Source organism: Xanthobacter dioxanivorans (assembly GCF_016807805.1).
GTDB classification, from domain to species: domain Bacteria; phylum Pseudomonadota; class Alphaproteobacteria; order Rhizobiales; family Xanthobacteraceae; genus Xanthobacter; species Xanthobacter dioxanivorans.
This window is the reverse complement of record NZ_CP063362.1, coordinates 1,625,160-1,682,283: the sequence shown is the minus strand read 5'-3', so window position 1 is coordinate 1,682,283 and position 57,124 is coordinate 1,625,160. Positions and strand designations below refer to the sequence as shown.

47 protein-coding genes and 2 pseudogenes (2 of these 49 only partly in view) are annotated in these 57,124 nt (G+C 70.4%); 27 read left to right on the top strand and 22 right to left on the bottom strand.

Going from position 1 to position 57,124, the window contains the following annotated elements; translation table 11 throughout:
- The 6 genes from EZH22_RS07950 to EZH22_RS07925 all read left to right on the top strand — a co-directional run.
- Positions 1–22, top strand: partial view of a J domain-containing protein gene (locus tag EZH22_RS07950; protein ID WP_203195143.1) — the 3' portion only. 593 nt of this gene lie to the left of the window's left edge; the window shows 22 of its 615 coding nt (coding positions 594–615); its start codon lies off the left edge, out of view; the stop codon is at positions 20–22.
- 105 nt (positions 23–127) lie between these two features.
- Positions 128–1,111, top strand: coding sequence for a cobaltochelatase subunit CobS (cobS, locus tag EZH22_RS07945; RefSeq protein WP_203195142.1), 984 nt, complete (start codon positions 128–130; stop codon positions 1,109–1,111).
- 58 nt (positions 1,112–1,169) lie between these two features.
- Positions 1,170–3,059, top strand: a complete 1,890-nt coding sequence (gene cobT / locus EZH22_RS07940; protein WP_203195141.1) for a cobaltochelatase subunit CobT — start codon at positions 1,170–1,172, stop codon at positions 3,057–3,059.
- Positions 3,056–4,084 carry an esterase-like activity of phytase family protein gene (locus EZH22_RS07935; RefSeq protein ID WP_203195140.1) on the top strand — a complete coding sequence of 343 codons (1,029 nt, stop codon included), beginning with the start codon at positions 3,056–3,058 and terminating at the stop codon, positions 4,082–4,084. The genes cobT and EZH22_RS07935 overlap by 4 nt, the downstream gene beginning before the upstream one ends.
- A gap of 370 nt (positions 4,085–4,454) precedes the next feature.
- Positions 4,455–5,420 carry an SPFH domain-containing protein gene (locus EZH22_RS07930; RefSeq protein ID WP_203195139.1) on the top strand — a complete coding sequence of 322 codons (966 nt, stop codon included), beginning with the start codon at positions 4,455–4,457 and terminating at the stop codon, positions 5,418–5,420.
- A gap of 4 nt (positions 5,421–5,424) precedes the next feature.
- Positions 5,425–5,880, top strand: coding sequence for an NfeD family protein (locus EZH22_RS07925; protein WP_203195138.1), 456 nt, complete (start codon positions 5,425–5,427; stop codon positions 5,878–5,880).
- Positions 5,881–5,889: 9 nt separating this feature from the next.
- Here EZH22_RS07925 and EZH22_RS07920 read toward each other — a convergent pair whose 3' ends face one another.
- The 4 genes and pseudogenes from EZH22_RS07920 to EZH22_RS07905 form a co-directional block, all read right to left on the bottom strand.
- Complete coding sequence (locus EZH22_RS07920; protein ID WP_203195137.1) at positions 5,890–8,511, bottom strand: bifunctional diguanylate cyclase/phosphodiesterase; 2,622 nt, start codon at positions 8,509–8,511, stop codon at positions 5,890–5,892.
- A 518-nt stretch (positions 8,512–9,029) separates the two neighbouring features.
- Positions 9,030–11,687, bottom strand: coding sequence for a TIGR02302 family protein (locus EZH22_RS07915; RefSeq protein ID WP_203195136.1), 2,658 nt, complete (start codon positions 11,685–11,687; stop codon positions 9,030–9,032).
- 177 nt (positions 11,688–11,864) lie between these two features.
- On the bottom strand, positions 11,865–12,641 hold the full coding sequence (locus EZH22_RS07910) for an RluA family pseudouridine synthase (protein ID WP_203195135.1): 777 nt from the start codon (positions 12,639–12,641) through the stop codon (positions 11,865–11,867).
- Positions 12,601–13,168, bottom strand: a pseudogene (locus tag EZH22_RS07905) (O-acetyl-ADP-ribose deacetylase). Before EZH22_RS07905 ends, EZH22_RS07910 begins: the two are co-directional and overlap by 41 nt.
- Positions 13,169–13,278: 110 nt before the next feature.
- Here EZH22_RS07905 and EZH22_RS07900 point away from each other — a divergent pair.
- Entirely contained in the window at positions 13,279–13,803 is a 525-nt protein-coding gene (locus EZH22_RS07900; protein ID WP_203195134.1) for a hypothetical protein, read from the top strand.
- A gap of 121 nt (positions 13,804–13,924) precedes the next feature.
- On the opposite strand, the gene EZH22_RS07895 is transcribed toward EZH22_RS07900, so the two are convergent.
- The gene (locus tag EZH22_RS07895) at positions 13,925–14,965 is read right to left on the bottom strand and encodes a patatin-like phospholipase family protein (RefSeq protein WP_203195133.1); all 1,041 of its coding nucleotides are present in this window, start codon (positions 14,963–14,965) and stop codon (positions 13,925–13,927) included.
- Positions 14,966–14,990: 25 nt separating this feature from the next.
- A complete protein-coding gene (locus EZH22_RS07890) occupies positions 14,991–15,773 on the bottom strand; it encodes a 3-hydroxybutyrate dehydrogenase (RefSeq protein ID WP_203195132.1) in 783 nt (260 codons plus the stop codon).
- 203 nt (positions 15,774–15,976) lie between these two features.
- On the opposite strand from EZH22_RS07890, the gene EZH22_RS07885 reads away from it, so the two are divergent.
- The 4 genes from EZH22_RS07885 to EZH22_RS07870 all read left to right on the top strand — a co-directional run bounded on the left by EZH22_RS07885 (position 15,977) and on the right by EZH22_RS07870 (position 19,528).
- Positions 15,977–16,483: a Fur family transcriptional regulator gene (locus EZH22_RS07885; protein ID WP_231711367.1), complete on the top strand. Its 507-nt coding sequence runs from the start codon at positions 15,977–15,979 to the stop codon at positions 16,481–16,483.
- A 141-nt stretch (positions 16,484–16,624) separates the two neighbouring features.
- Positions 16,625–17,932: a flavodoxin-dependent (E)-4-hydroxy-3-methylbut-2-enyl-diphosphate synthase gene (gene ispG / locus EZH22_RS07880; RefSeq protein ID WP_203195131.1), complete on the top strand. Its 1,308-nt coding sequence runs from the start codon at positions 16,625–16,627 to the stop codon at positions 17,930–17,932.
- Positions 17,933–18,035: 103 nt separating this feature from the next.
- Complete coding sequence (locus EZH22_RS07875; protein WP_203195130.1) at positions 18,036–18,887, top strand: DUF2076 domain-containing protein; 852 nt, start codon at positions 18,036–18,038, stop codon at positions 18,885–18,887.
- Between the two features lie 275 nt (positions 18,888–19,162).
- Complete coding sequence (locus EZH22_RS07870; RefSeq protein ID WP_203195129.1) at positions 19,163–19,528, top strand: helix-turn-helix domain-containing protein; 366 nt, start codon at positions 19,163–19,165, stop codon at positions 19,526–19,528.
- Positions 19,529–19,556: 28 nt separating this feature from the next.
- Here the strand turns inward: EZH22_RS07870 and EZH22_RS07865 are convergent, their stop codons facing one another.
- From EZH22_RS07865 to EZH22_RS07850, 4 genes are all read right to left on the bottom strand, one after another.
- Positions 19,557–19,994, bottom strand: a complete 438-nt coding sequence (locus EZH22_RS07865) for a hypothetical protein (RefSeq protein ID WP_203195128.1) — start codon at positions 19,992–19,994, stop codon at positions 19,557–19,559.
- Positions 19,995–20,157: 163 nt separating this feature from the next.
- On the bottom strand, positions 20,158–20,601 hold the full coding sequence (locus EZH22_RS07860; RefSeq protein WP_203195127.1) for a Crp/Fnr family transcriptional regulator: 444 nt from the start codon (positions 20,599–20,601) through the stop codon (positions 20,158–20,160).
- Positions 20,602–20,661: 60 nt separating this feature from the next.
- Positions 20,662–23,337: an ABC transporter ATP-binding protein/permease gene (locus tag EZH22_RS07855; RefSeq protein WP_203195126.1), complete on the bottom strand. Its 2,676-nt coding sequence runs from the start codon at positions 23,335–23,337 to the stop codon at positions 20,662–20,664.
- Positions 23,338–23,400: 63 nt separating this feature from the next.
- Positions 23,401–25,593, bottom strand: a complete 2,193-nt coding sequence (locus EZH22_RS07850) for a CHASE2 domain-containing protein (protein ID WP_203195125.1) — start codon at positions 25,591–25,593, stop codon at positions 23,401–23,403.
- A 381-nt stretch (positions 25,594–25,974) separates the two neighbouring features.
- Here EZH22_RS07850 and EZH22_RS07845 point away from each other — a divergent pair, with 381 nt between their 5' ends.
- The 7 genes and pseudogenes from EZH22_RS07845 (at position 25,975) to mraY (ending at position 34,258) form a co-directional block, all read left to right on the top strand.
- On the top strand, positions 25,975–26,448 hold the full coding sequence (locus tag EZH22_RS07845; protein WP_203195124.1) for a division/cell wall cluster transcriptional repressor MraZ: 474 nt from the start codon (positions 25,975–25,977) through the stop codon (positions 26,446–26,448).
- Positions 26,445–27,482 (top strand): 16S rRNA (cytosine(1402)-N(4))-methyltransferase RsmH, encoded by a 1,038-nt coding sequence (gene rsmH / locus EZH22_RS07840; RefSeq protein ID WP_203195123.1) that lies wholly within the window; start codon positions 26,445–26,447, stop codon positions 27,480–27,482. Before EZH22_RS07845 ends, rsmH begins: the two co-directional genes overlap by 4 nt.
- Before the next feature lie 5 nt (positions 27,483–27,487).
- Positions 27,488–27,658: pseudogene (gene ftsL / locus EZH22_RS33145) on the top strand (cell division protein FtsL); the annotation flags it as partial.
- 696 nt (positions 27,659–28,354) lie between these two features.
- Positions 28,355–30,052: a peptidoglycan D,D-transpeptidase FtsI family protein gene (locus EZH22_RS07835; protein WP_203196447.1), complete on the top strand. Its 1,698-nt coding sequence runs from the start codon at positions 28,355–28,357 to the stop codon at positions 30,050–30,052.
- Positions 30,053–30,135: 83 nt separating this feature from the next.
- Positions 30,136–31,587 carry a UDP-N-acetylmuramoyl-L-alanyl-D-glutamate--2,6-diaminopimelate ligase gene (locus EZH22_RS07830; protein ID WP_203195122.1) on the top strand — a complete coding sequence of 484 codons (1,452 nt, stop codon included), beginning with the start codon at positions 30,136–30,138 and terminating at the stop codon, positions 31,585–31,587.
- A 123-nt stretch (positions 31,588–31,710) separates the two neighbouring features.
- Positions 31,711–33,165 carry a UDP-N-acetylmuramoylalanyl-D-glutamyl-2,6-diaminopimelate--D-alanyl-D-alanine ligase gene (locus EZH22_RS07825; protein ID WP_203195121.1) on the top strand — a complete coding sequence of 485 codons (1,455 nt, stop codon included), beginning with the start codon at positions 31,711–31,713 and terminating at the stop codon, positions 33,163–33,165.
- Between the two features lie 7 nt (positions 33,166–33,172).
- A complete protein-coding gene (gene mraY, locus EZH22_RS07820) occupies positions 33,173–34,258 on the top strand; it encodes a phospho-N-acetylmuramoyl-pentapeptide-transferase (RefSeq protein ID WP_203195120.1) in 1,086 nt (361 codons plus the stop codon).
- Between the two features lie 70 nt (positions 34,259–34,328).
- On the opposite strand, the gene EZH22_RS07815 is transcribed toward mraY, so the two are convergent.
- A complete protein-coding gene (locus tag EZH22_RS07815) occupies positions 34,329–34,547 on the bottom strand; it encodes a YgaP family membrane protein (RefSeq protein ID WP_203195119.1) in 219 nt (72 codons plus the stop codon).
- A 177-nt stretch (positions 34,548–34,724) separates the two neighbouring features.
- Between EZH22_RS07815 and murD the strand changes: the two genes are divergently transcribed.
- The 7 genes from murD to EZH22_RS07785 all read left to right on the top strand — a co-directional run bounded on the left by murD (position 34,725) and on the right by EZH22_RS07785 (position 43,154).
- Positions 34,725–36,293 (top strand): UDP-N-acetylmuramoyl-L-alanine--D-glutamate ligase, encoded by a 1,569-nt coding sequence (murD, locus tag EZH22_RS07810; protein WP_203195118.1) that lies wholly within the window; start codon positions 34,725–34,727, stop codon positions 36,291–36,293.
- A 95-nt stretch (positions 36,294–36,388) separates the two neighbouring features.
- Positions 36,389–37,291 (top strand): TIGR01459 family HAD-type hydrolase, encoded by a 903-nt coding sequence (locus tag EZH22_RS07805; RefSeq protein WP_203195117.1) that lies wholly within the window; start codon positions 36,389–36,391, stop codon positions 37,289–37,291.
- Positions 37,292–37,382: 91 nt separating this feature from the next.
- Complete coding sequence (locus EZH22_RS07800) at positions 37,383–38,333, top strand: bifunctional riboflavin kinase/FAD synthetase (protein WP_203195116.1); 951 nt, start codon at positions 37,383–37,385, stop codon at positions 38,331–38,333.
- Positions 38,334–38,401: 68 nt separating this feature from the next.
- Positions 38,402–39,649, top strand: a complete 1,248-nt coding sequence (locus EZH22_RS07795) for an aminotransferase class I/II-fold pyridoxal phosphate-dependent enzyme (RefSeq protein WP_203195115.1) — start codon at positions 38,402–38,404, stop codon at positions 39,647–39,649.
- A gap of 15 nt (positions 39,650–39,664) precedes the next feature.
- The gene (locus EZH22_RS32820) at positions 39,665–40,234 is read left to right on the top strand and encodes a DNA translocase FtsK 4TM domain-containing protein (protein WP_408647680.1); all 570 of its coding nucleotides are present in this window, start codon (positions 39,665–39,667) and stop codon (positions 40,232–40,234) included.
- Positions 40,189–42,150, top strand: a complete 1,962-nt coding sequence (locus tag EZH22_RS07790) for a DNA translocase FtsK (RefSeq protein WP_408647679.1) — start codon at positions 40,189–40,191, stop codon at positions 42,148–42,150. Before EZH22_RS32820 ends, EZH22_RS07790 begins: the two co-directional genes overlap by 46 nt.
- A 113-nt stretch (positions 42,151–42,263) precedes the next feature.
- Positions 42,264–43,154, top strand: a complete 891-nt coding sequence (locus tag EZH22_RS07785) for an outer-membrane lipoprotein carrier protein LolA (RefSeq protein ID WP_203195114.1) — start codon at positions 42,264–42,266, stop codon at positions 43,152–43,154.
- A 36-nt stretch (positions 43,155–43,190) separates the two neighbouring features.
- Here EZH22_RS07785 and recR read toward each other — a convergent pair whose 3' ends face one another.
- Positions 43,191–43,796: a recombination mediator RecR gene (gene recR, locus EZH22_RS07780; protein WP_203195113.1), complete on the bottom strand. Its 606-nt coding sequence runs from the start codon at positions 43,794–43,796 to the stop codon at positions 43,191–43,193.
- Between the two features lie 893 nt (positions 43,797–44,689).
- On the opposite strand from recR, the gene EZH22_RS07775 reads away from it, so the two are divergent.
- On the top strand, positions 44,690–45,154 hold the full coding sequence (locus EZH22_RS07775; protein WP_203195112.1) for a MucR family transcriptional regulator: 465 nt from the start codon (positions 44,690–44,692) through the stop codon (positions 45,152–45,154).
- Positions 45,155–45,425: 271 nt separating this feature from the next.
- Here the strand turns inward: EZH22_RS07775 and EZH22_RS07770 are convergent, their stop codons facing one another.
- The 5 genes from EZH22_RS07770 to mnmE form a co-directional block, all read right to left on the bottom strand.
- Complete coding sequence (locus EZH22_RS07770) at positions 45,426–46,343, bottom strand: ParB/RepB/Spo0J family partition protein (RefSeq protein ID WP_203195111.1); 918 nt, start codon at positions 46,341–46,343, stop codon at positions 45,426–45,428.
- 137 nt (positions 46,344–46,480) lie between these two features.
- Entirely contained in the window at positions 46,481–47,347 is an 867-nt protein-coding gene (locus EZH22_RS07765; RefSeq protein WP_231711366.1) for a ParA family protein, read from the bottom strand.
- Positions 47,344–48,096, bottom strand: a complete 753-nt coding sequence (gene rsmG, locus EZH22_RS07760; protein ID WP_203195110.1) for a 16S rRNA (guanine(527)-N(7))-methyltransferase RsmG — start codon at positions 48,094–48,096, stop codon at positions 47,344–47,346. Before rsmG ends, EZH22_RS07765 begins: the two co-directional genes overlap by 4 nt.
- A gap of 70 nt (positions 48,097–48,166) precedes the next feature.
- Positions 48,167–50,047, bottom strand: a complete 1,881-nt coding sequence (gene mnmG / locus EZH22_RS07755) for a tRNA uridine-5-carboxymethylaminomethyl(34) synthesis enzyme MnmG (protein ID WP_203196445.1) — start codon at positions 50,045–50,047, stop codon at positions 48,167–48,169.
- Between the two features lie 128 nt (positions 50,048–50,175).
- Entirely contained in the window at positions 50,176–51,471 is a 1,296-nt protein-coding gene (gene mnmE, locus EZH22_RS07750) for a tRNA uridine-5-carboxymethylaminomethyl(34) synthesis GTPase MnmE (protein WP_203195109.1), read from the bottom strand.
- A gap of 131 nt (positions 51,472–51,602) precedes the next feature.
- Between mnmE and EZH22_RS07745 the strand changes: the two genes are divergently transcribed.
- Complete coding sequence (locus tag EZH22_RS07745; protein WP_203195108.1) at positions 51,603–53,618, top strand: thioredoxin domain-containing protein; 2,016 nt, start codon at positions 51,603–51,605, stop codon at positions 53,616–53,618.
- Positions 53,619–53,808: 190 nt separating this feature from the next.
- On the opposite strand, the gene dnaQ is transcribed toward EZH22_RS07745, so the two are convergent.
- The 5 genes in view from dnaQ to EZH22_RS07720 are tightly spaced (at most 15 nt apart) and all read right to left on the bottom strand, a layout consistent with a single transcriptional unit that may run on beyond the window.
- On the bottom strand, positions 53,809–54,531 hold the full coding sequence (gene dnaQ / locus EZH22_RS07740) for a DNA polymerase III subunit epsilon (protein WP_203195107.1): 723 nt from the start codon (positions 54,529–54,531) through the stop codon (positions 53,809–53,811).
- Positions 54,532–54,544: 13 nt separating this feature from the next.
- Positions 54,545–55,147 carry a dephospho-CoA kinase gene (gene coaE / locus EZH22_RS07735; protein WP_203195106.1) on the bottom strand — a complete coding sequence of 201 codons (603 nt, stop codon included), beginning with the start codon at positions 55,145–55,147 and terminating at the stop codon, positions 54,545–54,547.
- 6 nt (positions 55,148–55,153) lie between these two features.
- A complete protein-coding gene (locus tag EZH22_RS07730) occupies positions 55,154–56,002 on the bottom strand; it encodes a shikimate dehydrogenase (protein WP_203195105.1) in 849 nt (282 codons plus the stop codon).
- Entirely contained in the window at positions 55,999–56,598 is a 600-nt protein-coding gene (locus tag EZH22_RS07725; protein ID WP_203195104.1) for a Maf family protein, read from the bottom strand. Before EZH22_RS07725 ends, EZH22_RS07730 begins: the two co-directional genes overlap by 4 nt.
- Before the next feature lie 15 nt (positions 56,599–56,613).
- Positions 56,614–57,124, bottom strand: partial view of a pyruvate, water dikinase regulatory protein gene (locus tag EZH22_RS07720; RefSeq protein WP_231711365.1) — the 3' portion only. The gene runs 344 nt beyond the window's last position; the window shows 511 of its 855 coding nt (coding positions 345–855); its start codon lies beyond the right edge, outside the window; the stop codon is at positions 56,614–56,616.

The following is a 57,124-nucleotide window of genomic DNA, read 5'->3' as shown; positions in this document are numbered from 1 at the left end:
GAAGCAGGCCGGTTTCTGCTGACTGTCCGAAGGATGGTCGGATTTTTGCACGGTTGCGGCCGCCTTAAGGGTCACCGCCCCGGAACCAGGACAGGAAGGGCGCGCCACGCGCGCTGACGGAGGAGTCATGATCGGCACGCAGACCAACGCCCCGACCCCGGACATGAAGGTGTCGGTTCGCCAGACGTTCGGCATCGACATCGACATGGAGGTGCCGGCCTTCTCGGAGGCGGATCCCCACGTGCCCGAGCTCGATCCGGACTACCTGTTCGACCGCACCACCACCCTCGCCATCCTCGCCGGCTTCGCCCGCAATCGCCGGGTGATGGTCACAGGATACCATGGAACCGGCAAGTCGACCCATATCGAGCAGGTGGCGGCGCGGCTCAACTGGCCGTGCGTGCGCATCAACCTCGACAGCCACATCTCGCGCATCGACCTCATCGGCAAGGATGCGATCGTGGTGAAGGACGGCATGCAGGTGACCGAGTTCCGCGACGGCATCCTGCCCTGGGCCTACCAGAACAACATCGCCATGGTGTTCGACGAATACGACGCCGGCCGCCCGGACGTGATGTTCGTGATCCAGCGCGTGCTGGAATCCTCCGGCCGGCTGACCCTGCTCGACCAGAGCCGGGTCATCAGCCCCCACCCGGCCTTCCGCCTGTTCGCCACGGCCAACACCATCGGCCTCGGCGACACCACCGGCCTCTATCACGGCACCCAGCAGATCAACCAGGCGCAGATGGACCGCTGGTCCATCGTCACCGCCCTCAACTATCTCGCCCACGACAAGGAAGTGGACATCGTGCTGGCCAAGGCCAAGCACTTCCAGACTCCGGAGGGCCGCGACACGGTCAACCGCATGGTGCGCCTCGCCGACCTCACCCGACAGGCCTTCATCAACGGCGACCTATCCACCGTGATGAGCCCGCGCACCGTCATCACCTGGGCCGAGAATGCGGACATCTTCAAGGAGATCGCCTTCGCCCTGCGAGTGACCTTCCTCAACAAGTGCGACGAGCTGGAGCGGCCGCTGGTGGCCGAGTTCTACCAGCGCTGCTTCGGCCAGGAGCTCACCGAGAGCACGGTGAACGTCGCGTTGTCCTGAGCCGGGAAGTCCCGGCTCCTTCCATCCCCGAGAGACGCTGACCGTTGAGACCCTGATCATGGCCCCGACGAACCGCACCCCCGGCAAGACGCCGAAGGAGGCCCCCGCCGAACCCTTCAAGCGGGCGGTGGCGGGCTGCTTCAAGGCCATCGCCGGCGTCTCCGACTTCGAGGTGACCTTCGCCTCCGAGCGGCCGGCGCTGGCCCCCGACCGGGTGCGCCTGCCCGAGCCGCCGCGCCGCTTCACCCTGCAGGACGCCGCCATCGTGCGCGGCCACGCCGACTCCCTCGCCCTGCGCCGCGCCTGCCACGACCCCAAGGTGCACCGCAAGATGCTGCCCCAGGGCGAGACCGCCCGGGCAGTGTTCGAGGCGGTCGAGCAGGCGCGGGTGGAAGCCATCGGCGGCAACCGCATGCCGGGCACCAAGCGCAATCTCGCGGCCATGCTCCAGGACCGCTACCACCGCGGCAACTTTGCCGACATCACCGAGCGCGCCGACGCCCCCATCGAGGACGCCATCGCCCTCATGGTGCGCGAGCGCCTGACCGGCGAGGCCCCGCCCGCCGACGCGCGCAAGATCGTGGACCTCTGGCGCTCCTACATCGAGGACCGCGCCGCCGGCGACCTGTCCCGCCTCGCCGACAGCCTGGAGAACCAGAAGCGCTTCGGCGAGATCGCCCGCGACCTCCTCGCTTCCCTCGACATGGGCGAGGAGAGCAGCCTCGACACCGAGAAGGAGCCCGAGGACGGGGACGGCGAGGGCGGCCCCGACGACGAGGGCGGCGAGAGCGGCGACGCCCGCGAGGACGACAGCCAGCAGGGTACCACCGAGATGGAGGCCGAGCTCTCCGAGGAGGAGATGCCCGACAGCGCCATGGACAGCGATTCCGCCCCGCCGGCGGAGGTGCCCGACGGCACCGAGCTGGGCGACAGCGAGGAGCCGGCCGAGCCCTGGCAGCCCCGGCCGCCGGTGACCCACGACAATCGCGGGCCCGAATACCATGCCTTCACCACCAAGTTCGACGAGGAGGTGGCGGCAGAGGATTTGTGCGATTCGGAGGAGCTGACGCGCCTTCGGTCCTATCTCGACAAGCAGCTCGCCCACCTGCAGGGCGTGGTGGCGCGCCTCGCCAACCGGCTGCAGCGCCGCCTGCTGGCGCAGCAGAACCGCGCCTGGGACTTCGACCTGGAAGAAGGCGTGCTCGACCCGGCGCGCCTGTCCCGCGTCATCACCGACCCCACCGCCGCCCTCTCCTTCAAGCGCGAGCGCGACACCGACTTCCGCGATACCGTGGTGACGCTGCTCATCGACAATTCCGGCTCCATGCGCGGGCGGCCGATCACGGTGGCCGCCACCTGCGCCGACATCCTCGCCCGCACGCTGGAGCGCTGCGGGGTGAAGGTGGAGGTTCTGGGCTTCACCACCAAGGCGTGGAAGGGCGGCCAATCCCGCGAGGCGTGGCTCGCCGGCGGCAAGCCCGCCGGGCCGGGCCGGCTCAACGACCTGCGGCACATCATCTACAAGTCGGCCGACGCCCCGTGGCGGCGGGCCCGGCGCAATCTCGGCCTGATGATGCGTGAGGGTCTGCTCAAGGAGAACATCGACGGCGAGGCGCTCGACTGGGCGCACAAGCGCCTGATGATGCGCACCGAGGCGCGGCGCATTCTGATGATGATCTCCGATGGCGCGCCGGTGGACGACAGCACCCTCTCGGTGAATGCCGGCAACTACCTGGAGCGGCACCTGCGGCACATCATCTCGGAGATCGAGACGCGCTCGCCGGTGGAACTCATCGCCATCGGCATCGGCCACGACGTCACGCGCTATTACCAGCGCGCCGTCACCATCGTCGACGCGGAAGAACTCGGCGGCGTGATGACGGAGAAGCTGGCCGAGCTCTTCAACGAAGTGCCGAAGGCGCCCACGCGCAAGGGGCGGCTCCATTGAGGTCCGGCCTGTCCCGGCGGACGGCGCTCGGCGTCGCCGCGGGGATCGGCCTTGCGGCCGCAGGGGCCGCCCTGCTCGGCACGGCCTTCTCCAAGCCGCTGGCCTTGCCGCAGGCGCCGCTGGCGATCACGGTGAAGGCTAGGCCGATCGCCACTTTCAAGCCGGGTGACGAGACCGACCGCTTCGGCGCTCTCACCTTTCTCGGCGGCCTGGTTCTGACCTCGGACTTTGCCGGCTTCGGCGGTATTTCAGGCTTCTCGCTGGGCAAGAGCGGGCGGTTTCTCGCCGTCACCGATGCCGGCGTCTTCATCTCCGGCCATCTCGACACCGACGGCGACCGGCCCACCGGCCTCTCGGACGTGAAGGCGGCCGCCCTGTTTGACGGCGAGCACCGCACCCAGGCCACCCGCGGGCGCGGCGACGCGGAAGCCCTCACGGTGGGGCCGGACGGCATCTACGTCGCCATGGAGGACGTGAACGAGATCTGGCGCTATCCGTCCGATCCCATGGGCAAGGCGGGGGCCATCGTGCCGGCCCCGGCCATCCGCAACCTGCGCAACAATCTCGGGCTGGAAAGCCTCGCCTTCATCCCCTCCGGGCCGCTCCAGGGCGCTTTGGTGGGTGTCGGCGAAGCGGGGACCGACGCCAAGGCGGACCTGCCGGGCTTCATCATCGGCGGGCGCCATCCCGGCACCTTCACCGTGGCGAAGAGCGCCGCGTTCAGTGCTACCGACCTGGCCTTGGGCCCGGCCGGCGAGATGTACCTGCTGGAGCGTCACTATTCGCCCGCCACCGGCGTCCGCATGCAGATCCGCCGCTTCTCCCTCGCCGACGTGAAGGCCGGCGCGCGGCTCGAGGGCGAGGTGCTGGGCTCCTTCGACATGGGCTATGAGATCGACAACATGGAGGGCCTCGCCGTGACCACCAACACGGCGGGCGAGACGATCCTCACCCTTGTCTCGGACGACAACTTCAATCCGCTCCAGCGCACCATCCTGCTGCGCTTCGCCGTGGCGGTCGACTGAGCCGATCCGCATCCCAGCGCGGGACAGGCGCGGCGCCGGGCGTGAACGCACGCGGAACAAAGCCGGAGCGAATCGCTGCGATGACGCCGGCCGCGCTTCGTTCCCGCAGCCACGCCGACGACGACCTCAGACCCCATTGTTCTTTGCCGGCCGGGTGCGATCGGCGTCCCGATCCGGGACGCGTGCGGTGCCGGACGTGAACACCGGTGGAACAAAGCCGGAGCGAATCGCTGGGGGGCTTTCGGCTGCGTTTTGTTCCCCCCCGACGCGCCCCGCCCTGCGCTTCCCGCCCTGCACTTCCCCTTGCCGTGCTCCCTTGCCCCATGCCCTTATGCCCCGCCGGCCACGGGGGCCGGATACGGGGGCATCCATGATCGAGATCGGCCCGAACCTCTTCGTCATCGTGCTGCTGGTGCTCGCCGTCGCGGTGGTCTTCTCCGGTGTGAAGACGGTGCCGCAGGGGTATCAGTATACGGTCGAGCGCTTCCGCCGCTACACCAAGACGCTCCAGCCCGGCCTCAACCTCATCGTCCCCTTCGTCGATCGCATCGGCAATCGGGTGAACGTGATGGAGCAGGTGCTCGACGTGCCGACCCAGGAGGTGATCACCAAGGACAACGCCACCGTCTCGGTGGATGGGGTGGCCTTCTTCCAGGTGTTCGACGCGGCGCGGGCCTCCTACGAGGTGGCCCGGCTCGACACCGCCATCCTGGCCCTGACCATGACCAACATCCGCACCGTCATGGGCTCCATGGACCTCGACCAGCTCCTGTCCCACCGCGACGAGATCAATGTCCGCCTGTTGCGCGTGGTGGACGCCGCCGCCTCGCCCTGGGGCATCAAGATCACCCGCGTGGAGATCAAGGGCATCGTGCCCCCGGCGGACCTGGTGAATGCCATGGGCCGGCAGATGAAGGCGGAGCGGGAGAAGCGGGCCATCATCCTGGAGGCGGAAGGCCAGAAGCAGGGCCAGATCCTCCAGGCCGAGGGCCGCCGCGAGGCCGCCTTCCGCGACGCGGAGGCGCGCGAGCGTCTCGCCGAGGCCGACGCCAAGGCGACCCAGATGCTGTCGGCGGCCGTGGCCACCGGCGATCCCGCCGCGCTCAATTATTATATCGCCGAAAAGTACGTGAAGGCGTTCGAGACCATGGGCGCCGCGCCCAACCAGAAGGTGGTGCTGATGCCCTATGAGGGCACGGCGCTCCTGTCCTCCCTCGCCGGCATCGGCGAGCTGGCCCGCAATGCCTTCGGCGGCGAGGGCCCGACGTCGCCGCGGCCACAGCGCCCGGCGGGCCGGCCGACCGTGCCCGTCACCGTGCCGCCGGCGCAGGGGTGAGGCGATGGTGATCTTCGAGCATCTGGGCCCCTGGGCCTGGTTCGTCCTCGGCGGCGTGCTGCTGGTGGCGGAGATCGCCGTGCCCGGCGCCTTCCTGCTGTGGCTCGGCATCGCCGCCCTGGCGACCGGCATCCTCGCTTACACCGTGGACCTCGGCTGGCAGAGCGAGGTGCTGGCCTTCGCCGCCCTCGCGGTGGCGGCGGTGCTGGTGGGCCGCAAGGTCTCCCCCGCGCCCGGCCATGCCTCGGACCGGCCGTTCCTCAACCGGCGGGCGGAAGGCTTCGTCGGGCGCGTCTTCACCCTGGAAAGCCCGATCCAGGGCGGGATCGGCCGGGTGCACATCGACGACACGGTCTGGCGCATCGAGGGGCCCGACCTCGCCGCTGGCACGGACGTGACGGTGGTGGCGATCGACGGGGCGGTGCTCAAGGTCGCGCCGGCACCGCCGCCGGCCGCCTGAAGGCCGCGCTCACAGCCGGCCCGAGCGCAGCGGCGCGTTGCCCTCGCGGGGCGCCGGCCGGCCGAACAGGAAGCCCTGCGCCTCGGTGTAGCCGCTGGCCACGATGGCGGCGAACTGCTCCTCGGTCTCCACCCCCTCGGCGGTGACGTGCATGCTGAAGGCGCGGCACAGATCGGTGAGCGCCCGCAGCACCGGTGGATTGTCCCGCGCCAGCTTGTGGATGAAGCTGCGGTCCACCTTCACCCGGTCGAAGGGGAAGCGCCGCAAATAGTCGAGCGACGAATAGCCCGTGCCGAAATCGTCCATGGCGATGCTCACCCCCAGCGCCTTCAAGGCGTGGAGGGTGGCGAGCACGCCTTCCGTGTCGCGCAGCAGGGTGGTCTCGGTAATTTCGAGCTCGAGCCGCTCCGGCGACAGGCCGCTGGCGCCGAGTGCCGAGGCGACCACCTTCACCAGGTCCGACCGGCGGCTGGTGAACTGGACGGCCGAGAGGTTCACCGCGATCCGGCCCTCCCCCGGATGGCGGGCGGCGGCGGTGCAGGCCTGGGCGAGCACCCATTCGCTGATCGGCTCAATGACCCCGATCTCCTCGGCCAGCGGGATGAACCGGTCGGGCGCGACGAGGCCACGCTCGGGATGGCGCCAGCGCAACAGCGCCTCATGCCCCACCACCTCCCTCTCGGGCACGCTGACCACCGGCTGATAGAAGATCTCGAACTCGCCGGCCACAGCGGCGCGGCGCAATTCCACCTCCAGCGTCCGGCGGTGCTGCATGGCGACCTTCATCTCCGGCTCGAACAGCCGGTAGTGGCCCCGCCCCTCCTCCTTGGTGCGGTAGAGGGCGAGGTCCGCGCATTTCAGCACGTCGTCGGGCTCCCGGCCGTCGTGCGGAAGCAGGGCGATGCCGATGGTGACGCCCACCACCACCTGCTGTCCGTCCACGTGGAACGGCACATCGAGCACGCCGATGAGCCGCTGCGCCAAGGCGATGGCGGCGGCGGGCTGGGTGCCGCCGCACTGCAGGATGCCGAATTCGTCGCCGCCGATGCGGGCGATCACGTCGCCGGTGGCGATCGTATCCCTAAGTTTCAGGCCGACCTGCTGGAGCAGCCGGTCGCCGGCGCTGTGGCCGAGCGTATCGTTGATGGTCTTGAAATGATCGAGATCGAGCAGCAGTACCGCAAAGGTCGTGCCGTTGCCGCCCTCCACCGCCGCCTGCTCGAGGCGTTTGCGGAACAATACGCGGTTGGGCAGGCTGGTCAGCTCGTCGTTGAGCGCCATGCGCGACAGGAGGGTGGCGATGCGGCGTTGGTCGGTCACGTCCTCATGGGTCGCAACCCACCCGCCGCCGGGAAGATTCTGGTGCTTGATGACGAAGGTGCGGCCGTCCACGAGGTTCACGGCGGTCTCGGGCGGCGACGGCTCCCCCTTGGTGATCCGCTCCCGCCAGGCGAGATATTCGGTGGCGGGCATGTTCGGGGCGACGCCCGCCTCCTCCCTCAGGGCGACGACCTCGGCCAGGGTCATGCCCGGCCGGAGCTGCTCCGGCGGAATGCGGTAGAGTTCCGCGTAGCGCGCATTGAAGACGACGAGGCGGCCCTCCGCGTCGTAGCAGCACAACCCCTGCGGCATGGCCTGGATGGCGATCTCGAAGCGCAGTTGAACGAGCTCGCGTTGATCCTCCAGCCGCTGGTGCGCCCGGGCGAGGGCGAGATGCCCCTCCGCCAGCCGGCCGGCCTCGCGCGCTTCGCGCAGGTTGCGCAGGCTCCGCGCATGGCGCGCGGAAAGCACCACCAGTGCGAGCGACGAGAGGACCAGCAGCGCCGCGCCGGCGAGAATCAGCCAGGCCTGCGACCACCAGGGGGTATTGTCGAGGCCGGTGCTGACCACGGCGACGGCCGGGACCGTGGGCAGCCGGCGCAAGGCCACCAGGCGATCGGCCGCATCCACGAGCCCTGGCGCGTGGGCGTAGCCCTCGACCTGCAGGAGGTTCCATTCCCGCGGCACCCTGCGCCCGACCACGCCGTCCACATGGGGGAAGCGGGCAAGCACCGTCCCGTCGGCGGTGGCGAGGGCGACCGCATCGCCGTCGCGCAGGGCGAACCGCGCGAGCAGGGTCTCGGTCGCGCTCTCGTCCATCACCACGATCGACGCGCCGATGAGGCCGCCTTCGGCACCGAAGACGGCCCGGACCAGGCCGAAGACCACGCGGCCGTCGGACGCGGTGCGGATCGGCGCGGTGAGGAAGGGACGGCCGGGCCGGAGGTCGGCGAAGGGCACCGCCGCGATCACTCCGGCCGCCGCCTCCCCGGCCCGGGTGGCAACGAGAAGATGCCCGGCGCCATCGACGATGATGAGGCCGGCGACGGTGGGCACGGCGGCGGCCATCCGCTCGAGGTGGCCGCCTTCCAGCCCCCGCGCCGCACTCGCGAATGCGTCCGCCGTGAGGTGGGCGCCGACGATCTCGCCGATGAGCGCGCCCTGGAAGGCGCCCACGGCGGCGAAGGTGTCGTCGGCATATCGGGTGAAGAGGTCCGCCATCCGCGCGACCACGGCTCCGGACTGCGCGACGGCGCGCGCGTGCAGCTGCCCGGCGATGAAGGCCACGAGGGCCGTGATCAGGATGAACACGGTCGCGGCCGCGCCAATCAGCCAGGACCGGGCGCCGCCAGGGCCGGCGACGACGCCTTTCCCTCGCCCCGAATCGGTTCGGTCCGGTTCGACAGAAAGCAGGTCCTCGGACATCTCTTCCCCCGGTCGGCGCGAGCATAGTGGATCGCGGCCGGCGCTGCGACAGCAGCGCTCACGCTTGTCCGGAAAAGGTTACCACAGGCTGTCTGAGGAACCGGGCGACGGCGCTCATCCACAGGGCACGCGCGCGATCCGGGCAAATGGAGCCTGATTGCTTGGCGAATCGCCCCCTAACTCCTCGTTAAAAAACGCGTTTCCAACCCGCTTGCACCGCAGGCGGTCGACACGGGCGCCGGCGCGTTTTCCTTACGCGAACCAGACTCCCCTTCGCTCGAAAGCGCCCTGCCGCCCGGCCGCACGCGGCTTGGCGTCCCGGTGTCCGACCCCGGGCGCTTGCAGGGCTGTGACCGGCTGCGGCCTCGCGACGGGTGGGCGGGATCGCCCGGCCGAAACCGGGCTCAGAGGCCCTGCAGCAGCCGCTCGAGATAATCGAGCTCGAGCTGCGGCCGGTCCGGCTGCTCCAGCCGGCGGCGCAGCTCCTCCAGCACGCGGCGGGCGCGCTGCGCATCCACCTCGTCCGGCACCTTCACGGTGAAGTCGTCGCCGTAATCCTGGTTGCGCAGCGGACGGCCGAGGGGATCGGTGCGCTGCGCCGTCTCCTCTCCCGGCCCGCCCGGTCCTGGACCACCGTCATTGCCGCGCTGGGCTTCGGCGAGGGACTGCGCGCCCTGGCGCATGGACTGGAGGGCGCGGCCCTCGGCGTCGAGGGCACCCTGCCCGTCGCCGCGCCCGAGCGCCTCCTCGGCGTCGCGCATGGCCTGCTCGGCGCGGCCGAGGGCGTCCCCGGCGCGGCCCATGGGATCGCCACCGGGCTGCCCGCCTTCGCCATTCTCGCCCTGCTGCTGGCCGGGCTGCATGCGGCGCAGGTCGTCGAGCATGCGGCCGAGCCGGCGGCGCAGCTCCTGCTGGCCCTGCTGGAGCTCGCCGAAGCCGTTCTCGCCCTGCTGGCCTTCGCCTTGCTGGCCCTGCTGGCCCTGCTGGCCACGTTGCCCCTGCTGCCCCTGCTGTCCTTGTTGGCCCTGCTGCCCCTGGCGACCCTGGCGATAGGTGCGGTCGCGCAGCTGCTGCTGTTCCTGGATCATCTTGCCCAGCTCGCCCTGCTGGCCCTGCTGGCGCCCCGCCTGGCGGCCGCCGGGACGCATGTTCTCCATCATGGCCTGCAGCTGGTCGAGCAGCTGGCGCGCGGCGTCGCGGTTGCCGGAGCGGGCGAGATTCTCGATCTGGTCCATCATCCGCTGGATGTCCTGCGGGCGCACGATGCGCGCCTGCGGATCGAGCGGACGGTCGTTGCCCGGATCGCGGCGCGCCTGCTCGGCCAGCTGGCGCATCATCTTGTCCATGGCGGCGCGCAGGTCCTGGGTGAGGCGCTTGATCTCCTCGTCGCTGGCGCCCCGCTCCAGCGCCTCGCGCAGGGCTTCCTGCGCCGCGCGCAGGTCGCGCTCGGCCTCGGTGAGGGTGCCGTCCTCGATGCGCACCGCGATGTCCCACAGATAGTCGAGGAGCGAACGCAGCTCGTCGTCGGTGCGGGCGATCTTGGCGCGCATCAGCGCCGTGCGCAGGCCGAGATACTGGCCGGCGGGCAGCGAAACCTGCTGCGGGGCGAAGGTCAGGGCCTCCAGCGCCCGCACCAGGCGGGGCCGGTTGTTCACGTCAAGCGCGAGCCGCCGCCGCTCGTCGATGAGCGCCCGCGCCATGGGCTTGGTGAAGGTGCGGGCCGGCAGCCGCACCGTCTTGGTCTCGCTCCTGGCCGCGTTGCCGGCCTCGTCGCGGGCCACCAGCGTCACGTCGACCTTCGCCCCCGCCCACGGGTGGGCGACGAGATCCTTGGTGGTCTGGGCGGCGCCGGTGCGCCCGCCCGGCGGCAGCGCCAGCTTGAAGTTGGGCGGCGGCACCAGGGGCTGGGCCGCCTTGCGCGGCTCGGCGCCCGGCCGGGGGAATACAGGCGGGTCCGCCGGCGCGGCCGCGAAGGTCGCCTCGGCGTCCTTCACGCCGTAGTCGTCCTCCACCTTGTAGGCGAGGACGAGCACGTTGCGCGCGCCGGTCTGCGGCTCCTTGGCGAAGGCGATGGACGGCTTCAGGTCCGGCACCGCCTTGAAGCGCCAGGAGAGACGCCGCTGGTCCGGGCTGAGGAACGAGACGTCCGCGTCGCCGCGGATGACATAGCGCTGCTCGCCCGGCGCAAGGGTCGCGGGCGGCACCTTCGCGGCGGTCGCCGTCTCACCTTCGGCCCCCGCGCCCTCCGCCTTCTCCTCGTTCACCTTCTCCTGCGCGATACCGCCCTCCAGCTTGAGGGCGGAGGTGTCGATGCCGGCCCCGCGCACCACCAGCACGCTGCCGGCGGGCACCTGGAGCGCGGCCGCGTTGAGGGAGGTCGGCTCGTCCGAGCGCAGGCCCGGCAGCACGATGGGCGGGCGGCCCGTATAGCCCGGCGGGTCCACCCAGGCATCGAGGCGATAGGGCGCGGGCGGGGTCAGCGCATGCCAGTCGAAGGCGGCCCGCAGGCGGGACAGGTGCTCGCCGGGTGCCATGAAGAAGGTGGCGAAGAGCGCCAGAACGGCGATGGCGCGGAAGGCGCGCGGGTCGCGGCGGGCGAGGCCCGGCTCGGGTGCGCCGGCCTTGAGCACGCGCGCCGCTGCCAGCGCCCGCGAAAGGTGCGCGCGCCAGAGCGCGGCGCCCACCGGGTCGTCGGGACGGGTGGCGAGGCTGTCGGAGATGGCGGTGGCAGGACGATGGGCGGCGGCGCTGTGGCGATCGAGCCGTGCCACGGCCTCTTCCCGGCTCGGCCAGCGCAAGGCGAAAAGCGGTCGCGCGGCGAAGGCGAACAGCAGCGCGAAGGCGCCGACCCCCGCGATCTTCAGCAGCGCCGGCAGCACCAGCCACAGGCCGGCGAACGAGACCGCGAGGAAGGCCGCGAGCACCACGCCAGCCTGCACGAAAGCAGGCCACGCGCGTTCCCAGAACACGGCGAGGCTGGCCCGGCCGGTGGCGCGCGCCAGGAGCAGGCGGGCGTCGTCTTCCGGCGGACGCGGGAGCTTCCTGTCGCGAGATGCGCTCACATCATTCCCTTTCTCCGCGCGCTCGGGGCCTCCACCGCCCTGTAAGAGGCCGGCACATGGGCATCCGCTGCGCGCGCCGATGGCGGCGAAAGATCAGCTTAGCACGTAGCAAGGAGCGGGCCAGCGCACCCGGTCACACCCGCGCTTCACATCCCGGTCAGGCGGTCCGCCCACGCCTCAGGTCTTCCCGTCCGGGCGAAAGGCATCGGCGGCGCGACCGACGTCCTCCGGCGAAAGATCGAGATGCGCCAGCGTCTCGCACATATGCGGCGGCAAAGGGGCGCTCACGTCCACCGGCGGCCCGTTGCGCGCCAGGGGCACCACGACGCGCCGCGAATGCAGGTGCAGCCTCGGTCCGCCCGGCAGGCGCGAGGCCCCGCCATAGATGGCATCGCCGAGGATCGGGTGGCCGAGGGTGGACAGGTGCGCCCGCAGCTGGTGGGTGCGGCCGGTGAGCGGCGACAGCGCCAGCACGGCGAAGCCGCCGGCGCGGTGGAGCACGCGGTAGTCGGTAATCGCCTCCTGGGCCCCCGGCGTGCCCTTCGGCACCGCCTGCATCCACCAGCCGCGCTGGGGGGAGCGCTTGGCCAAGGGCTGGTCGATGCGGCCTTCATCCTGCGCCGGCGCCCCGTGGGTGAGCGCCACGTAGGTCTTGCCCACCACCCCGCTGGCAAACAGCTTTCCGAGCAGGGCCAGGGCCTTCGGGTGCCGGCCGAGCACCAGGCAGCCGGAGGTGTCCTTGTCGAGCCGGTGCGCCAGCTCCGGCGCCCGCGGCAGGCCGAAGCGCAGGGCGTCGAGATGGTCGGCGAGGGTCTCGCCACCCTTGGGGCCCGCATGCACCGGGAGGCCGCAAGGCTTGTCGATGATGAGCATCATGCCGTCGCGGTGGAGGATCGGCAGATCCGGCGCGGGCTCAATTGGACGGGACAATGCCGTGGGCACGGAAGGCGTCATGGTGCAGGTCGGCGGCCTCAGCTGAGAAGCAGCAGAACACCACGCGGGTGACGCTGCCGGGAACCGCAAGATGCGCGAGGACGCTTTCCACCGCCAGTGGCGCGGCCCGATCCGCCGGAAAGCCATAGATGCCGGTGGAGATAGCGGGAAAGGCGATGGAGGCGAGGCCGGCCTCGTCGGCCAGCCTGAGGCTCTCGCGATAGCAGGAGACGAGCAGCGCATCCTCGCCGAAGCCGCCGCCGCGCCAGACCGGTCCCACCGTGTGGATCACATGGCGGGCCGGCAGGCGGAAGCCGGGGGTGAGGCGCGCCTCCCCCGTTGGGCAACCGCCGAGGGCGCGGCAATAAGCGAGCAGCTCCGGCCCCGCCGCCCGGTGAATGGCCCCGTCCACGCCGCCTCCGCCCAGCAGCGCTGGCATTGGCGGCGTTCACGATGGCGTCAACCGCGAGGCCGGTGATGTCCGCTCGCAGAATCTCCAGGCGCGCGGGGCGCGGAGCGTGCACAAGGGGTATCGAAGGATCGGACATGGCCGCCGCTCGCCGGATGTGCCTGGGGATGCGTGCCCCAGGCGTCGCAAGATCTTCATATTTCCAAGGCGTAGCCATGACCTTCGATAAAAAAGGGGAGGAGCTCGACCATGGCGCATACACGCAAGACGGAACGCCGCCTGCTGGACGACACCGAGATGGAGTTCGTCGACAAGGCCCGCCATCCCGCGCTCGCGGAGCTGTCGGACGATGACCTTCACGGCCTCGTCACTCGCCTGCGCGAACGGCGCGAGCGGGCCCTCACCATCGCCAACAACCAGCGCCGGGCCTTGCGCGGCAAGGGCGGGCGCGGCGAGGTGACGTTCGAGAAGGCGGATTCGGGCAACCGCCAGAAGGCCGCCGTGCTGACCGACGCGCTCACCCGCGCCCGGCGCGAGCTGACCCGTCGCAAGGACGAGGCGGCGCGGGCGGAGCTGATGGCGAACGCCCACCGCGCGCTGGAGCTGAAGCGCGATTCCAAGCGGGCCAAGCGCCCCGCCAACCTGCCGCGGCCGAACCAGGGCATGCGGTCCAAGGCGCGGACGCGGATCGACCCCATCGGCGCGGCGGGCGAGGCCGGGCGGGTCACCAAGTTCGTGGCGATGGCGCAGGCGCGCAAGGATTCGCGCGGCTAGGACCGATCGACGCGCAATTCGATCGGGCGACCACTGGGAGGGCCGGGTCTGCCCCGGCCCTCCACGCCCCCGGCTTTCGATACACTCTCGACCACGCCCGGCAGGCGGGCTCAAGCCCGCCTCAGTCCGCCAGTTCCAGCTTGAGATCCAGCGTCGAGCGGCGGCCGATATCGTCGAAGTGCGCTTCGAGGAAGCCATCCGCCGCGGAGCGGCCAAGATCGCGCAGGTGCTGGAGGAAGGACCATTCGGCATTCATCTTCGAGGTGGCATCCAGGGCCACCAGCTGGTCCGCCCCGCCGATGCGGTGGAGCCGCACCCGGCGGAAGCTCGACCCACCCAGCGTCCAGCGGGTGAGAAGCCCCTGCTCGATGAGCTTCGTCGCATGGTCGATGGCGCGCAGCTGGGACAGCAGGGAGGCGTTGAAGGTGATCTCGTTGATCCGGTTCTGGATCTCGGAGGCGGTGCGCGGCGTGGTCTCGCGCGCCACCGGATTGATCTGGACCAGGAGGATGTCGTCCGCGTCCGCCTGCTCATAGAGCGGAAACAGCGGCGGGTTGCCCATGTAGCCGCCGTCCCAGTAGGGCACGCCGTCGATCTCCACCGCCTGGAACAGGAACGGCAGGCAGGCGGAGGCCATCACCGCGTCGGCGGTCATCTCCTCGCGGCCGAAGATGCGCGCCCGCCCGGTGTGCACGTTGGTGGCGGAGATGAAGACCTTCACCTTCGACTGGCGCAGGGCCTCGAAATCCACGTGCGCTTCCAGGATCTCGCGCAGGGGATTGATGTTGAGCGGGTTGAAGTCGTAGGGCGAGAAGAAGCGCGAGGCCACTTCGAAGGCGAGATAGGCCGGGTTGCGCGCCAGGGACCAGTTGCCCATCAGCCGGTCGAACGCCGTGCGCTGGAGCGGCGACATCCGCCCGTCGCGGGAAACGTCGCGCCAGAACTGGGTCAGGGCATGGCGCGCCTCTTCCGGGTCGCCCTTGGCGAGGCCGGCGGCCAGCACCACCGCGTTCATGGCGCCGGCGCTGGTGCCGGTGATGCCGGCAATGGCAATCCGCTCGTCCTGCAGGAGACGGTCGAGCACGCCCCAGGTGAAGGCGCCATGGGCGCCTCCCCCTTGCAGGGCCAGGCTCAACGGCTTCACGCCCTCGCGCCGGCTCACGACCGTCGTCCCGACGGGCCGGCGCTCACTCGGCGACCCAGCCGCCGTCGATCTGCTGCAGGGACCCGGTGATGGAGCGGGCATTGTCGGAGGCGAGGAACACGGCGAGGGCCGCAACCTCTTCCACCGTCACGAACTCCTTGGTGGGCTGGGCGGCGAGCAGCACGTCCTTCTTCACCTGCTCCTCGGTCATGCCGCGGGCCTTGGCGGTATCGGGGATCTGCTTCTCGACGAGAGGCGTCCACACATAGCCGGGGCAGATGGCGTTGACCGTGATGCCGAACTGCGCCGTTTCCAGCGCCGCCGTCTTGGTCAGGCCGGCGATGCCGTGCTTGGCCGACACGTAGGCGGACTTGAACGGCGAGGCGACCAGCGCATGGGCCGAGGCGGTGCTGATGATGCGGCCCCATTTGCGCGCCTTCATGCCGGGAATGGCCGCGCGCATGGCGAAGAAGGCCGCCGACAGGTTGATGGCGATGATGGTGTTCCAGGTGTCGATCGGGAATTCCTCGATCGGCGCCACGTGCTGGATGCCGGCATTGTTCACCAGGATGTCGCAGGCGCCGAGCTCGGTCTCGGCCAGCTTCACCATGTCGGCGATCTCGTCCGCCTTCAGCATGTTGGCCGGCGAATAGAGCGCCTTCACGCCGAACTCGGTCTCGATGGCGGAGCGCTCCTTCTCGATGGCGGCGGCGTCACCGAGGCCGTTGAGGACGACGTTGGCGCCCTCCTTGGCGAAGGCGCGGGCATAAGCGAGCCCGATCCCGCTGGTGGACCCGGTGACGACGGCGACCTTCCCCTTGAGCATGGCTGTTCCCCAAAAAGGCGCGGCGTGGCCCCGGCCCGACGCCGGAGCTCACGATGTAGCGGAGCGGTGTGACGATGCTGTCACGCGCACAGGTGATCCTGCGGGCGGCAGATTGCAACGCTCCTTTCCGCGGTGCAACGCATGTGGCGGCGCCATCGGCGCACGGATGGCGGGATCGCACGACATGCACTAGATTTACGGGCGTGAGCGATCCCGTGCCTTCCCTTCTCGACCATGATCACGGCCAATGCGTGGCCGGTGCCATGGCGCGCGTGGAGCAGTGCTGCGCCGAAAGGGGCCTGCGCCTCACGCCGCTCCGCCGCAGCGTGATGAAGGCCCTGGCCGAGAGCCATGCGCCGGTGGGCGCCTACGACATCGTCCAGCGCCTCACGGCCGCGGGCGAGCCGACGCCGCCTATGTCGGTGTATCGGGTGCTCGACTTCCTCGTGGCGGAGGGCCTCGCCCACCGCATCGAGAGCCGCAACGCCTATCTCGCCTGCACCCATCCCCACGAAGCGGGCGAGGTGGTGATCTTCCTCATCTGCGAGCGCTGCAGCGACACCAAGGAGGTGGCCTCCCACGCCATCGGGCGGGACCTCGCCTGGGCGGCGCGGGCGGCGGGCTTCGAGCCGCGCCAGAGGGTGCTGGAGGTGGCCGGGAGCTGCGCCCGGTGCCGCGAGGCGGACGCCGCGCCGGCCGGCGCGGGTTGACGCTCGCCGCGCCCCGGCCTAACTCGAATGCGCCCGCGCGGCGCCGGGGGCGTATCGATGGGACGTATCGATGGCCGGGGACGATCCCCCCACGCCGCAGCTGAAATGCCCGAGGACGCAGTGCCCGAGGATGCGAAATTCATGACCAGCCCCGTGCCCGTGGTTCCCGCCGAGCTTCTCCAGGCCGGTCCCGCGCCGCGCCGCGACACCGTGGGCGTGCCGGTGGGCGGGGTCATGGTCGGCGGCGGCGCGCCGGTGGTGGTCCAGTCCATGACCAATACCGACACCGCCGACATCGCCGGCACCGTCCGCCAGGTGGCGGCCCTCGCCCGCGCGGGCTCCGAGCTGGTGCGCATCACCGTCGACCGCGACGAGGCCGCCGCCGCCGTGCCGCACATCAAGGAGAAGCTGCTGGCCCAGGGCCTCGACGTGCCGCTGGTGGGCGACTTCCATTATATCGGCCACACCCTGCTCGCCGATCATCCGGCCTGCGCGCAGGCCCTCGACAAATACCGAATCAATCCGGGCAACGTGGGCTTTGGCGACAAGAAGGACCGGCAGTTCGCCGCCATCGTGGAAACCGCCATACGCCACGACAAGCCGGTGCGCATCGGCGCCAACTGGGGCTCCCTCGACGGCGAGCTCCTCACCCGCCTCATGGACGAGAATGCCCGCCTGCCGAACCCGGCCGAGGCGCGGGCGGTGACCCGCGAAGCGCTGGTCCGCTCGGCCCTGCTGTCGGCGGCGCTGGCGGAGGAGATCGGGCTCGGCCGCAACCGCATCATCCTCTCCGCCAAGGTCTCGGCGGTGCAGGACCTGGTGGCGGTCTATGGCGAGCTGGCGCGCCGCTCGGACTATGCGCTGCATCTCGGCCTCACCGAGGCGGGCATGGGCTCGAAGGGCATCGTCGCCTCCACCGCCGCCATGGGCGTGGTGCTGCAGCAGGGCATCGGCGACACCATCCGCGTGTCGCTGACCCCCGAGCCCAACGGCGACCGCACCCGCGAGGTGCAGGTGGCGCAGGAGATCCTGCAGACCATGGGCCTGCGCACCTTCGTGCCGCTGGTGGCGGCGTGTCCCGGGTGCGGGCGCACCACCTCCACCGTGTTCCAGGAGCTGGCGCAGAGCGTGCAGGACATGATCCGCACCCGCATGCCGGTGTGGAAGGCGAAGTATCCCGGCGTCGAGACCCTGAACGTGGCGGTCATGGGCTGCATCGTGAACGGACCGGGCGAGAGCAAGCACGCCGACATCGGCATCTCCCTGCCCGGCACCGGCGAGACCCCCTCCGCCCCGGTCTTCATCGACGGCAAAAAGGCCGCCACCCTGCGCGGCGCCAACATCCAGGACGAGTTCCGCCAGCTGGTGGAAGCCTATGTGGAGCGGCGCTTCGGCATTCCCGGGCAAGCCCCGGCAGCCGGGCGCTCTCCGGCCGACGCCGCGGAGTAGCGCGCCCGGCTACCGCTGCGTTACCAAAATTTCATCCGGGGCGCCCTTCCTCCGTCACGGACGGCTGCTCATATGCTCGGTGGTCCAACCACCGGAGACGGATATGACCCCCGAGGAACGTGCCCTGATCGACGGCCTGTTCGACCGCATGCGCGGTGTCGCGAACCAGCCGCGTGACCCGGAGGCCGAAGCGCTGATTGCGCGCCGCGTCGCCGAGTCCCCCCATGCCACCTATGCCCTCGCCCAGAGCGTGATCGTGCAGGAGCACGCGCTGCAGCAGACCTATGCCCACATCCAGGAGCTGGAAGCCCAGCTTCAGGATGCCGAGGCCCGCGCGGCGGAGGCCCAGTCGCGCCCTTCCGGCGGCTTCCTCGGCGGATTGTTCGGTGGCGGCAGCGCCCGCCCCTCCGTTCCCTCCACCGGCGGCCGGAGCGCGGGCGAACCCATGGGCCTGCCCCAGGGCTATGGCCAGCAGGGCTACGCGCAGCAGGGTGGCGGCTACCCGCCAGGCCAGCAGGGGTATCCCCAGCAGGGCTATGGCCAGCAGGGCGGCTATCCGCCTCAGCAGGGCGGACCCTGGGCTCAGCAGCAGCCCCCGCAGCAGCGCGGTTTCGGCGGCGGCGGATTTCTCCAGGGCGCCCTCGCCACGGCGGCGGGCGTTGCCGGCGGCGCGCTTCTGTTCGACGGCATCAAGGGCATGATGACCGGCGGCGGTGGAGCGCTCGCCCAGCATGCGGCCGCCGAATACGGCAAGCCGGCCGCCGAGCCGGCCAGCGGGAATCTCGGCCAGGATGCCCAGACCGCCCTGGGCGGCGATGCCCCCCAGGATCAGGGGCAGGATGGCGGCAATTTCTGGAATGCCGATCCGCAGAGCACCGATCCGCAGGAGGCCTCCTTCGACGACGGCGGCGATTGGGGCGGTGACGACGGGTCCGACGACAGCTCCTGGACCTGAAGTCCCGGCGAAATCGAGCCAGAAAGACGCGAACGGCGGTGCATCGCACCGCCGTTTTTCTTTGCGTGCGGAATGATCCGTCCCGTCGATCGAACCGGTGGGGCGCTGCTGCGGCGCCGGCTTCCGTTCCTTTCGCCGGTATTCTACCCTCGGGCGCTCGGAGCGGGATCAAGGGGGGCGAATCCCCCCTGCAGAACCCTGTGCCTCCAGGCTCGAAGAAGGTGCCCGCGCCGGACGGCGGCGGCAGGAAGGCCGGCCATGACACCCTTGGGAACATGACGCCGTTCGGAAGCCGGGTGCGCGACCTGCGCGCCCAACGCGGCGTGACCCTCACCGAAATGGCGCGCGCCATCGGGGTCACGCCCACTTATCTCTCGGCGCTGGAGACCGGCAAGCGCGGCAAGCCCACCTGGGCGCTGGTGCAGCGCATCATTGCCTATTTCAACGTGATCTGGGACGAGGCGGAGGATCTCCAGCGCCTCGCCGAACTGTCCCGGCCGCGGGTGGTGGTGGACACCGCGGACCTGAGCCCACAGGCTACGGAGCTTGCCAACCTCATTGCCCGGGAGATCCGCCACCTGCCGCCGGAGGCGGTGGCGGAGCTGCTCGGCCGGCTCAAGATCCTGCGCAAGCGGGCCTGAGCCGACGGGTTGGCGTCGCGCCGACCCATCAGGGCTTGAGGCAGACCGCCACCACCTGCTTGACCGGATTGAGGCATTCCACCTCGGTCTTGCCGTCCCGGGCCGAGAACACGGCGATGTGCTGCATGCCCCGGTCATGGTTGACGCAATAGCCGCCGATCACGCTTTCGCCGCTCTCGCAGCCGGCGAGGCACCCGGCCGCCGGGCAATCCGAGGCGCGCACGGCGATGTTGGCGGCAGCGGGCACGCCCTGGATCCCTTGCGGACCGGCGGGTCCGACCGCGCCCTGGGGGCCGGCCGGACCTGCGGGACCAGCCGCACCGACCGGGCCGGCCACGCCGGCGGGCCCCTGCGGACCGGCAGCGCCAGCCGCGCCCTGCGGGCCAGCGGGGCCCTGCGCCCCCTCGAAACAGGCGGCCAGAGACAAGGCCAGCACGAGCCCGACGATGAGCTTTATGAATCGCATCCCGATACCCCCCAGGAAGAATGGCGCGGCATGGTGACGCTTGCCGTTACGGGACGCAAGGGACGGGCGAAACAATCGGATTTGCCGGCTCACGGCCCGGCGATGCCGACCATATGCCTGCTCCCGGAACCCGTGCCCTCCGGGGTCCGTGCCTCGCTGGGCATCAGCCGCGCGCCCGCACCAGGGCCTGCGTCGTCTGCTGGAGCCTCATGGCGAGGTCGCGCAGCACCGAGCGGGCGAGGGAGGGGGTCTTGTCGAGCAGCGACAGGAAGAGATCGGTCTCGATGCGCAGGACGCTCATGGGGTCGCCGGCGCGCACCGTGGCGGTGCGCGGCTCGCCGGTGAGCACGCCCATCTCGCCCACCACCGTGTCGCGACCGAGCCGCGCCACCTCGTGCGCGGCGCCGCCCGCCGCCACCTCGATCACCGCCGTCCCGTCGAGCACCACATAGGCGGCATCCGGCACGTCACCCTGGTGGAACAGCACATCGCCCGCCGCCACGTCGAGCCGGCTGGCGGAAAAGGCGAGCAGCCGCAGCTGGCTCGGCTCGAGATCGCGGAACATGGGGATGCGGGCCAGTGTCCGCGCCTCGTCCTCGATGCTCATGGGGGCATTCCTCCCGCAGATGGTCCACGCGCACCGCGCGACGGACACATGGTCTTCTCCTCAGGCCCGGGCCGCCTGTGGCGACACTGCCCCCGCACCGGGCTCCTCGATGCGCTCGATCTGGCCGTGGGTCATCACGATGACCTCGCGGAACAGATGCAGCGGCTCTCCCGCATCTAGGACGACGAGCGTGGTGCGTCCAGTGCGCCGGGCGAGCACCGCGTCGATGAGGGTGCTCTGTTCCGCCGGGGCGAGCGGCACCAGCGCATCGTCGATCACCAGGATGTCGGGATCGGCGAGCAGGCAGCGCGCCAGCGTCAGCTTGCCGCGCTCGGCGGCGGAGAGCGGCAGCCCGCCCTCGCCCACCGTCACGTCGAGGCAGAGCCGCTCCACCTGCCCGATGAGGCCTTCCTGCGCCAGGCATTCGCGCACGATCTCGTCCACCGCGGCGGCCGCCCCCGCCCGGTCGGCGGCGATGCGGCCGAACAGCAGGTTGTCGCGCACGGTGAGGGCCTGGCAATAGGCATCCGGCTGGTAGCGGGCGAGGCGGATGCCCGACACCTCGGTGACGTGCGCCAGATGCGCCCGCGCCGCCAGCGTCCGCTCCTGCCACGCCTCGTCCAGCAGGCCGAAGCGGTGGCGCGGCTCGCAATAGCGCCCGGCGATGCGCACGAGCAGCGCCCGCTCCCCGGTGGTCATCTCCTCCACGGCGCGGGCGGCGATGCGCCCGGCGGCGCGCATCTCCTCGGCCCGCAGCAGGCCCTTGGTGTCGATGCCCGCCAGCTCCTCCGGCCCGCCGGCCAGGTCCACGAGGATGCCGAGCGCGGCCCGGCCGAAGCGCGGCAGGTCCCCGGCGAGGCCGATCTTGGTCAGCTGCGGGCCAAGTCCCGGATCGGCGAGCAGGGAGGAGGCCCCGCGCCCGTCGTTCAGCGGGGTGGCGAACAGGATGTTCTCGGCGAGCGTCATCCACCGGTTGAAGGCGGCGAAGCGGAACGGCTCCATCAGCACGCGCCCGGTCTGCGTCTGCCGGCGTGCCACCGCGTCGGTGACGGCGGCGCGCTGCGAGACGAGGCGCGAGGTGAGCGCGCTCTCCCGTTCGGGATCGAGCCGCCGCTCCAGCCCCAGCCGCACCACGAGGTCGCCGAGGCCGGCGAGCGACAAGGCGGCGAGCGCGCGCTGGTCGAGGTCGGCCGCATCGCGGGCGCCCATGGCCGCAAGGTCGGCGGCCTCCCCCGTCGTCCGACGGGGCCGGCGGAGCAGGGCGCAGGCGAGGTTCTCCCGCAGCGTGCCGTTGATCACGATGGGGTCGCCGCCCGCATAGGCCACGTGCCGGCCGTAGAGCCCCTCGGACATGCTGGCAAGATCGTGCCCGCCGACGCGCACCGTGCCGCTGTAGAGCGAGATGGCGCGCCCGCATACCTTGGCCACCGCGTGCTTGCCGCCGGCATCTGGACCCTTCAGCGCCACGGCGCGTCCGGCCGCGACGTCGAAGCTCACCCCATCCACCAGCGCCCCGCCCGCCGGATCGACGATGCCGAGGTCGGCCACCTTGATGGAACCGTCGAAGGCGGGCTCCGGCCCCTCGGCGACGTCCTGCACCCCCTCGGGCCAGACCTCGCGGGTTTCCAGATAATAACGGGCGAAGTCGTAGCGCACCTGCGCCACCACGCGCTTCTCGTCCCAGTCAATCAGCTCCTTGAGCGGCTCGGGAATCTGGCCGTAGGCGGCCACCACCGCCACCAGCTGGCCGATATTGATGGCGCCCGACAACGCGAGCCATCCGCCCACCGAATAGAAGACCAGGGTGGGCACGTCCGACATCAGCAGGTTGAGGATGCGGTCGGTGGCGTTCTGCCGCTTCATGTCGAGGCTCGCCTCGGAGACGATGGCGAGGCGGCCGTCCACCTCGGCGCGCTCGAAGGGGCTGGTGGCGAAGCCGTGGACGAGGGGCAGCCGGTCGATGCCGGACATGACGCGTTTGCCGAGGGCCACGGCCTCGCGCTGGTAGATCTGCAGCTTCTTCTCGTTGTCGCGGCGCTGGATGCCGAGCAGCACGTGGTTCAGCGCCAGGATGCCGATGGCGCAGGCGCCCAGCGCCGCGTTCTGGGTGAAGATCAGCAGCGTCGCCGAGCCGATGAGGCCGGCCGATTTCAGCGGCTGGGCGAAGGCCATGCCGGCGAAGGGGGCGATGGGCCCCACCTCGAACCGCAGCATGTTGCCCACTTCCAGGGCCTTGCTCTTCATGGGCGCCTCGGGGCGCAGCCGCTGGATGATGTCGAACAGCTGGCGGCGCAGGCCCACCAAGATGCGCTCGCCGAGCCGCGCCTTCGCCATCTCGATCAGCCGGGAGATGTGCTGCTGGATGAGCTGGAGGGCGAACAGCACCAGGGCCAGGCCCGCCAGAAGCCCGAAGGCAGTCACCTCGAAGCCGGGAAAGCTGTAGAACCTCGCCCCGCCGAGAAAATCCGGCAAGGCAAGGTCGAAGGCGAGGAGGCGGGGGACCGTGCCGCCGATGGCGTCGGTCACGCCGTTCACGATGAGGCGCGGCAGCTCGAGCGAGGCGTAGTTGAAGGGCAGCAGCAGCAGCACCAGCGCGAACAGCTTGATGTGGCTCGCCGGTGCCGCCCGCCAGAGATAGGTGAGCATGGCGCGCGGCATGGCGCGGGCCGGGCCCGTCCCGCCGTGCGCCGAAGGGTCCGTTCCGTCGGAAGGTGACGTGGGGTCCGCGCCGCTCATGCAACCTTCTTGCTGGGGACGCTCCCGGTTGGCAAGCGCAAAACCGCGTCAAACGCATGGATCTCAGGCACTTGCCGAGGGCACCTCGCGGCCCTCGCGGCTGCGCTCGGCATAAAGGGCATAGAAGCGGGAGAGGCGCGGCGGGCAGTTGTGCTCCAGCGCCGCCGCCAGCGCGCCGGCGGCCGCGAAGTCACCGGCGCCGTAGGCCGACATGAGCGCGGCATGGTCGCGCGCCAGCGCCGCGAAGTCGTCGGAGATGGCGAAGGCGGCGTCGCCGGCGAGAAGGTGGAGCTGGCTCGCCCGCGACTTGCCCTTCAGCATCAGCATGTCCGCCTCGATGAAGGCGAGGCCGGCGGCCGCGTCGCGGGTCGCCTCGGAGACGAGGATGTCCACGCGCATGGATTTCGTCGCCCCCTCGATGCGTGAGGCGAGGTTCACGTCGTCGCCGAGGCAGGAGTATTCGAGCCGCTGATCGGAACCCAGATTGCCCACGCAGCACGGCCCGGTGGCGAGACCGATGCCGCAGCGCACCGGGGCATAGGGCCGGCCGGCCGCCTCCGCCGCGCGGCGCCAGTCCTCGTTCAGGGCGTCGAGCCGCCGGGACATGGCCAGCGCGCAGGCGGCGGCGTTGCGGGCGTGGTGGGGATCGTCCATCGGCGCATTCCAGAAGGCCATGATGGCGTCGCCGATATATTTGTCGATGGTCCCCCCGTGGCTCAGCACCACCTCGGTCATGGGGGTGAGGTAGGCGTTCATGAAGCGGGTGAGGGCCTGGGCGTCCATGGTCTCCGACAGGGAGGTGAAGTCGCGCAGGTCGCAGAACAGGATGGTGATCTCCCGCGTCTCGCCGCCGAGGACGAGGCGCTCGGGATTTTCCGCGAGGCGCTCCACCACCTTGGGCGATACGAAGCGGCCGAACACCGAGCGCACCCACTTCTTCTGCTGCTGCTCGTCGCGATAAAGCGCCAGCACGCCGAGGAGATAGACTCCCAGCACCGCCGCGCCGGGCCCCATGGGGTCGAGCAGCAGGTCGAGCCGGGTGAAGGCGAACCAGGCGCCGGCCCCCAGCGCCGCCAGCACCAGCACGCCGGCGAGCCCCGCCGTCACCGCCGAAACCCGCGGCAGCACCAGAGCGAGGAGGACGCCGAGCACGGCGGTGAGCACCATCTCCGCCCCGCGCGCCCAGTCCGGCCGGGCGAGACCGGCGCCGGTGATCACGTGCTCGATGAGCTGGGCCTGGATCTCCACCCCCGCCACCGCCGCATCGAGGGGCGTCGCCCGCGTGTCCATGAGCCCGGCGGCGCTGGTGCCCACCAGGATGATGCGGCCTTCCACCTCATCGCGCGCCACCGTGCCGTCGAGCACGGCGGCGGCGGACAGGAAGCGCCGCGGATCGGTGGGAGAAAAGCGCACCCGCACCTCCCCCATGGCGTCGGTGGGCACGTCGAGGGCGCCGATCTTCACAGCGGTGATGCCCGATCTGGTGCCGAAGCCGGCGTCGCCGCTGGCATTGGAGGCCCGCACCACATAGGTGGACGCCCCCTGCGCCACCCGCAGCGCCTCGGCCCCGAGGCCCGGCACGAGCTTGCCTTCGAGGCCGAGCAGCAGCGGCACCCGACGCACCACCTGGTCGCGGTCCGGCAGCCAGTTGAGCGCACCGATGCCCTTGGCCGCCTCGGCCAGCACCGGCAGCGGCGCGACGGCTCCGGAAAAGCGCGGCACGAAGGCGAGGGGATCGTCGCCGGCGCTGGCGAGGCCCCATTTGGCCGGATAGGCCCCGCCGGCCTTGGTCCCTGTTTGGGCGTCGGTCAGCACCGCGCCGAGGACCGAGGGGCTGGCGGCCAGCACCCCGGCGAAGCGCGCGTCGTTCCCCTCCCGGCCGACCAGGGCGGCCACCACCGGCGCGCGGACCTCCTCGGGCAGGAGGGCGGCCACCGCGACGGGGTCGAGGCGGTCTGGCTCGGAGAAGACCATGTCGAAGGCGATGGCGCCCGCTCCAAGGCCGGCGAGGCGGTCGAGCAGCGCCGCGATGGTGGCGCGCGGCCATGGCCACTGGCCGATGCGGGCCAGCGAGGCCTCGTCCACGTCAACGATGCGCACCGGAAGATCCGGATCATAGGGGCGCGGCGCGGCGCGCTGGTAGAGATCGAACAGGCCGTTACGCGCATCGGCCAGGGGGCCGGGATCGGCGCCCATAAGGACGAGGCCGGCGGCGAGCGGGCCGCCCACGGCGAGCCAGTAGAGGCGGGACCACATGTGGCGGGCGGATTCCGTTGTGAGCGCGCGAGCCTAGCGCGTTTCGGGGAAAGGGGAAAAGGCGGTCCGTCCCGGCCGGGCGCCTGCCCACGGGGCAGCGGCGGGGGGCTCTGCGCACGCCGCTGCCCCGTGGGGGGGTCTCAGTTTGAAAACGGCGCTGTGCCGCGCCCCTTCCCCCGGCAGGCGGGAGAGGGGTCTCCGGCGCAGTGGAAGGCGAGACCCGTGTTTTCAAACCGGGACACGGTCACTCACCGTCGTTCCGTTGACGCCCATCAGATCCCATGTTAGCCCATTATCACCCAAGAACACGTTGGACGGCTCTCGCCGTCGCGCGGACGGTACCGAGAGGCCGGCCGCCGCAAGAAGGGGCACCCGGGCGCCATGGACCGCTTCGTGTCCACCTACACGATGCGCCTCGACGCCAAGGGCCGGGTCTCCATCCCCGCGCCCTACCGCACGGTGCTGGCCAAGGACGGCGCGGACGGCCTCTATTGCCATCCGAGCCTTGCCGAGCCCGCGCTGGATGCGGGCGGAAACCGGCTCATCGGCGAGATCGACGCCCTGATCGGGCGCTATCCGCCTTATTCGGAGGCGCGCGAGGAGCTGGCCGCCGCCCTCTACGGCACCAGCGAGACCCTGCGCATCGACCCGGAAGGCCGGGTGGTGCTGACCGAAACCCTCAAGTCCCACGCGGGGGTCGCCGGCGAGGTGGCCTTCGTGGGGCTCGGGCACAAGTTCCGGATCTGGGAACCGGAGCGGCTAAAGGCGCATCTCGCGGAGGCCACCCGAAGGGTGCGCGAGCTGCGCCGGGCCATCGGCTCCCAAGCGCAGGACCCGGGGAGCACCGGGGCATGACGACGGGCCACGGCGTGGGCCCTGCCGACGCCGCTGGCGGACCGGCCCGTCATCTGCCCGTGATGCTCGCCGAAGTCCTCGCGCATCTCGCGCCGAAGGACGCCGGCCGCTACGTGGACGGCACCTTCGGCGCGGGAGGCTACACGCGGGCGATCCTCGCCGCCGCCGACTGCCGCGTGCTCGCCATCGACCGCGACCCCACCGCCATCGCGGCGGGACAGGGCCTCGTCGCCGCGTCCGCCGGCCGCCTCGTCCTCGCCCAGGACCGCTTCTCCCGGCTCGACGCGCTGGCCGAAGAGGCGAACTTCGGCCCCCTCGACGGCGTGGTCCTCGACATCGGCGTCTCCTCCATGCAGCTCGACGAGGCGGAGCGCGGCTTCTCCTTCCGCCGCGACGGCCCCCTCGACATGCGCATGGGCGATGCCGGCCCCTCCGCCGCCGACCTGGTGGCCGAGCTCGACGAGGTCAGCCTCGCCCATGTCATCTGGTCGCTGGGGGAAGAGCGGCAATCGCGCGCCATCGCCAAGGCCATCGTGAAGGCGCGGGCCGAGGCGCCCATCACCCGCACCGCGCAATTGGCCGAGATCGTGTCGCGCGTCGTCTGGGCCAAGCCCGGCGAGATCCATCCCGCCACCCGCACGTTTCAGGCCCTGCGCATCGCGGTGAACGAGGAGCTGGACGAGCTGGTACGGGCGCTGGCGGCCGCCGAGCGGGCGCTGGCCCCGGGGGGACGGCTGGTGGTGGTCACCTTCCATTCCCTCGAGGACAGGATCGTTAAGACTTTTCTGTCACACCGGGCAAAGGCACCATCCGCCTCGCGCCACATGCCGCAAGCGGAAGGGCCGGAGCCCTCCTTCCGCCTCGTGGCGAAGGGTGCGGTGGAAGCCGGCCCCGACGAAGTGGCAGGAAATCCGCGTGCAAGGTCCGCGAAGCTTCGCGCGGCCGAGCGCACGGAGGCCCCGGCGCATCCGGGCGGTGACCTGATGGGGCTTCTTCCCGCCCCACCACCGCAACGCCACGGGCGGAGACGCTAGGACAGATGTTTCGTGTCGCCAACGTCGTGATGATCGTCGCGCTGCTGGTGACCGCCGCGGTGGTCTACCAGCTGAAATACGCCTCCACCGCCGAAGCCGAGCGCCTGGCCACCCTGCGCGCCGGCATCCGCAAGGAGCGCGATGCCATGTCCCTCATGAAGGCCGAGTGGGCGCGCCGCACCTCGCCCGTCTACATCCAGGGGCTCGCCGAGCGGCACCTCGACATGAAGCGCCTCGACGTGGATTCCATCTCCAGCCTCGACGACCTGCCCGAGAAGCCGGGCGGCAACTCGGACGGCATCGGCGGCATGATCGAGGCCCTGGTGGACGCCCCGCTCGTCACCTCCTCCACCGGCAAGCCGGCAGCCTCGCCGACCGCGCCCACCAGCTCGGGGGCGCCACCGTGCCCGCGACCTCCGCGCTCAGGCCCGCCACCCCGCCGAAGCCGTCCGCGAGCGCGGCGGCGGCACCCCGGCCGCAGGCGCCGCGTCCCGCGCCGGTGGTCCAGCCGGCCCCCGCCGCTCCGCCCGCCGCGGCCCCGGCGCCCCAGCCCGAATCCACCAATCCCCTGGAGCGTCTGCTGCCCCCCGGCTTCCTGTCCGGTTTCCGCTGACGAGGTCGCCATGGTCGAGAAGACATCCCTTTCCGCCCGTCTCTCCGGCTTCGCCGCGCGGGCCGCCACCGCCGCCGGCCCCGTGGTCGCGCGCCTCGACGCCATGTCCGCCGATCTGCTCGCCGCCGGCGGGCGTTCCATCGCGTCGGGCAGCCGCGCCACCGCGAGCGGCCTCGGCCGCACCCTCCTCTTCGCCGGGCGCGTCGCGCAGGCGATCACCGTCCTGGCGGCCCGAGCCGCATATCGCGGCTGCCGGCACATGGTGCGCGGCCTGCTCGGCATCGGCCGCGGCGACGCCGAGACGGTGGCGCGCGGGCGAATCAAGCTGATCATGGCGGCCTTCTGCGCCGTGTTCGTCGCCATCGGCGCGCAGCTCGCCCACCTCGCCTTCACCTCCGACCCCGGCGCAACGCGCGGGCGTGGCTCGGACGCGGTGTCCTCCGCCCGCCCGGACGTGATCGACCGCAACGGCGACATCGTCGCCATCGACGTGAAGTCGCCATCCTTGTTCGCCGAGCCCAAGCGCCTCATCGATCCCGACGAGGCGCTGGAGGGCCTGCTCAAGGTGCTGCCCGACCTGAACGTGGCCGAGGCGCGCGCCCGGCTGAACTCCGGCAAGGGCTTCGCCTGGCTCAAGCGCGAGATCACCCCGTCCCAGATGCGCGCCATCCACCGGCTCGGCATCCCCGGCATCGGCTTCCTGAAGGAGAACCGCCGCATCTACCCGGACGGGCCCATCCTCTCCCACGTCATCGGCGGCGTGAACGTGGACAACCAGGGGATTTCCGGCCTCGAGAAATGGATCGACGGGCGCGGCCTCGCCGAGCTCCACCTCGCCGGCTTCGCCACCGACCTCCAGCAGGCGCCGGTCCAGCTGTCCATGGACATGCGCGTGCAGCACGCGGTGCGCGACGAGCTGCTGCGGGCCAAGAACAAGTTCTCCGCCCTCCACGCCATGGCCGTGGTGACGGAGGTGAACACCGGCGAGATCGTCTCCATGGTCTCGCTCCCGGACTTCGACCCCAACGTGTCCGGAAACCCCACCGACGACGCCTATCTCAACCGCCTCACCACCGGCGTCTACGAGATGGGCTCCACCTTCAAGGCCCTGTCCTTCGCCATGGCGCTGGATTCCGGCAAGATCGGCCTCAGCTCCTCGTTCGACGCCCGCGGCGCGCTGCATTTCGGCCGCTTCAAGATTTCCGACTACCACGCGGAGAACCGGGTGCTGACGGTGCCGGAGATCTTCCTCGTCTCGTCCAACGTGGGCACGGCGAAGATGGTGCTCTCGCTCGGCGTGGAGGCGCACAAGCAGTTCCTCAAGAAGATGGGCCAGCTCGACCGGCTGCGCACCGAGCTGCCGGAAAGCTCCGAGCCCATCGTGCCTAAGCGCTGGGGCGAGCTGAACTCCGCCACCATCGCCTTCGGCCACGGCCTCTCCGTCGCCCCGCTGCAGGCGGTGATGGCGGTGAACTCCATGATGAACGGCGGCTTCCTCATCCCGCCCACCTTCTTGAAGCGCAGCCCGGAGGAGGCGCAGAAGGTGGCGGTGCGGGTGCTGAAGCCGGAGACCTCGGACAAGATGCGCTACATCATGCGCCTCAATGCCGAGAAGGGCACCGCCACCAAGGCGGAGGTTCCCGGCTATATGGTCGGCGGCAAGACCGGCACCGCCGAGAAGGTGGTGAACGGGCGCTACGCCAAGAACAAGCTCCTGACCTCCTTCACCGCGGTGTTCCCCATGGACAGGCCGCGCTACCTCGTCCTGGTCATGCTGGACGAGCCGAAGGCCACGTCGGAAACCTACGGCTTCGCCACGTCCGGCTGGAACGCGGCGCCCACGGCCGGCAAGATCGTCGAGCGCATCGCCCCCTTGCTCAACATCGCCCCCCGGCAGAACCTGCCCACGGCCGAGCAGATGCTGCGCATGCCGCTGAAGGTGGCCGACCGGCACTGAGGGGCTCAACTTGATACCGCCGCCGCCAGGGACTGACGACGGCGGCGTGACAACCGGCGCGGGTGGATGCCAAAAGAGGTCCGATGACCAATCTTCCTCTTGGACAGCTTCTCGACGGCCACGCCCGCATCATGACCGAAGGCGCGGGCGCCGATCCCGTCTTCGGCCTCTCCGCGGACAGCCGCCGGATCACGCCCGGCGACCTCTTCGTGGCGGTTCCCGGCACCCATGCCGACGGCACCCGCTTCATCGCCGACGCGGTGGCCCGCGGCGCATCGGCGGTGCTCATGGAGCCTGCCGCCCCCCGGCCCGCTCTGCCGCCGCAGGTGGCGCTCGCGTTCTCCCTTGATGCGCGGCGCTCCCTGGCTCTAGCGGCGGCGCGCCTTCATCCGCGCCAGCCGGCCACCGTCGCCGCCGTGACCGGCACCGCCGGCAAGACCTCCGTCGCGGTCTTCCTGCGGCAGATCTGGGAGCGGCTCGGGCACAAGGCGGCGTATCTCGGCACCATCGGCCTCGTGGCGCCGGATGGCGCCGCCTATGGTAGCCTCACCACGCCCGACCCGTTGGAACTGCACGCCACCCTCGACCGGCTGGCCGGGGAAGGCGTCACCCACATGGCGCTGGAGGCCTCCTCCCACGGGCTCGACCAGAAGCGCCTCGACGGGGTGCGCATCGTCGCCGGCGGCTTCACCAATCTCGGCCGCGACCATCTCGACTACCATCCCACCATGGATGCCTACTTCCGGGCCAAGCTGCGGCTGTTCACCGAAGTGATGCCGGACCATGGCACCGCGGTGGCGGTCACCGCCGCCCCGTTCGCCGCCACCGCCCTCGCCTGGGCGGAAACACGGGGCCTGAGCCTGCTGCCCATCGGCGAGGGAGCGGGGCTCGACATCTTCGGCGTCACCGGCGCGGGCGCCGGACAGAAGGTGATGTTCGCCGACGGCACCAGCGCCGTGGTGCCGCTGGTGGGCCGCTTCCAGCTCGACAACGCCCTGCTCGCGGCGGGCCTTGCCATCGCCTGCGGGGCCGAGCGGGCGCCGGTGCTCGCGGCGCTTGCCACCCTCAAGGGCGTGCCCGGGCGACTCGAGCGCATCGGCGAGGACCCGCGCCGGCTGGTCTTCGTGGACTACGCCCACAAGCCCGAGGCCCTCGCCACCGTGCTCAACACCCTGCGTGCGTCCGTGCCGGGCCGTCTGGTGGTGGCCTTCGGATGCGGCGGCGACCGGGACAAGGGCAAGCGGCCGATCATGGGCGCCATCGCCGGCGCCAAGGCGGATGTGGTCATCGTCACCGACGACAATCCCCGCAGCGAGGACCCCGCCGGCATCCGCGCCGAGATCCTCGCCGGGGCCCCCGGGGCGCGGGAGATCGGCGACCGGGCGGAAGCCATCCGGGCGGGCGTGGCCATGCTCCAGCCGGGGGATGTATTGCTTGTTGCCGGCAAGGGTCACGAAACCGGCCAAATCATCGGCGACCGGACATATCCGTTCTCGGATGCGGCGGAAGTTCTCGCCGCCCTCGAGGCAGGCTGACCGGTCGGGTTGCATCAACCGGAGCGGTCGGTCCGTCTTTCAACCTGGAGTCAAGGAGCCCCGCGTTCTCCGATCGGCTTGCCCAGCGAGACGATCGGCGCGTGCTCCGGAGGAGGTAGCGGCATGAGCTTGAGCGGTCGGATCCTCCACACCGTCGCAGAGATGGCGGCGGCGATGGGCGCGGAGGTGCGCGGCACACCCGCCGACGCCACCGGCATCTCCATCGACAGCCGGACGCTCGCGCCGGGCGACGCCTTCTTCGCCATCGCCGGCGAGAACAGCGACGGCCATGCCTATGTGGCGAAGGCGCTGGCCGCCGGCGCCGCGCTGGCGGTGGTGTCGCGCGAGAAGGCCGGCGCATTGCCCGAGGACGACTTGCCCGAGGACGCCCCGCTCCTGGTGGTGGATGATGTGCTCGCCGGCCTCGCCGACCTTGCCCGCGCCAGCCGGGCGCGCACCTCCGCGCAGATCGTGGCCGTCACCGGATCGGTGGGCAAGACCACCACCAAGGAGGCCCTGCGCATCGCCCTCGGCGCCGATGGCGAAACCCACGCCTCCGCCGCCTCCTACAACAATCACTGGGGCGTGCCGCTCTCCCTCGCCCGGCTGCCGCGCGAGGCGCGCTACGGCGTGTTCGAGATCGGCATGAACCATCCCGGCGAGATCACCCCGCTGGTCCGGCTGGTGCGCCCGCACGTGGCCATCGTCACCACCGTCGAGCCGGTGCACATCGCCCAGTTCTCCTCCATCGAGGAGATCGCCGACGCCAAGGCGGAGATCTTCGACGGCATGGAGGACGGCGGCGCGGCGGTGCTCAACCTCGACAATCCGCTGTTCCCCCGCCTGAAGGCGGCGGCACAGGCCCGCGGCATCGAACGCATCGTCACCTTCGGCTCCGCCGAGGCGGCGGACGTGCGGCTGAAGGATGTGGCGCTGCAGTCCTACTGCTCGGTGGGGGTGGCCGACGTGATGGGCACCCCGGTGACCTTCAAGGTGGGCATGCCCGGCCGGCACATCGTGCAGAACATGCTGGCGGTGCTCGCCGCGGCCAAGCTCGTGGGCGCCGATCTGGCGCTGGCCGCCCTGGCCTTGTCGCGGCTGAAGCCGCCGCCGGGGCGCGGGGTGCCGATCCGGCTGCAGGTGAAGGGCGGACCGGCGACGCTGCTGGACGAGAGCTACAACGCCAACCCCGCCTCCATGCGCGCCGCCCTCGACGTGCTGAGCCGCACCCCGGTGGGGACACGCGGACGGCGCATCGCGGTGCTCGGCGACATGCTGGAGCTGGGCCCGGACGGCGAGGCGCACCATGCCGGCCTCGCCGAGGCGATCAAGACGGCGAAGATCGACCAGGTCTATTGCTGCGGGCCGCAGATGCACGCCTTGTGGCAGGCCCTTCCCTCGGAACGGCGTGGCGGTTATGCCATCCACGCGACCCATCTCGAACCCATGGTGGCAGTGGCCATCAGGGCCGGGGACACGCTCATGGTGAAGGGATCCAACGGCAGCCGCATGGGTCCGCTGGTCAAAAGCCTCTCGGAGCGCTTCCGCGCCGGCGAGGACGCGCTGCTCGAAGGATAATCTTCTTATGCTCCAGTGGCTTACCGAGTTTCACGCGTCGTTTTCCGCGTTCAACGTCTTCCGCTACATCACCTTCCGCACCGGCGGCGCGATGGTCACCGCGCTGCTGTTCGTGTTCCTGTTCGGGCCGGGCATGATCTCCACGCTCCGCCTCAAGCAGGGCAAGGGCCAGCCGATCCGCACCGACGGGCCGCAGTCGCACCTTCTGACCAAGAAGGGCACGCCCACCATGGGCGGGCTGATGATCCTGTCGGGCATCGTCGTCGCCACCCTGCTGTGGGCGAACCTCTCCAACCCCTACGTCTGGGTGGTGCTGCTGGTGACGCTCGGCTTCGGCCTCATCGGCTTCTACGACGACTACCTGAAGGTGACCAAGCAGACCCACAACGGCCTGTCCGGCAAGGCCCGCCTCGCCATCGAGGCGGTGATCGCGGGGGCCGCGGTGGCGGTCATCATGCACGTGGGCAAGCCGGGGCTCTCCACCTCCGTCGCCTTCCCCTTCTTCAAGGACCTGCTGCTGAACCTCGGCATCTTCTTCGCCATCTTCGGCATGTTCGTCATCGTGGCGGCGGGCAATGCGGTGAACCTCACCGACGGGCTCGACGGCCTCGCCATCGTGCCGGTGATGATCGCGGCCGGCTCGTTCGGCTTCATCGCCTACCTCGCCGGCAACGTGGTGTTCGCCGACTACCTGCAGATCAACTACGTGGCCGGCGTCGGCGAGCTGGCGGTGGTGTGCGGCGCGCTGATGGGGGCTGGCCTCGGCTTCCTGTGGTTCAACGCGCCCCCGGCCCAGGTGTTCATGGGCGACACCGGCTCGCTGGCGCTGGGCGGCCTGCTCGGCACGGTGGCGGTGGCGACCAAGCACGAGATCGTGCTGGCGGTCATCGGCGGCCTGTTCGTGCTGGAGGCGGTGTCGGTGATCGTGCAGGTGGTTTCGTTCAAGCTCACCGGCAAGCGCGTGTTCAAGATGGCCCCCATCCACCACCATTTCGAGCAGCTCGGCTGGACCGAGCCGCAGGTGGTGATCCGCTTCTGGATCGTCGCCGTGGTGCTGGCGCTGGCCGGGCTGGCAACGCTGAAGCTCAGGTGAGGCCGGCATCTTTCCCCGAGACGGGAAGGGCCCGCGGGAATGTCTCCCCGGGCCCTTTCTCATGTTCGGTTCACTTGGTGTCGCAGGTATTCACCCCGAACGGCACATAGGCCGGGCAGAAGCGGAACACGGCGGTGAGCAGCATCACCAGCCCCACCGCCCCGATCACCCAGGCCCAGTTGCCGAGACCCGCCAGCGCCGGCACGGCCGGCGCCGCGAACGGCACCAGGATCAGCGCGACACCGACGATGAACCGCAGCACGCGGTCGACGCCACCCACATTGCTCATGGCCTATCCTCCACCCTCGCCACTCATCAGACATTCAGTGTTCTGAATGTCGACATGGGTCAAGGGCGGGATTTCCCGTAGGTCGCCTGTGGATGCGAAAGGCGGTCGCGCTTTCCGCGGCTTTGTTCTAGACGGGAAGCTGACGTTCCATTGCCGCACCGGATTTTTCGCACCGCCATGATCCCCGTCACCGTCTTCAAGGACCAGACCGTCGCCCTTTTCGGGCTGGGCGGCTCCGGGCTCGCCACCGCCGAGGCGCTCAAGGCCGGCGGGGCGCATGTCATCGCCTATGACGATGCCGAAGCCTCCCGCCGCAAGGCCGGCGAGGCGGATATCACCGTCCAGGACCTCCGCTCCATCGACTGGACCATCGTCCGGGCCCTCGTCCTCGCGCCCGGCGTGCCACTGACGCATCCCGAGCCGCACTGGTCGGTGAAGCTCGCGCGCGGCGCGGGCGTCGAGGTCATCGGCGACATCGAATTGTTCTGCCGGGAGCGGCACGCCATCGCCCGGCGCTCGCCGTTCATCGCTATCACCGGCACCAACGGCAAGTCCACGACCACGGCGCTGATCACCCACATCCTGCGGGTGGCCGGGCGCGACGTGCAGATGGGCGGCAACATCGGCACCGCCATCCTGTCGCTGGCCCCGCCCAAGCCGAGCCGGGTGCACGTGGTGGAGTGCTCTTCCTACCAGATCGACCTTGCCCCCAGCCTCGACCCGTCCGTGGGCGTGATGCTCAACGTCACCCCCGACCATCTCGACCGGCATGGCACGCTGGAAAATTACGCGGCGGTCAAGGAACGCCTCGTCACCGGCGTCGAGGGCACCGGCACCGCCGTGGTGGGTGTCGACGACACCTTCTCCGCCGCCATGGCCGATCGCGCCGAGCAGGCCGGCACCCACGTGGTGCGCGTCTCGGTGAAGCGGCCGCTGGCGGACGGCGTCTGGCGCGAGGGCGAGACGCTGGTGGTGTCCGAGGGCGGCGCCGAGCGATTCCGCCTGCCGCTCGGCGGCATCGGCTCCCTGCGCGGGGCCCACAACGCCCAGAACGCCGCCGCCGCCTACGCCGCCTGCCGCGCCGTGGGCGTCGCCCCGGAGGTGATCGCGGTGGCCATGAAGCGCTTCCCCGGCCTCGCCCACCGCATGGAGGAAGTGGCCAACAAGGGCCCGGTGCTGTTCGTCAACGACAGCAAGGCCACCAATGCCGACGCGGCCGAGCGGGCGCTGTCGAGCTTCAAGGACATCTTCTGGATCGTCGGCGGCAAGCCCAAGATGGGCGGCATCGCACCGCTGGCCCCCCTGTTTGACCGGGTGGTGAAAGCCTACCTCATCGGCGAGGCGGCGGACGACTTCGCGGCGACTCTGGGCGCGGCGGTTCCCCACGAGATCGCCGGCACCCTCGACACCGCGGTGGCGGCGGCGGCCCGCGATGCGGAAGCCTCCGGCCGGCCCGAGCCGGTGGTCCTGTTGTCGCCGGCCTGCGCCAGCTTCGACCAGTTCCCCAATTTCGAGGTGCGCGGCGACGCCTTCCGCGCGGCGGTGAAGCAGGTGCCGGGGGTCGAGGTGCGCACGAAATCCACCACCCCCGCCGCCCAGAAGGAGCCGCCCAAGGGCGCACACCCAGGCGCGCACCCGGGCGGGCATCCCGGGGGCCACCCCGGCGGCGCGCCGCATGGCATGGGCAATCCCCATGGCGGCGGCCATCCCCATGGCGCGGGTCATCCGGGCAAAGGACATCCCTGAGGCCGGAGCCTCCGCGGCCCCGCGAACCGATCACCCGCCCTTGTCGTTCCCTTCCCGTCATGGCACCTGTGCGCCGCACAAGAGGAGAGGACACGATGGCCGACGGCAGCAACGGAACGACACGGACACGCCCGCACGCGCCGCCCATGGTGTCCGGCCTCTCCGCCTTCGCCGACGCGTACGACCTGATCTTGTGCGACGTCTGGGGCGTGATCCACAACGGCGTCGCGGCATTCCCCGCCGCCTGCGATGCCCTCGCCCGCGCCCGGGCGGGCGGGGCGACGGTGGTCCTCGTCTCCAATGCGCCGCGGCCGAACCGATTCGTCCAGCAGATGCTGGACGGCTTCGGCGTGCCGCGCACCGCCTATGACGCCATCGTCACCTCCGGCGACGTCACCCGCGACGTGCTGGCGGCGCGGCCGGGCGCACGCATGTTCCACCTGGGCCCGCCCCGCGACCTCGGCACCTTCGAGGACCTCGACCTCGTCGCCTCCGGCCTCGACGAAGCCCAGATCGTGGTCTGCACCGGGCTCGTCGACGATGACGTGGAGACGCCGGACGACTATCAGGCGACCCTCGCGGCCATGAAAGCCCGCAAGATCCCGCTGGTGTGCGCCAATCCGGATCTGGTGGTGGAACGGGGCGACAAGCTCATCTACTGCGCCGGCGCCATCGCCCTCGCTTATGAGGAGATGGGCGGCGAGGCCATCTGGTGCGGCAAGCCCTACCGCCCGATCTACGACACCGCCCTGGTGCGCGGCGAGGCGATCCGCGGCAAGGCCATCGACCGCGCCCGGATCCTGGGCATCGGCGACGCCCTGCGCACCGACATCACCGGCGCCAACGATGCCGGCTTCGACAGCCTGTTCATCTCCGGCGGCATCCATGCCCAGGAGCTGAAATCCATGGACGGCGCCATTCCGGACACCGAATCCCTCGCCGACCTGTTCACCGGCCACGCTCATCCGCGCGGCGTCATGCCCCGTCTCGCCTGGTGAGGCGCGGCGGCCTTGACGCCGCTGCCCGTCAAAGCCTAGAGCCGAACGCAGGACATTCCGCCGAAGCCGAAGGCAAGGCCCCCGCCCGCCGATGACACAGACGCCATCTTCCGCCTTCGTCCTGGTCCGCGATGCCGAGCCGCTGCCGCCGGCCCTCGCGCACCCGGTGATCGCCATCGGCAATTTCGACGGCGTGCACCGCGGTCACCGTGCGGTGTTCGACACCGCCCGCACCATGGCGCGGGACGGCGGGGTTCCCGCCCTCGCGCTGACCTTCGAGCCGCACCCGCGCACCTTCTTCAATCCGGCCACCGCGCCGTTCCGCCTCACCCCCGAGCCGCAGAAGCTCCAGTACATCGCCGAAACCGGCCTTGCCGGCGCCATCGTGCTGCCGTTCGACGCGGCCCTGGCGTCCATGGAGGCGGAGGACTTCGTGCGCCGGATCCTGGTGGAGCGCTATGCGGTCACCGGCGTGGCGGTGGGGTTCGATTTCCATTTCGGCCGTGGCCGCGCCGGCTCACCCGCCTTCCTCCAGGAGGCCGGGCGCCGCCATGGCTTCCAGGTGAAGGTGGTGGAGCCCATGCGCGACGAGGACGACGCCATCTCCTCCACCGCCGTCCGCCAGGCCCTCGCATCGGGGCAGGTGGGCCACGCCGCGCACATGCTGGGGCGGCCCTTCACGGTGTCCGCCGAGGTGATCCACGGCGACAAGCGTGGCCGCACCATCGGCTTCCCCACCGCCAACCTCGCCTTGCCGGCGGACCTGGAGCTTGCCTTCGGCATCTACGCAGTGCGCGCGGTCACTCCCGCCGGCCGGTTCGACGGCGTCGCCAATTACGGGCGCCGGCCTACCTTCGACAACGGCCGCGCCCTGCTTGAGGTGCACCTGTTCGACTATTCCGGCGACCTCTACGGCGTGACGCTGGACGTGGAATTCCACGCCTTCCTGCGGCCGGAGCTCAAGTTCGACGGCATCGATGCCCTCGTCGCCCAGATCCGGGCGGATGCGGAGCAGGCGCGCGAGGTCCTCGCCAAGGTGTGATCGATCCCCTGGAAGCGGGTTTGAGTTAGCCGCACCTTAACCGGCTGGGCCCCATTCTGGCGCCGACCATGATCGCCGCCAGGAAAGTCCGCACCCCCGTGCCAGCCCCCGCAGCGCCCGCCGAGGATCGCCGCTCGCCCTTCATCCGCCTCGCCGACCTGCTGGCGGGGATCGATCCCGGCCGCCAGCCGCTCAGCGCCGCCGTGGGCGAGCCGCAGCATGCCATGCCCGATTTCGTCGGTCCGGCGCTGGCCGCCGCCCTGCCCGGCTTCGGCCGCTATCCCCGCGCCGAGGGAACGCCGACCTTCCGCGCCGCCGCCGCCCGCTGGCTGGCGCGGCGCTACGACCTCGCCCGCCCCGTCGACGCGGAGCGTGAGGTGCTGGCGCTGAACGGCTCGCGCGAGGGCCTGTTCTCCGCCGCCATCGTCGCGCGACGGCTCACCGATCCAAACAAGGGCGCGAAGGGCCGGCCGGCCATGCTGCTGCCCAATCCCTTCTATGCCGCCTATGCTGCCGGGGCCGAGGCCGCCGGGTGCGAGGCGGTGGTGGTGCCCACCACCCGGGACAGCGGCTGGCTGCCCGATCTCGACGCCCTCGACACCGATTTGCTGGAGCGCACGGTGGCCATCTACGTGGCCTCCCCCGCCAATCCGCAGGGCGCCATCGCCTCCGCCGCCTATCTCGGACGGGCGCTGGAGTTGGCCCGCCGCCACGGCGCCTTCCTGTTCTCCGACGAATGCTATTCGGAGATCTATCTGGGCGCGCAAAAGCCGCCCGGCATCCTGGAGGTGGCGGGCGGAGACTTCAGCCGCGCGGTGGCCTTCAACTCACTCTCCAAGCGCTCGTCCCTGCCCGGGCTGCGCTGCGGCTTCTGCGCGGGTGACCCGTCCTTCCTCAAGGATTTCCTCGCCTTCCGCTGGGTCGCGGCGCCGCAGGTGCCCGAACCGCTCCAGGCGGTGGCGGTGGCGGCGCTGGAGGACGAGGCGCACGTCACCCACTCCCGCGATCTCTACAAGGCCAAGTTCGACCTCGCCGACCGCATGCTCGCGGGCCGCTTCGGCTATGAGCGGCCGGGCGGCGGCTTCTTCCTGTGGCTCGACGTCTCGCACCTCGCCGATGGCAACCTCTCCGGGGGCGAGGCGGCGGCGGTGAAGCTGTGGCGCGAGCAAGGCCTGCGCACCGTGCCGGGCGGCTACCTCGCCCGGCGCGACCTGTCCGGCGCCAATCCGTGCGCGGATTTCCTGCGCGTCGCCCTGGTCCAGGACCTTCCCACCTGCGAGGAGGTGCTGAAGCGCCTCGTCGCCGCCCTCGCGTGAAGGAGAGCCGAGCCGATGCCGATGGCGCGCCGCCGACCCTCTGCCGATGCCGTGCTCAACACCCGCACCATCGCCCCCGCCCCGCGGTTCGATCTCATTCCCGAGGGCCTGCGGCTCGCCGTGCGGCGACGCGGGCGCGAGATCGTCGGGGCGCTGCTGATCCTCGCCGTCCTCACCAGCTTCCTGGCCCTCGGCAGCTGGCGGGTGACCGATCCGAGCCTGTCCAACGCCACCCACGCGCCGGTCGCGAACCTCCTTGGCGCTCCCGGCGCGGTGGTGGCTGACCTGCTGGTCCAGCTGTTCGGCCTCGCGTCCCTCGCGGTGCTGCTGCCGCCGCTCTATTGCGGCTGGCGGCTGGTGACCCACCGGCCCTTCACCCACGAGCGCATGCGCGTCACCTTCTGGATCCTCGGCGTGCTCGGCACCACCGCGTTCCTGAGCGCGCTGCCGCAACCCCAGAGCTGGCCCGGCCTCACCGGGCTCGGCGGGGCGCTGGGCGACCTGTTTCCCCGCGCCATGGGGGTGATCCGGGGTCTGCCGTGGGCGCCCTCGACAACATCGTCGCCGGCACGGCCGGGCTGCTGATCGGCGCCGCGGGGCTGTACTTCGCGGTCAGCGGCGGCCGCCGCACGCCGCTCCGGGCCGCCACCGCCGATGAACTCCCCGGCGAGATCGGCGGCGACGACGAGGACGACGACGGCACCGCCATCTCCCTCGGTGCCCTCACCCACACCTTCCTGTCATGGAAGGCGCGCCTCGCCGGAGCCGGGCTTCTGGGCCGCAAGCCGTTGCCGCGGCGCGGCGCGGCCGACGCCGCCGCCGTCGCCGCGGCGCGGGTCCGGGCCAGCGAAGGCCGGGTGGAACCGCGCATGGGCGGCGGCGCCCCCGCCTCCCCGTCCGACGACGCGCCGGTCGCGGCGCCGGCCGAACGCACCGCCCCGGGGCGCGAGCGCGCCTCCGGCAAGCGCAGCGGCCGGCGCGCCGGCTACCAGCATCCGTCCCTCGACCTTCTCACCCCTGCGGCGGCGAGCAAGGCCCCCGCCATGAGCCCGGAGGCGCTGGCGGAAACCGCGCGGCAGCTCGAAACCACCCTCGAGGATTTCGGCGTGCGCGGCGACATTGGCCAGGTGCGCCCCGGCCCGGTGGTCACGCTCTATGAGCTGGAGCCGGCGCCCGGCATCAAGTCGTCCCGCGTCATCGGCCTCGCCGACGACATCGCCCGCTCCATGAGCGCCGTGTCGGCCCGCGTCGCCGTGGTGCCCGGCCGCAACGCCATCGGCATCGAGCTGCCCAATTCCAAGCGCGACAAGGTGCTGCTGCGCGAGCTGATCGCCACCAAGGACTTCGGCGATTCCGGCCACAAGCTCGCCATCGCCCTGGGCAAGACCATCGACGGCGATCCGGTCATCGTCGACCTCGCCCGCATGCCGCACCTGCTGGTGGCCGGCACCACCGGCTCCGGCAAGTCGGTGGCCATCAACACCATGATCCTGTCCCTGCTCTACCGGCTGAAGCCGGAGCAGTGCCGGCTGATCATGGTCGACCCCAAGATGCTGGAGCTCTCCGTCTATGACGGCATCCCGCATCTCCTCGCCCCCGTGGTCACCGATCCGAAGAAGGCGGTGGTGGCGCTCAAGTGGGCGGTGAAGGAGATGGAGGACCGCTACAAGAAGATGTCGAAGCTCGGGGTGCGCAACATCGATGGCTTCAATGCCCGGGTGAAGGATTCGGTGGAGCGCGGCGAGGCCCTCGCCCGCACCGTGCAGACCGGCTTCGACCACGACACGGGCGAAGCCATCTACGAGCGCGAGGAGATGAACCTCGAGCCTCTGCCCTACATCGTGGTCATCGTCGACGAGATGGCCGATCTGATGCTGGTGGCCGGCAAGGACATCGAGGGCGCCATCCAGCGCCTCGCCCAGATGGCGCGGGCCGCCGGCATCCACCTGGTGATGGCCACCCAGCGCCCGTCCGTGGACGTGATCACCGGCACCATCAAGGCCAATTTCCCCACCCGGATCTCCTTCCAGGTCACCTCCAAGATCGACAGCCGCACCATCCTCGGCGAAATGGGGGCCGAGCAGCTGCTCGGCCAGGGCGACATGCTCTACATGGCCGGCGGCGGGCGCATCTCGCGCGTGCACGGGCCCTTCGTCTCCGACGAGGAGGTGGAGAGCGTGGTGAGGCACCTCAAGGCCCAGGGCGCTCCCTCGTATGTGGAGGCGGTCACCGCCGAGGACGACGCCGAAGGCGAGGACGGCGACGGCGCCGTGTTCGACAAGGGCGGCTTCGGCGAGGAGGGGCAGGACCTTTATTCCCAGGCGGTGGCGGTGGTCGTGCGCGACCGCAAGTGTTCCACCTCCTACATCCAGCGCCGGCTGCAGATCGGCTACAACCGGGCCGCCTCACTGGTGGAGCGCATGGAAAAGGAGGGCCTCGTCGGCTCCCCCAACCATGCCGGCAAGCGGGAAATCCTGATGCCGGAAGAAGCCGCCGAATAACCCCGCCCGCCGCGCGGCCCTTGCAAGACGCGCGGCCGGGCCACAGGATCGCCATAGGCTGGCGCTAGGAGAGCCCTCCCGCCCGCCTCGAACGCCTCGCCCCAGAGAACCCCATGATGCCGAGCCGCCACCTCTTCCCCGCCCTCCGTCTTCGCGGCATCGCGCCGATGCCGCAGCGGGGCTGGGGATTGCGCCGCGCGGCCGGGATCGGCGGGTTCGGCCTCGCGCTGGCGCTGGCGCTCCTTCCGGGCACCGTCGCGCACGGCCAGGCGCTCCAGCCCCCCGGCGACCTGATGCGCCCGCAGGGGCAGGCCCAGAAGCCGGCGACGCCCGCCGCGCCCTTCACCGCTCCGCTGCCGCCGCACCGCCCGGCCCAGGCAGCCGGAGCCGGGTCCGCCGACGGCATCACCCTCGCCCAAGCCAAGCCGACCGGCCAGGCGAAGCCCGGTTCGGCCGCGCCCGACGGCCGCGCCGCCCGCTCGACCATCGACCGGGTGACCAACTACTACAATTCGGTGCAGGCCCTGAGCGGCAACTTCACCCAGATCGACCCCGACGGCTCTCGCCGCACCGGCGACTTCTACATGCAGAAGCCGGGGCGGGTGCGCTTCGAATACGATCCGCCGAGCCCGGTGGAACTGATCTCCAACGGGCAATCGGTGGCGGTGCGGGATCGCAAGCTCAACACCCAGGACATCACGCCGCTCTCGCAGACGCCGCTGCGCTTCCTGCTCGCCGAGCAGATCGACCTGGCCACCGACCCGCACGTGACCGGCGTATTCCAAGACGACAACTTCGTCAGCGTGGTGATGCAGGAGCAGGTGCCCATGATCGGGACCTACCGCCTGATCATCCTGTTCGACACCAAGACTTCGGCGCTGAAACAGTGGATCGTCACCGATCCGCAGGGCTACGACACCCAGGTCACGCTCACCAACGCCCAGGTCAACAAGCGGCCGGATCCCAAGCTCTTCGTCATCAACTTCGAGCGCATGCTGCAGTAAGCGGGCACGTCTCGCCGCTGCCGGGCGGCGGCGCGATCACATTTGCGTGCGCGCGCGAATGGCCGCCGACAGCGTTCCTTCGTCCAGATAATCCAGCTCGCCGCCCACCGGCACGCCTTGGGCGAGGCGCGTGATGCGCACCGGGACCTCGCGCAGAAGATCGGTGATGTAGTGCGCCGTGGTCTGGCCGTCCACGGTGGCGCCGAGGGCGAGGATGACCTCCGCCACCTTGTCCTCATGCACCCGCGCCACCAGTTTCGGCAGGTTGAGGTCGTCGGGCCCGACCCCGTCGAGCGGCGAGAGCACGCCGCCGAGCACGTGATAGCGCGCATTCAGCACACCCGCCCGCTCGAGCGCCCACAGATCCCCCACGTCGGCGACCACCACCAGTGTACTGGATTCCCGCTGCGGATCGCCGCAGATGGTGCAGGGGTCGCAGACATCCACATTGCCGCAGCGGCGGCATTCCACGATCTTGCCCAGCGCATCGGCGAGCGCGGCCGCCAGCGGCGCCATCAGCGCTTCCCGCTTCTTGATGAGGTGCAGCGCCACCCGGCGGGCAGAACGCGGCCCAAGGCCGGGCAGCCGCGCGATGAGCTGGATCAGGCGCTCGATCTCTGGACCGGCGACGGCACGGGGCATGTGCGCGGGAACTCCTTCAGGCCCGATCGACCGGATGCCGGGCGTTCCCCGGGGAAAAACCGGTGGTCGACCGCCGCGCTCACCCATGAGCTCGATGGTCGAAGGTTCTCTAGAGCATTTTCCGGCTCCGTTGAATCGCGAAGATGCTCCGCCCGCCTGCCGCGGTATGTTTCCTTCCTGCGGCTAGCGACGTCGAGCGCGCGAAAACGCTCATAATTGTGATCCGGTTGACAGGAGCCGGGCTTGTTTTCGACGCGCCGCCGACCCGTTCCTTCGCCGGCATATCCGGTTGAACCGGACCAGCGCACCCTCCTTTGCTTTGGCGGGTCTCGCCTGAGCCAGCCAATGCGGGGGAAACGGCGAGGCGCAGCCATATACCGCTACGTGAACACGCGTCTGGACTTTGCGTCGACCCCGGAAAAATAGAGATCATCCTGCTCCGCGCCGCACAGGACGTGCCCAGAGTGGGCCATGCGCAAGAACACGACATGCGACCTTCAGTTGCGCGACTTCTCAGCTGTACTTTCCTGCAGAGGCACAGAAAAAGTCCCGATCTTCGCAGGCCGCGCGGACCCGCCGACAGGGCTGGAGCCGGTCGCGTCCTGCGCCGCACCGGGGGAACAGCTCACCCTACCGATGATTTCAACTGTCCGGACCGCGATTCGCCGTCTTCGGAATGATCAAGATGACGCGCGCCCGCACTCTCACAGCCCCGGATCAGAGCCCACAAATCCGCACTATTTCTGGATCTTCAAGAGTTTTCGCAACACGGATTGTATTTCTTCCGGCTGGTGCTATACACTATTTGTGAAAGCTCAGATGCCGACTAGGCATCGGTCGGCGGCGATGCTCCGGCTCCGACCATTGCAACGACCAAGCAGAAAGGACCTCCCGTGAGCGACTCCGCTTCCAATTCTCCGTCGACGGGCCACATCGACTTCACGACAGAAATCGTTGCGGCCTATGTCAGCAACAACAGCGTGGCCGCGACCGAGCTTCCCGCCCTCATCGAGTCGGTCTATCGCGCCCTCGGCCAGCTCGGCACGCCGGCCGCCGCGCCGGTGGAAGAGCAGAAGCCTGCGGTTCCTCTGAAGAAGTCGGTGACGCCGGAATACATCATCTGCCTGGAGGACGGGAAGAAGTTCAAGTCGCTGAAGCGCCATCTGCGCACCAGCTACGGCATGACCCCCGACGCCTATCGCGAGAAGTGGGGCCTGCCCAAGGACTATCCCATGGTGGCCCCGGCCTATGCCGCCGCCCGCTCCGAGCTCGCCAAGAACATGGGCCTCGGCCAGACCCGCAAGAAGGCGGCTCCCGCCCCGGCCAAGAAGCCCACCCGCCGCAAGGCTGCGGCCTGATCCACTCGGGCGCCGGACCGGCCAGATTGCATTGCAGCCTGATCGGATCCGGCCCTGAGGTCTCTCAAGCCGGGCGCTTCCCGGTTACGAGACGAAAAAGCGACCCCGAAAGACTTGGAGTGTTTTTCCGTTTCCGTGAAGCGACGCAAGCACTCCAGGGCCTTTCAGGAGAGCGTTTCAAAACCCCGCCCGGCCATCGCGCCGGGCTTTTATTTTGCGTGGCTCCCGGCGAAGCTTCTCAGCATCGGTCAAAAGAGCAGGGCCGTTGCCATCAATCCAGGCCAAGACGGCGACAGATCTCGTCCAGTTGCTCAAGACTCGCATAGCGGATCTTCAGTTCGCCGGCTTCGCCCGCCCCCTCGACGCTCACAGTAAGCCCCAGAGCATCCGACAGACGCTTCTCCAGCGCCCGAACATCCGCGCTCTTGCGCTCGGGTGCGGCCTTCCCCTTGCCGGCCGCGCCGCCACCCGTGGCCGCCGGCGGGGCGACAAGCGCCGCGCGCGTCTTCGACAGCGCCTCCACGTCGCGGACGGTCAGGCCCTTCTCCACCACGTCCCGGGCCATGCGCTCGGGATCGGCGCAGGCCAGCAGCGCGCGGGCATGGCCGGCGGTGAGCCGCCCGTCCGCCAGATACCCCATCACGCTCGCCGGCAGCTTCAGCAGGCGCAGGGTATTAGCGATATGGCTGCGGCTCTTGCCGATGACCTTGGCGAGATCGTTCTGGCTGTACTTGAACTCCTCCATCAGGGCCTCATAGCCCTGCGCTTCTTCCACCGCGTTCAGGTCGGCGCGCTGGACGTTTTCGATGATGGCGATCTCGAGCGCCTCGCGATCGGTGAGTTCCAGCACCACCACCGGCACCTCGTGCAGCGCGGCGCGCTGGGCCGCGCGCCAGCGCCGCTCGCCAGCGACGATCTCGAAGCTGTCGGATCCCTTGAGCGGCCGCACCACGATGGGCTGGATGATGCCCTTCTCCCGGATCGAGGCGGTGAGATCCTCCAGGCCCTCCTCCAGGAAGGCCCGGCGCGGATTGCGCGGATTGGGCCTGACGTGCTCGATGGGCACCCGGCGCGGGCCGCCGCGGCCGGCCGGGGCGCGGCCCGTCGCCGGCGCCTGGGGCTCCCCCATCTCCCCGATGAGCGCCGCAAGTCCCCGGCCGAGCCGGGAGGAGCGCTGTTCGTCCGCCATGGTCTTCTTCTTCCGCTTGCCCGGCGCGCGGCCGGCCCGAAGGGCGGCCCGCGCTCCCACTCCCCACGAGAGCAGACTTCAACCCTGAGACGCGTGCGCGTTGCACGCCTCATCCCCGGGCGTCCGGCTCCCACACCTCAGGCGGCAGCCACCGCCCGCGCCGCGCGCTCGCGCTGGATCACCTCTGATGCAAGCCGCAGATAGGCCTGCGAGCCCACGCACTTGAGGTCGTAGAGCAGCACCGGCTTGCCGTAGGACGGCGCCTCGGACACCCGCACATTGCGCGGGATCACGGTCTCGTAGACCTTGTCGCCCATGAACTGCCGCACATCCTGCACCACTTGCTCGGACAGGTTGTTGCGCCCGTCATACATGGTCAGCACGATGCCGTGGATGGTCAGGCCCGGATTGAGCCCGGTGCGCACCTGCTCCACCGTCTTCAAGAGCTGGGACAGGCCTTCGAGGGCGAAGAACTCGCACTGCAGCGGCACCACGATGGCATCCGCCGCCGCCATGGCATTCACCGTGAGCAGCGAGAGGGACGGGGGGCAGTCCACCAGCACATAGGTGAAGCGCGGCCCCTCGGGATCCTCGGCGAGGGCCTTGAGCGCATTGCGCAGCCGGAAGGCGCGGTCGCGCTCGGCGGCGATCTCCAGCTCCAGGCCCGACAGATCGAGGGTGGACGGCGCCACATAAAGCTGCGGCACGCCGGTCTCCATCACCGTCTCGCGCATGCTGGCCTCGCCGATGAGCACGTCGTAGGTGGAGAGGCGGCGGGCGCGCCGGTCGATGCCGAGGCCGGTGGAGGCATTGCCCTGCGGGTCGAGGTCCACCACCAGCACCGTCTCGCCGATGGCGGCCAGCGCCGTGCCGAGATTGATGGCCGTGGTGGTCTTGCCGACGCCGCCCTTCTGGTTGGCCAGCGCGAGCACCCGGGGGCTGCCGGGAATGCCGCCGGCAGGGGAGGCGGGGTGCGTTTGGGAAGGATCGCGAGTTTCGGTCATGGCGCCTTGGTCCTCGACGCGTCGACTGCGGGCGGTTCGCCGCTGGCGCGCGGCTCCTTCTGGAGGCCCCCCGCGCCGAAAAGTGATTCGGAAGCTTCGCTCCCGCGCCGCGCGCCCCGCACCAGGAGGATCTTCCCGTGGGGATCGCTCGCGCTGGCGCGAAGGTTAAAGTCGAGTGTCCAGCCTTTGCGGGCGTCGGTCAATTCTTGCTCGGCGTCGCGGCCCTTCGGAAACACGCCGATGGCGCCTGCTTCGAGGAAAGGCGCGGCCAGTTCCAGCAGCTTCGGCAGTGGCGCGAGCGCCCGGGCCGAGACCACATGCGTGCCCGGGGCGAGCTGCTGCGCCACCTGCTCGATGCGCACCGCGTGGACGGTGACCGGCAAGTCCGCGACCCGCGCCGCTTCCCGCAGGAAGGCGGCCTTGCGGGTGTCGCTCTCCACCAGATGCACCGCGCTGCCGCCGCGCTCCGCCAGCACCGCCGCCACCACCAGGCCCGGGAATCCGCCGCCCGAGCCGAGATCCACCCAGCGCAGGGGATTTTTCGAAACGTGGTGAACCAATTGTAAAGAATCCCCCACATGCCGGCGCCACAGCTCCGGCAGGGTGGCGGGAGCCACCAGATTGATGGTCTTCTGCCACTTCACCAGAAGCTGCGCGATGGCGTCGAGCCGCCGGAATGTTTCACGTGAAACGGCCCGCTCCGCGTCGGCGCGGCCCGGCTCGGTTCCCGTCTCCCGCTGCCCCTTCATGCCCGGCCCCACATTGCGACGACGCGCGCCATCCCCGTCTTCCACAAGCCGGCCGTCCGGATACCCCGCCTCACCGCGCCAAACCCGCCCGCCGCGCGTGGGTGGCGATGAGGGCGAGGGCGGCGGGCGTCATGCCCTCCATGCGCCCCGCCTGTCCCACCGTGCGCGGACGCACCCGGGCGAGCTTCTGCTTCAGCTCGTTGGAAAGCCCCGGCAGGTCGGCATAGGCAAGATCCTCCGACAGGGCGAGCTGCTCGTCCCGCCGCAGCATGTGGATGTCGGCCGCCTGCCGCTCCAGATAGACCGCATACTTGGCATCGATCTCCACCTGGTCCGCCACGTCCGCCGGCAAAGCCGACAGCTCCGGCCAGATGGCGCAGAGCCGGGCCATGTCGATGTCGGGATAGGCGAGAAGGTCGAAGGCGCTGCGACGCTGGCCATCAAGGTTCAGCGAAAGGCCGTGCCGCGCCCCTTCGGTGGGGGTGAGGCTGAGCCGGCGCGCGAGCGTCCGCGCCTCCTCCAGCAGCCCGGCCCGACGGGCGAAATGGGCGGAGCGCTGCCGCCCCACCAGGCCCAGCGCCTCTCCGTGCGCGGTGAGGCGCTGGTCGGCATTGTCGGCACGCAGCGTCAGGCGGTATTCGGCGCGCGAGGTGAACATGCGATAGGGCTCGCTCACCCCGCGGGTGACGAGGTCGTCCACCATCACGCCGAGATAGGCCTGCGCCCGGTCGAAGACGATGCCCTCCACCCCGTCCGCCCTGCGGGCCGCATTGAGCCCGGCGAGGAGGCCCTGCGCCGCCGCCTCCTCATAGCCGGTGGTGCCGTTGATCTGGCCGGCGAGGAAAAGCCCCTTCACCCGCTTCGCCTCCAGCGTCGGGGCCAGCTCGCGCGGGTCCACATGGTCGTACTCGATGGCGTAGCCGGGCCGCAGCACCGCCACCTTCTCCAGCCCCGGAATGGTTCGCAGGAAGGCGGTCTGCACCTCCTCGGGCAGGGAGGTGGACAGGCCGTTGGGATAGACGGTGGGATCGTCCAGCCCCTCCGGCTCCAGGAAGATCTGGTGGCCGTCACGGTCGCCGAAGCGGACGATCTTGTCCTCGATGGATGGACAGTAGCGCGGCCCGGTGCTCTCGATGCGGCCGGAATACATGGCCGAGCGGGAAAGGTTGGCGCGGATGAGGTCGTGCGTCGCGCCCGTGGTGCGGGTGATGCCGCATTCCACCTGCGGGTTGGGCAAATGGGTGGTCAGCGCCGAGAAGGCTTCCGGCGGATTGTCGCCGGCCTGCATCTCCAGGCTCGCCCAGTCGATGGTGCGACCGTCGAGACGCGCCGGCGTTCCGGTCTTGAGCCGGCCGAGGGCGAAGCCCAGCCGGGCAAGGGCAGGGGAGAGGCCGAGCGCCGGCTTCTCGCCCATGCGCCCGGCGGGACAGCTCACCTCGCCCATGTGGATCAGGCCATTGAGGAATGTGCCGGTGGTGAGCACCACCGCGCCGCAGGTCAGCGTGCGCCCGTCCGCCAGCCGGATGCCGGAGATACGGCTGCCGTCGGCGAGGAGGTCCTCCGCCTCGCCCTCCACCAGCGTCAGTCCCGGCTGGTCGGCGAGGGCCTCCTGCATGGCGCGGGCGTAGAGCTTGCGGTCGGCCTGGGCCCGAGGCCCCCGCACGGCCGGGCCCTTGCGGCGGTTGAGCACGCGAAACTGGATGCCGCCCTGGTCGGCCACCCGCCCCATGAGCCCGTCCAGCGCATCGATCTCGCGCACCAGATGACCCTTGCCGAGCCCGCCGATGGCGGGATTGCACGACATGGCGCCGATGGTGGCGCGGGAATGGGTGACGAGGGCCGCACGCGCGCCGATGCGCGCCGCCGCAGCCGCCGCCTCACACCCGGCATGGCCGCCGCCAACGACGATCACGTCGAATGCGGCGCGGGAAAAAGTGTCGGTCATCATCATCCAGGGCAGAAGGCGCGGCCCCGTGCCGCCCCTTCTGGAAACGCCCACTTTCCGGCGCCGTCAAGGCCGCAAGGCGCACGATGTTTCACGTGAAACAGTTTTGGAGGGAGCGCCCGGCGCGCACGCGCCTATTTACCGATGCAGAAGGTGCTGAACACCGCATCGAGCACCTGGTCCACGTCCACCCGGCCGATCGTCTGGTCGAGCGACCGCACCGCCAGGCGCACTTCTTCTGCGCGCAATTCCTCGCGCCCGCCGAAATCCCCCAGCGCCCGCTCCAGATGCGCCGTCGCAGACTCCAGGGCGAGCCGCTGGCGCTCCCGCGTCACCAGAGCGGGCTCGCCGCCGCCGATCTCGCCCGCACGTCGCTCCAGGTGCGAAACCAGCCCCTCGATCCCCGCCCCCGTGGCGGCGGAGATGCCGAGCCAGTCCGCCGGACATGCGCCACCCTGGTCGGTCTTGGTGCGCACCTTGATGGCATTGGAAAAGACCGCGGGCGGGGGTGCCGCGTCCTCCGACAGCCAAAGCACGAGGTCCGCCCCTTCCGCCCGCGCCCGCGCCCGCCGGACCCCTTCCGCTTCCACCATGTCCGTTGTCTCCCGCAGGCCGGCGGTGTCGAGCAGGGTCACCGCCTGTCCGGCCAGTTCCAGATGCACCTCCAGCACATCCCGCGTGGTGCCGGGGAGGGGGGAGACGATGGCTGCCTCCCGCCCGGCGAGGCGGTTCAGCAGCGTGGACTTGCCGGCATTCGGCGGGCCGGCGATGGCCACCACGAGGCCGTCGCGCACCCGCTCGCCCCGCGCCGCATCGGCAAGGGCGGACAGGAGATCCGACCGAAGGCCGCCGATCACCCCGGCCGCCTGGGCGGCCAGGTCCCCCGGCACGTCGCCCTCGTCGGAAAAATCGATGGTGGCTTCCAGCAACGCCAGTGCTCCGATCAGCCCCTCGCGCCACCCTTCCACCCGCCGGGAGAGCGCGCCGGACGCGATCGCGAGGGCCTGGCGCCGCTGCGCCTCGCTCTCCGCCGCCACCAGATCCGCAAGGCCCTCCACCTCGGCGAGGTCGAGCTTGCCATGGGCGTGGGCGCGGCGGGTGAACGCCCCGGCCTCCGCCGGCTTCAGGCCCGGCAGGCCGGACAGCGCACGCAGAACCGCCGTCACCACGGCCCGGCCGCCATGCAGATGCAGCTCCACCACGTCCTCCCCGGTGGCGCTGGCCGGGCCGGGAAAGAACAGCAGCAGCCCGCGGTCCAGCACCTCCCCGCTCGCCGGATCCATCAGGGCGCCGTAGCGGGCGAGCCGCGGCGGCGGCAGGACGCCGGCGAGTGCAAGACCCGCCGCCTGTGCCCGCGGACCGGAAATACGCACCACCGCGACACCCGCCGGCGGGCGTCCCGAGGACAGGGCGAAGATGGTGTCGGACATCGCACGCACCTCATTGGCTGCAGATTTGCACGGGGCGGCCCGATGGCGGACCATGTGCCGTCTCTTGATTGAACCTTTAGTCGCGAACCCGATTGCCATCAAAGCCGGGAATGCCCGAGGGATTTTGAGCCATGAGCGAAAACCGCCTGTCGCGGGAGACGAGCCCCTACCTTCTCCAGCACAAGGACAATCCGGTCCACTGGTGGGCCTTCGGCCCGGACGCCTTCGCCGAAGCCAGGGCCACGGGCAAGCCCATATTGCTCTCCGTCGGCTATGCCGCCTGCCACTGGTGCCACGTGATGGCGCACGAGAGCTTCGAGGATCCGCAGGTGGCGGGGCTGATGAACGCCCTGTTCGTGAATATCAAGGTGGACCGCGAGGAGCGGCCGGACGTGGACCAGATCTACATGGCCGCGCTCCAGCAGCTGGGCCAGAGCGGCGGCTGGCCGCTCACCATGTTCCTGGATCCGCAGGGCCGGCCCTTCTGGGGCGGCACCTATTTCCCGCCGGTGACGAGCTATGGCCGGCCGGCATTCAGCGAGGTGCTGCAGCAGGTCTCCACGGTCTTCACCGAGAACCCCGACAAGGTGGAGAAGAACGCCAATACCATCCTGACCCGCCTCAAGAAGGCGGCCGAGCCCGTGGCCGGCGTCGCCATCGGGCAGGAGGACCTCGACGGGGCGGCGGCGCGCACCGCGGAGCTTTTCGATCCGGTGCATGGCGGGCTGAAGGGCGCGCCGAAGTTTCCCCAGTCCGGCCTCATGGAGCTGCTCTGGCGGGTCGGCACCCGGCGCCGGGACGACAAGCTGAAGGCCATGGTCGCCCTCACCCTCAACCGCATGAGCGAGGGCGGCATCTACGATCATCTCGGCGGCGGTTTCGCCCGCTATTCTGTGGACGAGATCTGGTTCGTCCCGCATTTCGAGAAAATGCTCTACGACAATGCCCAGCTCCTCGATCTGCTGGCCTTGGCCCATCGTGACACCGGTGACGGGCTGTTCCTGCGCCGGGCGCGGGAGATCGTCGGCTGGCTCGAGCGGGAGATGCTGACGCCCGAAGGCGCCTTCGCCGCCAGCCTCGATGCGGACAGCGAGGGTCATGAGGGCCGCTTCTATGTGTGGACCGCGCGAGAGATCGAGGCCGTCCTCGGCGCCGAGGATGCGGCCTTCTTCAACCGCTTCTACGACGTGACCCCCGCCGGCAATTGGGAGGCGGGCAACATCCTCAACCGCACCGACGCCGGCTTCGTTAGCGCCGAGGCCGAAGCGCGCCTTGAGCCGCTGCGGGAAAAGCTGCTGGCCGCGCGGGAGCACCGCGTGCGCCCCGGCCGCGACGACAAGGTACTGGCCGACTGGAACGGCCTGATGATCGCCGCTTTGGCCCGGACCGGCGCCTTCCTCGGCGAGGCCGCCTGGGTCGCGCTGGCGCAGCGGGCGTTCGACACCGTGTGCGCTCGGATGATCACGGGCGGGCGCCTCGCCCATTCCTGGTGCGGCGACAAGCTGGTGGCTCCCGGCCTTGCCTCGGACCTCGCCGCCATGGCGCGCGCCGGCCTCGCCCTGCACGAGGCAACGGGGGCAGGGGAGGGCCTGGAGCGGGCCGCCGGCTTCCTGGAGGCGCTGGAGGCGCACCATCTCGACCCGGCGACGGGCACCTATTTCCTCACCGCGGATGATGCCGACAGCCTCGTCGTGCGCCCCCGCATCACCCATGACGAGGCGGTTCCCAACTCCAGCGCGGTCGCGGCGGAGGCCCTGGTCCGCCTCTCGGCCCTCACCGGCAACGATGCCCTGCGGGCCCGGGCCGACCGGATCCTCTCCGGGCTGTCGGGGCCGGCAGCGAAGAATGCGCTCGCGCACGGAGCTGCGCTGAACGCCATCGACACCCGCCTCAACCTCGCGCAGATCGTCGTCGTGGGGGCGAGGAGCGGGGCGCTTGCAACCGCCGCGCTTGAGGTGCCGTTCCCACTCAGGGTCCTTGTCCGCGCGGATGAGGGCTCTTCCGCTCTCGCCGGCAGCGTCATGGCGGCGCGGATCGCGTCGGCGCCGGCAGAGGGTGCGGCTTTCGTCTGCATCGGCGAACGCTGCTCGCTCCCGGTGACCGATCCGGGGCGCCTTCCGAAGGCCGTGGCGGAAATGCTGGCCTGAGACCTCTTTAAATCCGCCAGGCTGGGGCGACACCCTCTAAAATCGCATCCGGAAGCCAGGGACAGGCTCGCGGTAGAGGATGAGGAATGGATCGGAGAGGCGGGCGTTTCTCCGCCTGCGGCCTTCCTATTCGATCAACCTTTGATTGATCTGTGGTTGTAAATCGACCGGAAGCTGCTCCGACGCCGTGTCAGCTTCCGGTCTTCTCCACCGGCGGCGCATCCGCATATTTCAGCCAGACGGCCTTCTCTCCCAAGCTCGCCACGAACACCGCATGCGCCTGCGCCTCCGCATCGGTGAGGCGGGGGGCGAGCGGCTCGGGCCGAACATGGGCGGCGCGCGCCTCCACCACCAGGCGCGGGGCTTCGCTCGCCTCCTCGGTCAGGCCGATGAGACTCGCCTGCTTGCCGCCGAGCAGCTCGCCATAGACTTCCGCCAACAGCTCCGCATCGAGCAGCGCGCCGTGCTTCACCCGGCGGGAGCTGTCGATGCCGTAGCGCCGCATCAGATCGTCGAGGCGGTTGCCGCCACCGGGATGCTTGCGCCGCGCCAGGGCCAGCGTGTCCACCACCCGGTCGCGGGCGATGGTGGACCGGCCGGAACGCTCCAGCTCGGCATTGAGGAAGCCGATGTCGAACGCGGCATTGTGGATGACCAAGGTATCTTCGGCGATGAAATTCAGGAATTCATCGGCAACTTCTTCGAATTTCTTCTTGTCCGACAAGAATTCGGCGGAGAGGCCATGGACGTTGAACGCCTCCACCGGCATGTCCCGCTCAGGATTGATATAGACGTGGAACACCGTCCCGGTGAGGATGCGGTTGACCATCTCCACGCAGCCGATCTCCACGAGCCGGTCGCCACCATAGGCCTCGAGGCCCGTCGTCTCGGTATCGAGCACGATCTCGCGCATGGATTCCCTATCCTTACTCCGGCCGCCGCCGGCCCGGTCCGGCCAGCGCCCGCACGATCCCCGCCACCTGATGCTCGGCCGAAGCGTAGCCACGCCCGGTGTCGATGACGAAATGCGCCCGCCGGCGCTTCTCCGCATCGGGCATCTGCTTGGCGAGGATGGCCTCGAATTTGTCGTCCGTCATGCCCGGCCGGTCGAGAACACGGGCGCGCTGCACAGCTTTCGGCGCGCTGACCACGGCGATCGCATCGGCGCGCCCGGCACCTCCCGTTTCGAACAGGAGCGGGATGTCGAGCACCACCAGACGAGCCCCCGCCGCGCGGGCGCTGGCGAGGAAGGATTCCTCCTCGGCCCGCACCAGGGGATGCACGATGGCCTCCAGCCGCCGCATCGCCTCGCCGTCGCCGAGCACCCGGGCGCCAAGCGCCGCCCGGTCGACGGCGCCATCCCGCGCCACCCCCGGAAAGGCCGCCTCCACCGGCCCCACCGCCGCCCCGCGATAGAGCCCGTGTACCGACGCGTCGGCATCGTGCACCGGCACCCCATGGGCGCGGAACAGGCGTGCCGTCGCCGATTTCCCCATGCCGATGGAGCCGGTGAGGCCGAGGATCCACATGTCTGCTCAGGCCTCCAGCTGGCCCTTGGCCTTCAGGTCGGCGACGAGAAGAGCGCGCAGTTCCGGCGTGACCTCCGGCCGCACGCCGAACCAGCGCTCGAAGCCGGGCACGCCCTGATGCAGCAGCATGCCGAGCCCGTCCACGGTGCGGAAGCCTTGCCCGGCGGCCATCTTCAGCAGCGGCGTCACCAGCGGCACGTAGACGATGTCGCTCACCACCGCCTCGGGCCGCAGCCCCGACAGGTCAAGCAGGAGCGGGGCCGCCCCCTTCATGCCCAGCGACGTGCAGTTCACCAGGACGTCCGCATCCCGCATCACGTCCCCTATGCGCTCAAGGGCCAGGGGACGCACAACCGGGCCAAACATGGCCGCGATCGCCTCCGCCCGCTCCAGCGTGCGATTGGCGAGCGCCACCCGCTCGAATCCGCGTGCCACCAGCGCATGCACGATGGCCCGCGAGGCCCCGCCCGCGCCGAGGACCAGCGCGGTCTTGCGCTCCCCGTCCCAGCCCAGCGCCCCCGCATCGAGATTGGCGATGAAGCCGTAACCGTCGGTGCTGGCGCCGCAGAGCCTGCCGTCCTCGAGCCACAGGGTGTTCGCCGCGCCCAGCGTCGCCGCGCTCTCCTCCGCCTCGTCGAGGACCGAGAAGGCGATCTCCTTGTTCGGCGCGGTCACGTTGCAGCCGACATAGCCCCGCGTGGCGAGGCTGCGATAAAAGTCCACGGCCTCCGACGGTGGTACTTCCTCACGGCCATAGGCGCCGTCGATGCCGTATTTCCGAAGCCAGTAGCCATGCAGAAGGGGCGAGCGGGAATAGCTGACCGGCTGGCCGGTGACACAGACACGCACGCTCACGGCAGAAGCCCCTGCTCGCGGAAGAAGGGCAGGAGCTGCAGCAGGGGCAGGCCGAGAATGGTGAAGTGGTCGCCATCCACGCGCGTGAACAGGTGCACGCCCACCGATTCAAGCTGGTAGGCACCCACCGAGGTGAGCACCCGCGCGCCCGCCGCCACGAGGTAGTTGCTGAGCGCTTCTTCCGACAAGGGCCGCATGGTGAGGAAGGCACTCACCACCGTCTCGAACATCACCGTGCCATCCAACGCCACGGCCACCGCCGAATGCAGAGCATGGGTGTGGCCGGCGAGCTCCATCAGCTGGATCCGCGCCGCTTCGATGGTGGCCGGCTTGTGATAGATCTTCGGCCCGAGGGCCAGGGTCTGGTCCGCGCCCAGCACCATGCGCCCCGGCGCCGCCGTCGCGCCCGAAAGCGCTTTCGCCCGGGCCAGAAGGAGGGCGATGCGGGCGGGGTCCAAATCGCCGGCCTCCGCCTGAAGGGCGCGCTCGTCCACATCGGCGGCCACCGTCTCCACGGGCACGCCCGCATGCACGAGAAGGCTCAACCGCGTTGCGCTCTTGGACGCGAGCACCAGCGGCTGTTCACCACGCCACACGATCGTCCCTCCCCCTCATGTTTCGGCAATCTCGCGCCGGCGGCGCTCGCTGTAGAGCGTATAGATGTTGGCCGCCGTCTCCTCGATGGACCGGCGGGTCACATCAATGAGCGGCCAGCCGTTGCGCGCGCACAGGCGCCGCGAAAAGGCGATTTCGTCGCTCACCGCCTCGCGGTCCGTATAGGAACTTCCCGCCTCCCCCGCATTGAGGCTGAGCAGGCGGTTCTGCCGGATCTCGACGATCCGCTCCGGGCTCGCCACCAGGCCGACCACAAGCGGCTTCTTCAGCTTCTCGATGTTGGGCGGCAGCGGCACGTTGGGGACCAGCGGGATGTTCGCGGTCTTGATGCCCCGGTTGGCAAGATAGATGGAGGTAGGCGTTTTGGAGGTGCGCGATACGCCGAGCAGCACCACGTCCGCCGCCTCCAGGTCCTCGGTCATATGGCCGTCGTCGTGCATGACGGTGAAATTGAGCGCATCGATGCGCTTGAAATAGCTCGCGTCGAGGGAATGCTGGCCGCCCACG

What these genes read in the sequence shown, in the direction of transcription:
- murD (WP_203195118.1), top strand. Translation starts at nt 34,725, where the DNA reads ATGATCCCCGTCACCGTCTTCAAGGACCAGACCGTCGCCCTTTTCGGG.
- EZH22_RS07830 (WP_203195122.1), top strand. Translation starts at nt 30,136, where the DNA reads ATGACCAATCTTCCTCTTGGACAGCTTCTCGACGGCCACGCCCGCATC.
- EZH22_RS07770 (WP_203195111.1), bottom strand. Translation starts at nt 46,343, where the DNA reads ATGGCGGACGAACAGCGCTCCTCCCGGCTCGGCCGGGGACTTGCGGCG.
- EZH22_RS07860 (WP_203195127.1), bottom strand. Translation starts at nt 20,601, where the DNA reads ATGAGCATCGAGGACGAGGCGCGGACACTGGCCCGCATCCCCATGTTC.
- EZH22_RS07855 (WP_203195126.1), bottom strand. Translation starts at nt 23,337, where the DNA reads ATGAGCGGCGCGGACCCCACGTCACCTTCCGACGGAACGGACCCTTCG.
- recR (WP_203195113.1), bottom strand. Translation starts at nt 43,796, where the DNA reads ATGCCCCGTGCCGTCGCCGGTCCAGAGATCGAGCGCCTGATCCAGCTC.
- mnmE (WP_203195109.1), bottom strand. Translation starts at nt 51,471, where the DNA reads ATGTCCGACACCATCTTCGCCCTGTCCTCGGGACGCCCGCCGGCGGGT.
- cobS (WP_203195142.1), top strand. Translation starts at nt 128, where the DNA reads ATGATCGGCACGCAGACCAACGCCCCGACCCCGGACATGAAGGTGTCG.
- EZH22_RS07765 (WP_231711366.1), bottom strand. Translation starts at nt 47,347, where the DNA reads ATGACCGAAACTCGCGATCCTTCCCAAACGCACCCCGCCTCCCCTGCC.
- EZH22_RS07845 (WP_203195124.1), top strand. Translation starts at nt 25,975, where the DNA reads ATGGACCGCTTCGTGTCCACCTACACGATGCGCCTCGACGCCAAGGGC.
- EZH22_RS07890 (WP_203195132.1), bottom strand. Translation starts at nt 15,773, where the DNA reads ATGCTCAAGGGGAAGGTCGCCGTCGTCACCGGGTCCACCAGCGGGATC.
- EZH22_RS07865 (WP_203195128.1), bottom strand. Translation starts at nt 19,994, where the DNA reads ATGCGATTCATAAAGCTCATCGTCGGGCTCGTGCTGGCCTTGTCTCTG.
- EZH22_RS07910 (WP_203195135.1), bottom strand. Translation starts at nt 12,641, where the DNA reads ATGACGCCTTCCGTGCCCACGGCATTGTCCCGTCCAATTGAGCCCGCG.
- EZH22_RS07785 (WP_203195114.1), top strand. Translation starts at nt 42,264, where the DNA reads ATGATGCCGAGCCGCCACCTCTTCCCCGCCCTCCGTCTTCGCGGCATC.
- EZH22_RS07875 (WP_203195130.1), top strand. Translation starts at nt 18,036, where the DNA reads ATGACCCCCGAGGAACGTGCCCTGATCGACGGCCTGTTCGACCGCATG.
- EZH22_RS07825 (WP_203195121.1), top strand. Translation starts at nt 31,711, where the DNA reads ATGAGCTTGAGCGGTCGGATCCTCCACACCGTCGCAGAGATGGCGGCG.
- EZH22_RS07815 (WP_203195119.1), bottom strand. Translation starts at nt 34,547, where the DNA reads ATGAGCAATGTGGGTGGCGTCGACCGCGTGCTGCGGTTCATCGTCGGT.
- EZH22_RS07930 (WP_203195139.1), top strand. Translation starts at nt 4,455, where the DNA reads ATGATCGAGATCGGCCCGAACCTCTTCGTCATCGTGCTGCTGGTGCTC.
- EZH22_RS32820 (WP_408647680.1), top strand. Translation starts at nt 39,665, where the DNA reads ATGCCGATGGCGCGCCGCCGACCCTCTGCCGATGCCGTGCTCAACACC.
- EZH22_RS07835 (WP_203196447.1), top strand. Translation starts at nt 28,355, where the DNA reads ATGGTGCGCGGCCTGCTCGGCATCGGCCGCGGCGACGCCGAGACGGTG.
- EZH22_RS07900 (WP_203195134.1), top strand. Translation starts at nt 13,279, where the DNA reads ATGGCGCATACACGCAAGACGGAACGCCGCCTGCTGGACGACACCGAG.
- EZH22_RS07795 (WP_203195115.1), top strand. Translation starts at nt 38,402, where the DNA reads ATGATCGCCGCCAGGAAAGTCCGCACCCCCGTGCCAGCCCCCGCAGCG.
- EZH22_RS07805 (WP_203195117.1), top strand. Translation starts at nt 36,389, where the DNA reads ATGGCCGACGGCAGCAACGGAACGACACGGACACGCCCGCACGCGCCG.
- EZH22_RS07800 (WP_203195116.1), top strand. Translation starts at nt 37,383, where the DNA reads ATGACACAGACGCCATCTTCCGCCTTCGTCCTGGTCCGCGATGCCGAG.
- rsmH (WP_203195123.1), top strand. Translation starts at nt 26,445, where the DNA reads ATGACGACGGGCCACGGCGTGGGCCCTGCCGACGCCGCTGGCGGACCG.
- ispG (WP_203195131.1), top strand. Translation starts at nt 16,625, where the DNA reads ATGACCAGCCCCGTGCCCGTGGTTCCCGCCGAGCTTCTCCAGGCCGGT.
- rsmG (WP_203195110.1), bottom strand. Translation starts at nt 48,096, where the DNA reads ATGAAGGGGCAGCGGGAGACGGGAACCGAGCCGGGCCGCGCCGACGCG.
- dnaQ (WP_203195107.1), bottom strand. Translation starts at nt 54,531, where the DNA reads ATGCGCGAGATCGTGCTCGATACCGAGACGACGGGCCTCGAGGCCTAT.
- mraY (WP_203195120.1), top strand. Translation starts at nt 33,173, where the DNA reads ATGCTCCAGTGGCTTACCGAGTTTCACGCGTCGTTTTCCGCGTTCAAC.
- cobT (WP_203195141.1), top strand. Translation starts at nt 1,170, where the DNA reads ATGGCCCCGACGAACCGCACCCCCGGCAAGACGCCGAAGGAGGCCCCC.
- coaE (WP_203195106.1), bottom strand. Translation starts at nt 55,147, where the DNA reads ATGTGGATCCTCGGCCTCACCGGCTCCATCGGCATGGGGAAATCGGCG.
- EZH22_RS07745 (WP_203195108.1), top strand. Translation starts at nt 51,603, where the DNA reads ATGAGCGAAAACCGCCTGTCGCGGGAGACGAGCCCCTACCTTCTCCAG.
- EZH22_RS07925 (WP_203195138.1), top strand. Translation starts at nt 5,425, where the DNA reads ATGGTGATCTTCGAGCATCTGGGCCCCTGGGCCTGGTTCGTCCTCGGC.
- EZH22_RS07850 (WP_203195125.1), bottom strand. Translation starts at nt 25,593, where the DNA reads ATGTGGTCCCGCCTCTACTGGCTCGCCGTGGGCGGCCCGCTCGCCGCC.
- mnmG (WP_203196445.1), bottom strand. Translation starts at nt 50,047, where the DNA reads ATGATGATGACCGACACTTTTTCCCGCGCCGCATTCGACGTGATCGTC.
- EZH22_RS07870 (WP_203195129.1), top strand. Translation starts at nt 19,163, where the DNA reads ATGACGCCGTTCGGAAGCCGGGTGCGCGACCTGCGCGCCCAACGCGGC.